This is a genomic window from Mycolicibacterium sp. CBM1, assembly GCF_054073305.1.
The window spans coordinates 57,672-115,342 of the sequence record NZ_JBSXPP010000014.1; the positions used below are offsets into that span (position 1 = coordinate 57,672).

General features: G+C 65.1%; 48 protein-coding genes (2 of these 48 cut by a window edge). 27 read left to right on the plus strand and 21 right to left on the minus strand.

Annotated elements, in window-relative coordinates; genetic code table 11:
• A protein-coding gene (locus ACXDF8_RS18530; protein ID WP_457224742.1) for an MFS transporter crosses the window boundary here: on the plus strand, positions 1-882 show its 3' portion. 423 nt of this gene lie to the left of the window's left edge; the window shows 882 of its 1,305 coding nt (coding positions 424-1,305); the start codon falls outside the window, past its left edge; its stop codon occupies positions 880-882.
• Positions 879-1,994: an alcohol dehydrogenase catalytic domain-containing protein gene (locus ACXDF8_RS18535; RefSeq protein WP_457224743.1), complete on the plus strand. Its 1,116-nt coding sequence runs from the start codon at positions 879-881 to the stop codon at positions 1,992-1,994. Before ACXDF8_RS18530 ends, ACXDF8_RS18535 begins: the two co-directional genes overlap by 4 nt.
• Here ACXDF8_RS18535 and ACXDF8_RS18540 read toward each other — a convergent pair.
• The 8 genes from ACXDF8_RS18540 to ACXDF8_RS18575 form a co-directional block, all read right to left on the minus strand.
• Entirely contained in the window at positions 1,984-3,390 is a 1,407-nt protein-coding gene (locus ACXDF8_RS18540) for an aldehyde dehydrogenase family protein (protein WP_457224744.1), read from the minus strand. The genes ACXDF8_RS18535 and ACXDF8_RS18540 overlap by 11 nt on opposite strands.
• 64 nt (positions 3,391-3,454) lie before the next feature.
• Positions 3,455-4,579, minus strand: a complete 1,125-nt coding sequence (locus ACXDF8_RS18545) for an NDMA-dependent alcohol dehydrogenase (RefSeq protein ID WP_457224745.1) — start codon at positions 4,577-4,579, stop codon at positions 3,455-3,457.
• A 38-nt stretch (positions 4,580-4,617) separates the two neighbouring features.
• Positions 4,618-5,421, minus strand: coding sequence for an HpcH/HpaI aldolase family protein (locus tag ACXDF8_RS18550; protein WP_457224746.1), 804 nt, complete (start codon positions 5,419-5,421; stop codon positions 4,618-4,620).
• Positions 5,406-6,191 carry a 2-oxo-hept-4-ene-1,7-dioate hydratase gene (gene hpaH / locus ACXDF8_RS18555; RefSeq protein ID WP_457224747.1) on the minus strand — a complete coding sequence of 262 codons (786 nt, stop codon included), beginning with the start codon at positions 6,189-6,191 and terminating at the stop codon, positions 5,406-5,408. Before hpaH ends, ACXDF8_RS18550 begins: the two co-directional genes overlap by 16 nt.
• A gap of 16 nt (positions 6,192-6,207) precedes the next feature.
• Positions 6,208-7,359 carry a 3,4-dihydroxyphenylacetate 2,3-dioxygenase gene (gene hpaD / locus ACXDF8_RS18560; RefSeq protein ID WP_457224748.1) on the minus strand — a complete coding sequence of 384 codons (1,152 nt, stop codon included), beginning with the start codon at positions 7,357-7,359 and terminating at the stop codon, positions 6,208-6,210.
• Positions 7,360-7,434: 75 nt separating this feature from the next.
• On the minus strand, positions 7,435-8,955 hold the full coding sequence (hpaE, locus tag ACXDF8_RS18565) for a 5-carboxymethyl-2-hydroxymuconate semialdehyde dehydrogenase (protein ID WP_457224749.1): 1,521 nt from the start codon (positions 8,953-8,955) through the stop codon (positions 7,435-7,437).
• On the minus strand, positions 8,952-9,668 hold the full coding sequence (locus ACXDF8_RS18570) for a GntR family transcriptional regulator (protein WP_457224750.1): 717 nt from the start codon (positions 9,666-9,668) through the stop codon (positions 8,952-8,954). Before ACXDF8_RS18570 ends, hpaE begins: the two co-directional genes overlap by 4 nt.
• Positions 9,650-11,140: a fumarylacetoacetate hydrolase family protein gene (locus ACXDF8_RS18575; RefSeq protein WP_457224751.1), complete on the minus strand. Its 1,491-nt coding sequence runs from the start codon at positions 11,138-11,140 to the stop codon at positions 9,650-9,652. The genes ACXDF8_RS18570 and ACXDF8_RS18575 overlap by 19 nt, the downstream gene beginning before the upstream one ends.
• Before the next feature lie 252 nt (positions 11,141-11,392).
• Between ACXDF8_RS18575 and ACXDF8_RS18580 the strand changes: the two genes are divergently transcribed.
• The 5 genes from ACXDF8_RS18580 (at position 11,393) to ACXDF8_RS18600 (ending at position 19,275) form a co-directional block, all read left to right on the plus strand.
• Positions 11,393-13,306 (plus strand): FAD-binding monooxygenase, encoded by a 1,914-nt coding sequence (locus ACXDF8_RS18580; RefSeq protein ID WP_457224752.1) that lies wholly within the window; start codon positions 11,393-11,395, stop codon positions 13,304-13,306.
• A gap of 23 nt (positions 13,307-13,329) precedes the next feature.
• Positions 13,330-14,778 carry an NAD-dependent succinate-semialdehyde dehydrogenase gene (locus ACXDF8_RS18585; RefSeq protein WP_457224839.1) on the plus strand — a complete coding sequence of 483 codons (1,449 nt, stop codon included), beginning with the start codon at positions 13,330-13,332 and terminating at the stop codon, positions 14,776-14,778.
• Positions 14,775-16,403, plus strand: coding sequence for an APC family permease (locus ACXDF8_RS18590; RefSeq protein WP_457224753.1), 1,629 nt, complete (start codon positions 14,775-14,777; stop codon positions 16,401-16,403). Before ACXDF8_RS18585 ends, ACXDF8_RS18590 begins: the two co-directional genes overlap by 4 nt.
• Before the next feature lie 94 nt (positions 16,404-16,497).
• A complete protein-coding gene (locus ACXDF8_RS18595; protein ID WP_457224754.1) occupies positions 16,498-17,274 on the plus strand; it encodes a MoaF C-terminal domain-containing protein in 777 nt (258 codons plus the stop codon).
• Between the two features lie 84 nt (positions 17,275-17,358).
• Positions 17,359-19,275: a primary-amine oxidase gene (locus tag ACXDF8_RS18600; protein WP_457224755.1), complete on the plus strand. Its 1,917-nt coding sequence runs from the start codon at positions 17,359-17,361 to the stop codon at positions 19,273-19,275.
• 175 nt (positions 19,276-19,450) lie between these two features.
• On the opposite strand, the gene ACXDF8_RS18605 is transcribed toward ACXDF8_RS18600, so the two are convergent.
• Positions 19,451-20,065, minus strand: coding sequence for a TetR/AcrR family transcriptional regulator (locus ACXDF8_RS18605; RefSeq protein WP_457224756.1), 615 nt, complete (start codon positions 20,063-20,065; stop codon positions 19,451-19,453).
• A gap of 56 nt (positions 20,066-20,121) precedes the next feature.
• Here ACXDF8_RS18605 and ACXDF8_RS18610 point away from each other — a divergent pair, with 56 nt between their 5' ends.
• Both ACXDF8_RS18610 and ACXDF8_RS18615 read left to right on the plus strand, forming a co-directional pair.
• Positions 20,122-20,487, plus strand: a complete 366-nt coding sequence (locus ACXDF8_RS18610) for a hypothetical protein (protein ID WP_457224757.1) — start codon at positions 20,122-20,124, stop codon at positions 20,485-20,487.
• A gap of 458 nt (positions 20,488-20,945) precedes the next feature.
• A complete protein-coding gene (locus tag ACXDF8_RS18615) occupies positions 20,946-21,164 on the plus strand; it encodes an SDR family oxidoreductase (RefSeq protein ID WP_457224758.1) in 219 nt (72 codons plus the stop codon).
• A gap of 43 nt (positions 21,165-21,207) precedes the next feature.
• Here ACXDF8_RS18615 and ACXDF8_RS18620 read toward each other — a convergent pair whose 3' ends face one another.
• On the minus strand, positions 21,208-22,392 hold the full coding sequence (locus ACXDF8_RS18620) for a serine hydrolase domain-containing protein (protein ID WP_457224759.1): 1,185 nt from the start codon (positions 22,390-22,392) through the stop codon (positions 21,208-21,210).
• Between the two features lie 182 nt (positions 22,393-22,574).
• Positions 22,575-23,321, minus strand: coding sequence for an IclR family transcriptional regulator (locus tag ACXDF8_RS18625; protein WP_457224760.1), 747 nt, complete (start codon positions 23,319-23,321; stop codon positions 22,575-22,577).
• Positions 23,322-23,760: 439 nt separating this feature from the next.
• Here ACXDF8_RS18625 and ACXDF8_RS18630 point away from each other — a divergent pair, with 439 nt between their 5' ends.
• The 3 genes from ACXDF8_RS18630 to ACXDF8_RS18640 are packed head-to-tail and all read left to right on the plus strand — an operon-like array spanning position 23,761 to position 26,683.
• Positions 23,761-24,981, plus strand: coding sequence for a CaiB/BaiF CoA transferase family protein (locus ACXDF8_RS18630; protein WP_457224761.1), 1,221 nt, complete (start codon positions 23,761-23,763; stop codon positions 24,979-24,981).
• Positions 24,982-24,990: 9 nt separating this feature from the next.
• Positions 24,991-25,881 (plus strand): fumarylacetoacetate hydrolase family protein, encoded by an 891-nt coding sequence (locus ACXDF8_RS18635; RefSeq protein WP_457224762.1) that lies wholly within the window; start codon positions 24,991-24,993, stop codon positions 25,879-25,881.
• A 13-nt stretch (positions 25,882-25,894) separates the two neighbouring features.
• Complete coding sequence (locus tag ACXDF8_RS18640) at positions 25,895-26,683, plus strand: enoyl-CoA hydratase-related protein (protein ID WP_457224763.1); 789 nt, start codon at positions 25,895-25,897, stop codon at positions 26,681-26,683.
• A 7-nt stretch (positions 26,684-26,690) separates the two neighbouring features.
• On the opposite strand, the gene ACXDF8_RS18645 is transcribed toward ACXDF8_RS18640, so the two are convergent.
• The 4 genes from ACXDF8_RS18645 to ACXDF8_RS18660 form a co-directional block, all read right to left on the minus strand.
• On the minus strand, positions 26,691-27,437 hold the full coding sequence (locus ACXDF8_RS18645) for an IclR family transcriptional regulator (protein ID WP_457224764.1): 747 nt from the start codon (positions 27,435-27,437) through the stop codon (positions 26,691-26,693).
• Between the two features lie 102 nt (positions 27,438-27,539).
• Positions 27,540-29,849, minus strand: coding sequence for a CaiB/BaiF CoA transferase family protein (locus ACXDF8_RS18650; RefSeq protein WP_457224765.1), 2,310 nt, complete (start codon positions 29,847-29,849; stop codon positions 27,540-27,542).
• Between the two features lie 92 nt (positions 29,850-29,941).
• Entirely contained in the window at positions 29,942-31,195 is a 1,254-nt protein-coding gene (locus tag ACXDF8_RS18655; protein ID WP_457224766.1) for a DUF3500 domain-containing protein, read from the minus strand.
• Positions 31,196-31,350: 155 nt separating this feature from the next.
• On the minus strand, positions 31,351-31,767 hold the full coding sequence (locus ACXDF8_RS18660; protein WP_457224767.1) for a MarR family winged helix-turn-helix transcriptional regulator: 417 nt from the start codon (positions 31,765-31,767) through the stop codon (positions 31,351-31,353).
• Between the two features lie 123 nt (positions 31,768-31,890).
• On the opposite strand from ACXDF8_RS18660, the gene ACXDF8_RS18665 reads away from it, so the two are divergent.
• From ACXDF8_RS18665 to ACXDF8_RS18680, 4 genes are read left to right on the plus strand one after another with little or no spacing between them, the layout of a single operon-like run.
• Positions 31,891-32,799 carry an SDR family NAD(P)-dependent oxidoreductase gene (locus ACXDF8_RS18665; RefSeq protein WP_457224768.1) on the plus strand — a complete coding sequence of 303 codons (909 nt, stop codon included), beginning with the start codon at positions 31,891-31,893 and terminating at the stop codon, positions 32,797-32,799.
• Between the two features lie 14 nt (positions 32,800-32,813).
• Positions 32,814-33,686: an amidohydrolase family protein gene (locus ACXDF8_RS18670; protein WP_457224840.1), complete on the plus strand. Its 873-nt coding sequence runs from the start codon at positions 32,814-32,816 to the stop codon at positions 33,684-33,686.
• Complete coding sequence (locus tag ACXDF8_RS18675; protein ID WP_457224769.1) at positions 33,679-35,214, plus strand: acyl-CoA synthetase; 1,536 nt, start codon at positions 33,679-33,681, stop codon at positions 35,212-35,214. The genes ACXDF8_RS18670 and ACXDF8_RS18675 overlap by 8 nt, the downstream gene beginning before the upstream one ends.
• Positions 35,211-35,675, plus strand: a complete 465-nt coding sequence (locus tag ACXDF8_RS18680) for a MaoC family dehydratase (protein WP_457224770.1) — start codon at positions 35,211-35,213, stop codon at positions 35,673-35,675. Before ACXDF8_RS18675 ends, ACXDF8_RS18680 begins: the two co-directional genes overlap by 4 nt.
• Positions 35,676-35,778: 103 nt before the next feature.
• Here the strand turns inward: ACXDF8_RS18680 and ACXDF8_RS18685 are convergent, their stop codons facing one another.
• Together ACXDF8_RS18685 and ACXDF8_RS18690 are read right to left on the minus strand one after the other, a co-directional pair.
• The gene (locus ACXDF8_RS18685; protein WP_457224771.1) at positions 35,779-36,915 is read right to left on the minus strand and encodes a 3,4-dihydroxy-2-butanone-4-phosphate synthase; all 1,137 of its coding nucleotides are present in this window, start codon (positions 36,913-36,915) and stop codon (positions 35,779-35,781) included.
• 8 nt (positions 36,916-36,923) lie between these two features.
• A complete protein-coding gene (locus ACXDF8_RS18690) occupies positions 36,924-37,433 on the minus strand; it encodes a flavin reductase family protein (RefSeq protein WP_457224772.1) in 510 nt (169 codons plus the stop codon).
• Positions 37,434-37,655: 222 nt separating this feature from the next.
• On the opposite strand from ACXDF8_RS18690, the gene ACXDF8_RS18695 reads away from it, so the two are divergent.
• The gene (locus ACXDF8_RS18695; protein WP_457224773.1) at positions 37,656-38,393 is read left to right on the plus strand and encodes a DsbA family protein; all 738 of its coding nucleotides are present in this window, start codon (positions 37,656-37,658) and stop codon (positions 38,391-38,393) included.
• An 11-nt stretch (positions 38,394-38,404) separates the two neighbouring features.
• On the opposite strand, the gene ACXDF8_RS18700 is transcribed toward ACXDF8_RS18695, so the two are convergent.
• The gene (locus ACXDF8_RS18700; RefSeq protein ID WP_457224774.1) at positions 38,405-39,217 is read right to left on the minus strand and encodes a DUF732 domain-containing protein; all 813 of its coding nucleotides are present in this window, start codon (positions 39,215-39,217) and stop codon (positions 38,405-38,407) included.
• 355 nt (positions 39,218-39,572) lie between these two features.
• Between ACXDF8_RS18700 and ACXDF8_RS18705 the strand changes: the two genes are divergently transcribed.
• The 4 genes from ACXDF8_RS18705 (at position 39,573) to ACXDF8_RS18720 (ending at position 46,524) form a co-directional block, all read left to right on the plus strand.
• Positions 39,573-40,598 carry a fused (3R)-hydroxyacyl-ACP dehydratase subunits HadA/HadB gene (locus ACXDF8_RS18705; RefSeq protein WP_457224775.1) on the plus strand — a complete coding sequence of 342 codons (1,026 nt, stop codon included), beginning with the start codon at positions 39,573-39,575 and terminating at the stop codon, positions 40,596-40,598.
• A 109-nt stretch (positions 40,599-40,707) separates the two neighbouring features.
• Positions 40,708-42,735 (plus strand): EAL domain-containing protein, encoded by a 2,028-nt coding sequence (locus ACXDF8_RS18710; protein WP_457224776.1) that lies wholly within the window; start codon positions 40,708-40,710, stop codon positions 42,733-42,735.
• 149 nt (positions 42,736-42,884) lie between these two features.
• Positions 42,885-45,815: a putative bifunctional diguanylate cyclase/phosphodiesterase gene (locus tag ACXDF8_RS18715; protein ID WP_457224777.1), complete on the plus strand. Its 2,931-nt coding sequence runs from the start codon at positions 42,885-42,887 to the stop codon at positions 45,813-45,815.
• Between the two features lie 85 nt (positions 45,816-45,900).
• A complete protein-coding gene (locus ACXDF8_RS18720) occupies positions 45,901-46,524 on the plus strand; it encodes a flavin reductase family protein (protein WP_457224778.1) in 624 nt (207 codons plus the stop codon).
• A gap of 59 nt (positions 46,525-46,583) precedes the next feature.
• Here the strand turns inward: ACXDF8_RS18720 and ACXDF8_RS18725 are convergent, their stop codons facing one another.
• Positions 46,584-47,084 (minus strand): MarR family winged helix-turn-helix transcriptional regulator, encoded by a 501-nt coding sequence (locus tag ACXDF8_RS18725; protein WP_457224779.1) that lies wholly within the window; start codon positions 47,082-47,084, stop codon positions 46,584-46,586.
• Positions 47,085-47,338: 254 nt separating this feature from the next.
• On the opposite strand from ACXDF8_RS18725, the gene ACXDF8_RS18730 reads away from it, so the two are divergent.
• The 6 genes from ACXDF8_RS18730 (at position 47,339) to ACXDF8_RS18755 (ending at position 54,626) form a co-directional block, all read left to right on the plus strand.
• Positions 47,339-49,078, plus strand: coding sequence for an FAD-dependent monooxygenase (locus tag ACXDF8_RS18730; protein WP_457224780.1), 1,740 nt, complete (start codon positions 47,339-47,341; stop codon positions 49,076-49,078).
• Between the two features lie 71 nt (positions 49,079-49,149).
• Positions 49,150-50,061, plus strand: coding sequence for a VOC family protein (locus tag ACXDF8_RS18735; protein ID WP_457224781.1), 912 nt, complete (start codon positions 49,150-49,152; stop codon positions 50,059-50,061).
• Between the two features lie 44 nt (positions 50,062-50,105).
• The gene (locus tag ACXDF8_RS18740; protein WP_457224782.1) at positions 50,106-51,122 is read left to right on the plus strand and encodes a fumarylacetoacetate hydrolase family protein; all 1,017 of its coding nucleotides are present in this window, start codon (positions 50,106-50,108) and stop codon (positions 51,120-51,122) included.
• Positions 51,123-51,137: 15 nt separating this feature from the next.
• Positions 51,138-51,953 carry a beta-keto acid cleavage family enzyme gene (locus ACXDF8_RS18745; RefSeq protein WP_457224783.1) on the plus strand — a complete coding sequence of 272 codons (816 nt, stop codon included), beginning with the start codon at positions 51,138-51,140 and terminating at the stop codon, positions 51,951-51,953.
• 77 nt (positions 51,954-52,030) lie between these two features.
• Entirely contained in the window at positions 52,031-53,155 is a 1,125-nt protein-coding gene (locus ACXDF8_RS18750; RefSeq protein ID WP_457224784.1) for an NDMA-dependent alcohol dehydrogenase, read from the plus strand.
• A 64-nt stretch (positions 53,156-53,219) separates the two neighbouring features.
• Complete coding sequence (locus tag ACXDF8_RS18755) at positions 53,220-54,626, plus strand: aldehyde dehydrogenase family protein (RefSeq protein WP_457224785.1); 1,407 nt, start codon at positions 53,220-53,222, stop codon at positions 54,624-54,626.
• 64 nt (positions 54,627-54,690) lie between these two features.
• Here the strand turns inward: ACXDF8_RS18755 and ACXDF8_RS18760 are convergent, their stop codons facing one another.
• Both ACXDF8_RS18760 and ACXDF8_RS18765 read right to left on the minus strand, forming a co-directional pair.
• Complete coding sequence (locus ACXDF8_RS18760) at positions 54,691-56,613, minus strand: glycosyltransferase family 39 protein (protein ID WP_457224841.1); 1,923 nt, start codon at positions 56,611-56,613, stop codon at positions 54,691-54,693.
• A 50-nt stretch (positions 56,614-56,663) separates the two neighbouring features.
• Positions 56,664-57,671, minus strand: the 3' portion of a protein-coding gene (locus ACXDF8_RS18765) for a bifunctional glycosyltransferase family 2/GtrA family protein (protein ID WP_457224786.1). It continues 261 nt past the right edge of the window; only the last 1,008 of its 1,269 coding nucleotides appear in the window; its start codon lies off the right edge, out of view; the stop codon is at positions 56,664-56,666.

A 57,671-nucleotide genomic window follows, 5' to 3' on the forward strand; every position in this document is an offset into this window, starting at 1 on the left:
ATGTATTCGTCGACCCCGAAACGACGGGGCCTGAACATGGGCCTGGTCCAGGGTTCATCGGCCGGTCTGCTGGGCGGAGTACTCGGTCCGTTCGTCACCGTGTGGCTGGCCGAGAGCTACGGTTGGCGGACGGCTTTCTACGCCACGGTCATTCCCGGCGCGTTACTGGCACTGCTCGTGTTGGCGTTTGTTCAGGATCTGCGGCTGCGCGAGCCTGCCGCGATGGCGCAGGACGCGCAGGACGCGACTGACACCGTCGGCCCCGCGGTCGACAGTGATCCGACCATGACACTCGGACAGGCCTTGCGCACCCGTAACGTTGTGATCTGCCTGGTGATTGCGGTGTTCTACCTGACCTGGTTCACCACCACACAAACCTTCACCCCGTTGTACCTCAGCGAGATCAAGGGCTTCGACGGTGGACAACTCAGTTTCGTGTTGAGCGGAATGGGCCTCGCGTGGGTGATATGGGGTGCGCTGGTGCCGGGGATCTCCGATCGAATCGGCCGACGGTCGGCGATGATCGGTTTCTCCGCCGTCGCTGTGCTCGCACCATTGGCCATTGTGTACATCGACGCTCCGGCCGGGTTGTTCACCGCTCTGGTCGTGACCTACACGGGGCTGGGCTGTTTCACGTTGATGATGGCCACCATCCCGGCCGAGACCGTGCCCCGACACCTCGTCGCAACCTGTCTGGGCGCCATCATGGGTGCCGGTGAGATCATCGGCGGCTTCGTTGCACCGTGGTTGGCGGGCTTACTGTCGGACGCGTTCGGTCTGCGGATGAGCATGTTCATCCCCGCTGCGGCGGCCGCGGTCGTCGTCGCGCTGAGCTTCGGTCTCGTCGAGACGGCACCGGCGCGCCGGACGGTGGCGCCGTGAGCACCGAAGTCCAGGCTCTGCGCTGGCACGCAGCCCATGACATTCGGCTCGACCTGGTCACTGTCGAGCCGCCAAGCGAGGGATATGTGGAGGTGTCGGTCGCCTACTGCGGAGTCTGCGGCAGTGACCTGCACGAGATCGCCGACGGGCCGCACGCGATCCCGGTCGGCTCACCCCACGCGCTGTCCGGGATCAGTGCCCCGATCATTCTCGGGCATGAGTTCGCCGGCGTCGTCTCCGCTGTCGGGCCGGGCGTCGGCGAGGTCGCCGTGGGCGACGCGGTGGTCGTCGAGCCGAACTATCGTTGCGGCCGCTGCCCGCAGTGCCGGATGGGGCGCTACCATACGTGCTCCTCGTTCGGCTTCGCCGGACTGATGGGCAACGGCGGGCTCGCAGAACGCGCCACGGTTCCTGCCTACATGGCGCATCGGCTTCCCGCCGGTTTCGACCTCGCTGTCGCCGCCCTCCTCGAACCCGCAGCGGTTGCACTGCATGCGGTTCGACGATCGTCGTTCAGAGCGGGCCAAACCGCAGCAGTGGTGGGACTCGGGCCGATCGGACTGCTCGTGGGACGCTTGTTGGCGATCAAGGGTGCCGAGGCCGTCATCGGCGTCGATCCAGATGCCGGCCGACGTGCGGTGGCCCTAGACTTCGGCTTCGACGCCGCAATTGACTCGGATTCCGGCCATTCGGCGCTGGCTGCCGACGGCGGCGTGGATGTGTCCTTCGAGGCCGTTGGCCGACAGGGTGCGTTCGATCTGGCGGTGTCACTGACCCGTGCGGGCGGCACGGTCATGTTGCTGGGTCTGGCACAGCAGCTGTCGATCTCGGCGTTCGAATTCGTCAACGACGAGAAGACGCTGCGGGCGAGCGTCGGTTACAACGACTGCCATCGGGAGCTCATCGAGCTGATCGAGTCCGGGTCTCTCGACCTTCGGCCGCTGATCACCACCGTGGTTCCGCTGGCCGATGCGCCTGCGCTGCTGACGGACATGGCCGGCGGGAGCGTCGCCGGCATCAAGACTCTTGTCGACTGTCGCCCTGTCACGCCAATTGCCGGCAGCCGGCACAGCGCGTGGCGGCGCCATTCGACACCGACGGTCAGCCGTTGATCACCTGCGGCACCGAAGCACCCTTGAGTCCCTCAACGCCGAACTCCAGACCATAGCCGGACTTCTTCACCCCGCCGAACGGAATCATCGGGTGCACCCCGCCGTGCGAGTTGATCCACACCGTCCCCGCCTGCAGGCGGGTGGCGATGCTCCGGGCCCACTCCTTGTCGCTGCTCCACACCGACGCTCCCAGACCGGCATCGAGGCCATTGGCCATCGCAACGGCCTCCTCCACGTCGTTGTAGCGCACGATAGGTAGCGCGGGGCCGAACTGCTCCTGGGCGACCAGCGGGTTGTCGTTGTCGATGTCGGCGACGAGCGTGACGGGATAGAAGTGCCCGATGCCGTCCGGGTTCGGATCACCGCCGGTGAGAATCTTCGCCCCGGCATCGCGTGCGGCGTCGACCAGCTTCGCGACGATGTCATATTGTTGCCGATTCTGCAGTGGCCCCAGAAGATTTCGTTCGTCCAGGCCTCGGCCCATCGGGGTGCTGCGTGCCACGTCGACGAGTGCGTCGCACAACTCGTCGTAGCGGTCTGTGTGCACGTAGAGCCGTTTGAGTGCCGCGCAGGTCTGTCCGGTGTTGATGAACGCCCCCCAGAACAGGTCTTCGGCGATCGCACGGACATCGACGTCGGGTAACACGATGCCGGCATCGTTGCCCCCGAGTTCGAGGGTGAGTCGTTTGATGGTGTCGGCCGAGCCTTTGATGATGGCCTGGCCGGTGGCCGTTGAGCCGGTGAACATGAGCTTGCCGATGTCGCGGTGACTGGCCAACCGAGCGCCCACATCGCCGCGGCCGGGCACCACCTCGAGCACACCGTCGGGCAGCACGCTGTTGAGAACCCGACACAGCGCCAGCACGCTCAGTGGCGTGTACTCGGATGGCTTGACCACCACGCTGTTTCCCATCCGTAGCGCCGGTGCGATCTGCCAGACCGTGATCATCATCGGCCAATTCCATGGGCCGATTGCACCCACCACACCGACCGGGCGGTACCTCAGCTCGGCGTGGGTATTGTCATCGTCGACGACGATCTCACCGGGCAACGGGGTGTGCGCGGTAGCGCGCAACCAGTCGGCACAGGCGCCGACCTCGAAGCGTGCGTTTGGGCCATTGAGCGGCTTACCTTGTTCGCGAGAGAGCAGTTCGGCCAGCGGCTCGGCAGCTGACTCGATGGCGTCCGCAGCCCGGAGCAGCAAATCAGCACGGTCATCGTCACTTCGTGCGGCCCAGGATGGCTGTGCTGCACGAGCTCGCTCGATCGAAGATTCGAGTTCATCGAGGGATCGCATCCGCACCCGCCCTACGAGTTCTTCGGTTGCGGGATCGTGGATGTCAAGTCCGCCGTCGTCGCTGATACCGGCTAGCAGGCTCGCGTAGGTGATGGGCATGATCGGTCCTTAACGGATGGAAGCGATAGTTACTGCCATTGCTGGCGCGGTGCGGCGGCGCGGATCAGTCGAAGACGACCACGCCACGGATGTTCTTGCCGGCGCGCATGTCGTCGTAGGCATCGGCGACCTGATCCAGCGAGTACTCAGTGGTGATCAGCTCGTCAAGCTTGAGACGTCCGCACTGATACAGACGCGCGAGGTTGAGGATGTCTCGGTGCGGATTGGCCTCGCCGAAGAGCGAGCCCTGCAACCGTTTCTGCATCAGAGTCAAATCGCCGAGCAGGATCGGTGCACCCGCCTTGTTGATATCTCCCAGCCCGGTGAGCACGACGGTGCCGGCCTTGCGGATCGATGCCAACGCCTGCGCGACGTGGTCACCGCTGACCACCCCGACCGTCACGATGGTCGCGTCGGCGCCCTGGCCGTTGGTGATGGAGCGGGCATAGTCCGCGGCCTCGTCGATTGAGGGGTAGAAGTGCGTTGCTCCGAAATCCTTTGCCATGTCGAGTTTGAATGGAACAGGATCCACCGCGATGATCGTGGACGCACCGGCGTGTGCAGCTCCCTGCAGCGCATTGGCGCCGATACCACCGATCCCCATGACGATCACGGTGTCACCCGGTCGAATCCGCGCGGAGTTCACGGCCGACCCCCACCCGGTCGGTACTCCGCAGCTGAGCAGTGCGGCCGACTTCAGCGGGATTGACTTGTCGATCTTGACCACCGACGCGGTTGACACGGTGGTGTATTCGCTGAAGGTGGACAGGCCGCACTGCTGGCCGACCGGTTCACCACCGAGGTGCATCCGGTAACTGGTCGGATCCTCCGCCCGCGCGCCGGTCAGCAGCGAGGCACCCAGGCGGCACAGATTCGACAGACCTTGAGCGCAGAACTCGCAGCGACCGCACGCGGGGAGGAACGAAAAGACGACATGGTCGCCAATCTCGAATCCAGTCGTGTGCGGCCCCACGGCAGTGATCACGCCGGCACCTTCGTGGCCTCCGGCGAACGGAAGCACCAAGGCCGGCACATCGCCGGTGGCCTGGTGGTCGTCAGAATGACAGAGGCCCGCGGCAACGAGCTTGACGGTAACCTCGTCCTGGCGTGGGTCGTCGAGCTCGACGACGACGGTCTCGTATCGTCCGGGCACTTCCCGAAGGACTGCGGTGCGGGTGCTGACTGGCATGTCGGACTTGACCTTTCTGATTCGCCGGCCTTCTCGGCTCAGTAACTGCCATCGGGAGTCGGGGCGCCCGACGAGATGTATCGCTCGGCAAGTGCCTCTGAGCCCCGTGCGAGAACAGCAACGTCGGCGCCGACGAGTACGAAGGCCGCGCCCCACTCCACGTAGGTGCGGGCCTGTTCCGGAACGAAAGCATTGACACCCACCGGCTTGTCGACCGTACGTACCGCCTCGAACGTCCGCCTGACTGCGGCAACGACGTCGGGATGTGTCTGCTGGCCCAGCAGTCCCATCGACGCCGCAAGGTCACTGGGGCCGACGAACACCCCGTCGATACCTGGCGTCGCCGCGATAGCACGGGCATTGTCGACACCTTCGGCGGATTCGATCTGCACGATGACCGACACATGCTCAGCGCCGCGCGCAAGGTAGTCCTCAACGCGATTCCACCGGGCCGAACGGGAAAGCGCGCTGCCGACTCCCCGCCGGCCGGCCGGCGGATATTGCGCGGCCTCGGCCACGTGACGAGCCTGCTCGGCGGTCGACACCATCGGGACCAGAAGTGTCTGCGCCCCGAGGTCGAGAACCTGTTTGATGACGACCGCGTCACCGTCGGGTACGCGCACGACAGGAGTGCAGGGGTAGGCCGACACCGCGTATAGCTGGGCGAGTACCGATTCCAGGCCGTTGGGCGCGTGCTCCATATCGATCAACACCCAGTCCAGACCGGAGCCGGCCATGATTTCAGCCGATACGGGCGAGCCCATGCAGATCCACCCCCCGAACAACGGGCGTGTGGCGTCGGCGATTTCGTCACGCAGGGTGCGGTTCAGCTGAAGCGGCATGACACCGTTCCCATCGGTCCGTAGTCGGCGAGCACGGTGTCGCCGCGGTTCACCCACATCGGTCGGGTGAACGACCCGGCGAGCACGATCTCTCCTTCGATCAGCCGATCACCATGTGTAGCGAGCTTGTTCGCCAGCCAGGCCACACCCGTCGCGGGATGGTTGAGAACAGCCGCGGCGACACCTGTCTCCTCGATGGTCTCGTTGCGGTACAACAGTGCGGCGACCCACCGCAGGTCGACGTCGGCCACCCGGGTCGGATTCCCGCCGTAGACAAGGCCGCCCATGGCCGCGTTGTCACTGATCGTGTCGACGATGGTGCGACCGGGCAGTTCGATTCGCGAACTCAGGATCTCCAGAGCGGGCACCACGTACTCCGTAGCACGCAGGACATCGAAGACGGTGGCGTGCGGACCATCGATCGATCGGCCGAGCACAAAGGCAAGTTCGACCTCGATGCGAACATTCGAGAACCGGTCATGCTCGATGGTCGAGCCGTTGGCGAACACCATGTCGTCGAAGATTGCCCCGTAGTCGGGTTCGGTGATGCCGGTCGCGGCCTGCATGACCTTGCTGGTCAATCCGATCTTGCGACCGACCGGTACCCGACCCGCGGCGATGCCGCGGCGCCGCCATTCGTTCTGCACCGCATACGAGTCTTCAACCGTCATGTCGGGGTAGCGGGCCGTCAGCCGTGGCACCGTGGTGCGCTGCTGCTCGGCGGTCGCCAGTTCATCGGCGATCGCGGTGATCGTCTCTGGGGGAAGCATGTTGCCGTTACCGTTGCTAGAGTTGCGCGCCGAGTTTGTATTCGCCCTTTTTCCAGTCGGGTAGGTCTCCTTCGCCCTTGCGCGTATAGGAGAAGCCATCGGCGCCGATGGTCACGCTCATCTCCGAGGAATCGGTACGGGCGACAAGGGGTTGCGGATTTCCGTCGAGGTCGAGCACCAGCGAAGCCTCGGTGTACCAGGTCGGCACGACGGGATTACCCCACCAGTCGCGGCGCTGATTGTCGTGCACATCCCAGGTGACGACCGGGTTGTCGGGATCGCCGGTGTAGTAGTCCTGGGTGTAGATCTCCACCCGGTGTCCGTCGGGGTCGCGGAGATAGAGGTAGAACGCGTTGGACACACCGTGCCGGCCCGGACCCCGTTCGATCCGATCCGACATCCGAAGCGCCCCCATCTTGTCGCAGATCGCGATGATGTTGTGCTTCTCGTGGGTCGCGAACGCGACGTGATGCATTCTCGGTCCGTCGCCACCGGTCATGGCGGTGTCATGCACGGTGGACTTGCGCCGCATCCACGCCGCGTACACCGTGCCCTGCTCGTCCTGGATGTCTTCGGTCACCCGGAAACCGAGATCCTCCATGTAGCCAACGGCTTTCGGCACATCGGGGGTTACCTGGTTGAAGTGGTCGAGGCGAACCAACGCCCCGGGGGTATGCAGGTCGTAGCGCCAGGCGAGGCGGTCGACGTGGTCTACGTCGTAGAAGAACTCGTAGGGAAATCCGAGCGGATCCTGCACCCGCACCGAGTCACCGATGCCCTTGGTGAATCCTCCCGGCCTTCGCTCGACACGACAATCGAGCTCGGTGTAGAAGCTGACCGCTTTGTCGAGGTCCTGCGGGCTGCGCACGCGGTAGGAAAATGCCGCTACCGCAGCGACCGGCCCTTTGCGCAGGACGAGGTTATGGTGGATGAACTCCTCAAGCGACCTCAGATAGACGGTGTTCTCATCCTCCTCGGTGACATGCAGGTCCAGCACATCGACGTAGAAATTGCGAGACCTTTGCAGGTCGGTCACGACCAATTCCATATACGCACAACGCAGCACATCCGGCGGCTCAGCCTTGGGGGTGGGGATCTTGTTCGTGGCGCGGATGGGATCCTGCGCGGTGACCACGGGCCCGGAAGGCTCCGACGTATTCGTGCTCATGAGGTCTCCTTTGGTGATGGTGATGGGGTCGGTCGCGAAGTAGCGCAATAACTCACGCGTCAGAACGAAGCAGGCTCACGCCTTGCCGAAGGTAGGGTTGTGCACCTCGCCCAGCGTGATGTGCACTGCCTGCTGATCGGTGTAGAAATCAATCGAGCGATAGCCGCCCTCGTGCCCGAGACCCGAAGCCTTGACACCGCCGAACGGGGTCCGCAGGTCTCGGACGTTGTTCGAGTTCAGCCACACCATGCCTGCCTCGACGGACTGTGCGAAATTGTGCGCACGTTTGAGGTCGTTGGTCCACACATAGGCGGCCAAGCCATATTTCACACCGTTGGCGAGCTCAAGGGCCTCGTCGTCGGTGTCGAACGGCGTGATGGCGACGACCGGGCCGAAGATCTCCTCCTGGAAGATGCGCGCATCTGGTTTGACATCGGCGAACACGGTGGGGGCCACGAAGTTACCGGTGTCGAAGCCGTCTGGGCGGCCGCCTCCGGCGACAAGTCGACCCTCGCTCTTGCCGATCTCGATATAGCTCATCACCTTCTCGTAGTGCTCGGGATGAACCAACGCGCCTACCTCGGTGCGGGGGTCATGCGGATATCCGACCACGACGCGCTTGGCCTGCGCGGCGTAACGTTCGACGAACTCGGCGTAGATGCTGCGTTCGACGAGGATTCGACTTCCCGCGGTGCATCGTTCCCCGTTGAGCGAGAACACTCCGAAGATGGTGGCATCGACGGCCGCATCCAGATCGGCATCGGCGAATACGATCGCGGGGCTCTTTCCACCCAGTTCCATCGATAGACCCTTGAGGAACGGGGCGGCGTTGGCGAAGATGAGCTGGCCGGTGCCGCTTTCTCCGGTGAACGAAATCAGGGGTACGTCAGGGTGTTTCACCAGGGCGTCGCCGGCATCCTCACCGAAGCCGTTGACCAGATTGAACACTCCGTCGGGCAGGCCCGCCTCTTCGAAGATCCCCGCCCAGAGAGACGCCGATAGCGGGGTGAACTCGGCGGGTTTGAGTACGACAGTGTTGCCTGCTGCCAACGCCGGTCCAAGCTTCCAGGACTCCAGCATGAACGGCGTGTTCCACGGCGTGATCAGCCCCGCCACACCGATCGGTTTGCGGTTGACGTAGTTGATCTGGCGACCTGGCACCTTGTAGGTGTCATCTGCCTGCGCGACGATGAGATCTGCGAAGAACCGGAAGTTTTCGGCCGCACGCCGCGCTTGGCCCAGCGCCTGAGTGATAGGCAGGCCCGAGTCGAAAGACTCCAGCTCCGCCAGGCGGGCGTCACGCGACTCCACGATATCGGCGATACGGTGCAACACTCGAGACCGCTCGCGAGGAAGCATCTTCGACCAGGGACCGTCGGTGAACGCGGTGCGCGCTGCCGCGACTGCACGATCGATGTCGGCCTTCTTGCCGGCCGCCGCTTGGACGTACACCTCGTTGGATACCGGATCGAGGACGCCGAAAGTCGCACCATCGAGGGAGTCCACCAAGTGGCCGCCGATGTAATGCTGGATCCGCGTGGGCAGGTCGACAGGGGTCTGCCGGGCCCGCGTTGCGGTGGTGGCGCTGTTCGTCATGGACACTCCATTCCAAGGGTGGTCGGTCGGCCGTTGTCGTCGTTGGGATGTTCGTGCACCAGGTACGCGTCCAGTGTCGAAAGACGGTGCCGGCGGGCAGCCTGCTCGATTTCGTCCATCGGGGCGCCGATCTCGATGAGGTGCACGATGTCTTCGTGCTCGCGCACCGATTCGTGTGCACGACCGGGGACGAAGGCGAACGTTGAGGACCGCAAGCGGCTGAGGCGACCCCATTCGGCCTCCACCAGGGCAACCATTCGTGCGTTCACGCACTTGGTGAACAATGCCGAGTGGAAGTCCCGGTTGAGCGCGGTGAACTGCGCCGGGTCGAAGTGCCCCAAAGACTCGATCATGCGTTCGTTGATCGAACGGGCACGCCGGATGTCGTCCGGACTGAGGCGGCGGGCGGCCAAGGCCGTAGCTGCGCCCTCCAAGATGCTCAATGTCTGCATGCTGTCCCGGTATTGAACCTCGTCGACCATCGAAACCTGAGCGCCGACATTGTGTTCGAAGGTCACGAACCCTTCGGCCTCGAGCTGACGGATGGCCTCACGAACCGGGACGACGCTCATTCCGAGTTCCTTGGCGATAGCACTGAGCACCAGCCGGTATCCGGCGGTGTACTCGTTGCGCGCGATTCGCTCCTTGATCCAGTGGTAGGCCCGCTGCGATTTACTAAGCCCCACTTGAGTATTCACTGCGTGCTGCACCACTGGCGGTATTTCTCCTTCCACTCGCCGTTGGGCGGGAAGAGCCCGTCGACGGAATGACCCGCGGCGACCTGTTCGGCGACCCAGGCATCTTGATGTTCCTGTTCGATGGCGGACCGGCAGACCTCGGCGGCCAGCGCGGCGGGTATGACGATGACGCCGTCACCATCGCCGACGATGATGTCACCCGGCTGGACGGTGGCTCCGCCGCAGGTGATGGTCACGTCGCGGTCCCACGGCACGTGCTTGCGCCCTAGCACGGCAGGATGCGCACCTGCGGCGAACACCGGCAGGCCGATCGCCGCGACCGCATCGGCGTCGCGCACCCCACCGTCGGTGACCACGCCTGCGGCCCCACGGGCGTTGGCGCGCAACGCCAGGATGTCCCCGAGGGTGCCCGAACCGGTCTCGCCGCGGGCCTCGATGACGATCACCTCGCCGGGACCGACCGCGTCGAACGCTCGTTTCTGGGCGTTGTACCCGCCGCCATGCGCCTCGAAGAGATCCTCACGATTGGCTACGAAACGTAACGTGCGCGCTGAGCCAACCAGCTTCACCCCCTGGCGTAGTGCCGTCACCCCCTCGATCGACACATTATTGAGTCCGCGCTTACGAAGTTCTTGCGATAGCGCTGCCACCGGAATGGCCGACAGCTTGTCCCGCAGTTCCTCGGCAAGGGTCGTCTCAGGCGTGGCAGGTAGCCCGGCAGCCTCCCGCGAACCCCATGCCTCGGCGCGTTGGGTGTCATCGATGGCCGGCACCGAGCCCAGTTCCGGGTCGAACTCGTCACCGCCCTCAACGACGGTTGAGACGAGGCGACCGGTGCTCGGCGAGCCCGGGGCGTCAGGGGCATCGACTTCGACCTCGACGATGTCACCGGGCACCACCACCGATGCGCCAGCCGGTGTGCCGGTGAGGATGACGTCTCCGGGTTCCAAGGTGAAGTGCTGGGAGAGGTCAGCGACGAGCTGAGCGAACGGGAACAGCAGGGCATCAGTGGTGTCGCACTGCACGAGCCGGTTGTTGACCCAAACCCGTAGCCGCAGCGCGCTCGGATCGATCGTGCGCGCGTCAAGGAGATTCGGCCCGAGTGGGGTGAACCCGTCACGGCCTTTGGACCGGACGTTGGAGCCCCTGTCGGCGGCCCGCAAGTCGTAGAGGCCGAAGTCGTTGGCAGCCGTCACGGCGGCGACGCATTCCCAGGCCTGCCCGATCGGCACTCGGCGAGCAGTGCTGCCGATCACGAGCGCGATCTCGCCTTCGAATGCCAGGAGTTCGGTACCCGCCGGACGCTCCACAGTCGCACCAGTTGACGCCACCGAGCTCGACGGTTTGAGGAAATAGGACGGTCGCGCAGGCCTACGGCCGCGCTGGTCGGCCCGCGATATGTAGTTCAGATGGACGGCAATGATCTTGCCCGGCCGCCCACCGATACCGGTGGAATGGCCGCTGAGCAGGCCTTTTTCAGTGCTCACAGATTCCCTCGCAGTTCCTATTGCATCGTATCTGAAATCGTATATGATCTGTGACCTAGATCGCAAGCGTGCGCCGTCGTGATCTAACAATCGATTTTTGAAGAGAACCGAAGGGGCCAGGGTGGACAGCACACCGCGGCAACGCATACCGACACCAAAGGCGGCCCTCGTCACGCAAACGCTGGCATCCGGCCCAGGCATTACCGAGGGTCTACCCGCCCGCCTCACAGCACCGACCACGAAGAGCTGACCATGCAATTCCATCACCACGGCTACGTCTCAGGCGATCCTCGCGTCCAACCGGCCGCCGGCAGCGGAATCGACCGACCCGAGGAGCTCCCCGAGTACGTCGATGTCTTGATCATCGGTTCCGGCCCGGCCGGCATGGTCACGGCCGCGCAGCTGTCACAGTTCCCCGACATCACAACGCGGATCGTCGAACGCCGACCCGGCCGCCTCGCGATTGGGCAGGCCGATGGCATTCAGGCACGCAGCGTGGAGACCTTCCAGGCCTTCGGGTTCGCCGAGCGGATCGTCACCGAGGCATACCGCATTACCGAAATGTCCTTCTGGAAGCCAGATCCCAGCGATCCGTCGCGAATCGTGCGAACGGCACGAACGCCGGATGATCCCACTGGTATCAGCGAGTTCCCACATCTGATCGTCAACCAGGCCAGAGTGCTCGACTACTTCGCAGAGTTCATGGCCAACGCACCGACACGGATGCGACCGGACTACGGGCTGGAATGCACGGACCTGACCGTCGATGCAGATGACGATTACCCGGTCGCCGTGACATTGGTCGCCACTTCCGGTGCAGAGGCCGGTCGCTCCCGGACCGTGCGGGCAAAATACGTCGTCGGGGCCGACGGGGCACACAGCGTCGTCCGCGACTCTATCGGCTGTAAAGCTCTGGGCGACAGCGCATACCACGCCTGGGGTGTCATGGATGTACTTGCGGTCACGGATTTCCCGGATATCCGCACAAAATGTGCCATTCAGTCCGACGCCGGGGGGAGCATCCTACTCATTCCCCGCGAGGGCGGATATCTCTTCCGGATGTACGTCGACCTCGGCGATCTTGCCGAGGATGACCACCATAACGTGCGCAGCACCACTATCGACGAGATCATCGCCCAGGCCAACGCCATTCTGCATCCCTACACACTCGACGTCCGAGACGTCGCCTGGTACAGCGTCTACGAAGTCGGACACCGAGTCACCGACCGCTTCGACGACGTCCCTGCTGATGCCCTCGACGTTCGGCTCCCCCATGTTTTCATCACCGGAGACGCCTGCCACACCCACAGCGCCAAGGCGGGGCAGGGCATGAACGTCTCCATCCAGGACGGCTTCAACCTCGGCTGGAAACTGGCGCATGTGTTGCAGCGACGCAGTCCGGCCGCACTGCTCTCGACATACTCAACCGAACGCCAAGTCATAGCAAGGGATCTCATCGAGTTCGACAAGCAGTGGTCGAGCATGATGGCCAAACGTCCCGAAGACTTCCGCTCGCCCTCCGAACTCGAAGACTTCTACACCAAGACCGCGGAGTTTCCGGCCGGATTCATGACCCAGTATCAACCGTCTATGGTCACCGCGCCGGCACACCATCAAGGGATCGCGCCGGGGTACCCGGTCGGCAAACGCTTCAAGTCGGCCCCCGTGATCCGAGTCGCCGACGGCAATCCCATTCACCTCGGTCACCACCACCTTGCCGACGGACGCTGGCGCATCTACGTCTTCGCCGGCGGCGTTGGCGCAGAACAGGCGGTCGACGCCTGGGCCGACTGGCTAGCGAACGCGGCGGCCTCGCCCGTCGTGGCCTTCACTCCCAAAGACGCAGATCTCGACAGTGTCTTCGACGTCAAGGTCGTCTACCGCGGCGACCATACCCAGGTCGATCTCGGTACGGTGCCGACGGCGTTTCTGCCTCGCGTAGGCCCGTACTACTTGGTCGACTACGAGAAGGTGTATGCCGCCGATCCCGGCTGCGACATCTTCGAGGAGCGGGGTATCGACGGCGCTGGAGCTGTCGTCGTCGTGCGCCCAGACCAGTACGTCGCTAACGTTCTGCCGCTGACCGCCACCGACGAGCTGGCTGCGTTCTTCGCCGGCATCATGCTCGCCCCCACCGCGCCCGACTTGGCAGGGGAGCCTAGGTGACCGCCGCGACACGAGACCGCGACCTGCTCGCCGAGCTTCCCGATGCCCTTCTGATCGGCGGCAACTGGCGCGCGTCGAGCACCGGAGCCACGTTCACCGTCCATGATCCCGCGACCGGTGAGGTAATCAAGACCATCGCCGACGCCACTCCCGAGGACGGGCTGGCTGCTCTCGACGCCGCCGCGGAGGCCGCCGACGTCTGGGCCGCCACCTCGGCCAGGTTCCGGGCGGACATCCTGCGCCGCGCCTTCGATCTCCTCCACCAGCGTGCCGACGACTTCGCCTTGCTGATGACCATGGAGATGGGCAAGCCGCTGGATCAAGCCCACGGAGAAGTCGCCTACGGCGGCGAGTTCCTGCGCTGGTTCAGCGAGGAAGCCATCCGGGTTCAGGGCAGATATGGCCCCGATCCCGAAGGCACCGGGCGGATGATCGTCACCCAGCATCCGGTGGGCCCGTGTTTGTTGATCACGCCGTGGAACTTTCCATTGGCGATGGCCACCCGCAAAATCGCACCGGCACTGGCCGCGGGTTGCACCGTGGTGGTCAAGCCCGCGGCGTTGACACCGCTGACCACTCTGCTGCTCGCCCGCATCCTCGAGGAAGCGGGCCTCCCCGGCGGTGCACTCAACGTCGTCACGACCACCGCCTCCTCGGCGTTGTCCGCACCGATCATCGCCGATCCCAGACTTCGCAAGCTGTCTTTCACCGGCTCCACCGAAGTCGGCAAACGTCTGCTCGCGCAAGCGGCCAAGGGTGTGCTGCGGACCTCGATGGAGCTCGGCGGTAACGCACCTTTCGTGGTGTTCGACGACGCCGACCTGGACAAGGCGGTCGAGGGGGCTCTGGCGGCGAAGTTCCGAAACGGCGGTCAAGCATGCACCGCCGCCAATCGGTTCATCGTGCACCGCAGTGCCGCTGCGGAATTCACCCGCCGCGTCACCGCCGCGGTGGCCGCACTGAAGACCGGCCGCGGTACCGAGCCGGGGGTGTCGGTGGGCCCACTGATCGACGACACAGCCGTCACCAAGGCACACGCTCTGGTGTCCGACGCAGTGGCGCGCGGCGCCGTCCTCACCACCGGAGGCGCGCCGCTCGATGGGCCCGGCACCTTCTACGCTCCGACGGTCCTGTCGAATGTCACTGCCGGCAGCGACATACTGCGCGAAGAGATCTTCGGCCCGGTGTTGGCCATTGCACCGTTCGACAGCGAAGACGAAGCCGTAGCACTCGCTAATGACACCGAATATGGCCTCGTGTCATACGTTTACACCAAAGATCTGGCGCGCGGCCAGCGCATGATCGAGCGGTTGCACACCGGAATGATGGGGCTCAACGCCGGGGTGGTATCCAACGCCGCCGCACCGTTCGGCGGCTGGAAGTCCTCCGGGCTCGGCAGGGAGGGAGGTTCGGAGGGAATTCACGAATACCTACAGACCAAGTACACCCTCACCCCGACGCCCTTCGGGTGACCCTCGCGGAACCAATCGACGCCTGCCGGCGGGTGACCGTCAACCCGCCGGCCCACAACGAAGCAGTCGCAGCACCAAACCTGCAATGGAACACCACCTTCCGAATACGAGAAGCCCTCCCGATCTGGAGTCCGAGCATGACAACCGAACCAGAGGCGCCCGTCGCGGCTGCCGCCCTTCCCCGCTCTGAGCACCACCTCCGGCGCAACACGCTAGGCACCCTAGGCGTCGCATTCTTCGTCATATCCGCCGCCGCGCCCCTTACGGCGATGGCAGGCGGCGCGCCAGTGGCGATGTTACTCGGCAACGGTACAGGACTACCAGGCGCCTATGCCTTGACAGCCATCGTATTGCTGGTATTTGCAATCGGTTTCACCACGATGTCGCGTCACCACACCAGCACCGGGGCCTTCTATTCGTTTATCACCCGTGGTCTCCGCCAACATGTCGGTGGGGCCTCGGCCTTCATCGCCTTGATTGGCTACAACACCATGCAGATCGGCCTGTGGGGACTCTTCGGCGCCGCCGCAGCCGGGTTCGTCGCCGACGAGATGCACTCGACGGTGCCTTGGTGGGTACCGACACTGGCCGGAATCGCCGCGGTGGCCGTTCTGGGATACCGACAGATCGATGTCTCGATGAAGGTGCTCTCGGTGCTGGTGGCGCTCGAGTTCCTGGTCGTCCTCGTCCTGGGTGCCACCATCGTGATCAAGGGCGGCAGTTTCGGCACCAAAGCGCTCAGTCTTGAGCCGTTCAGTGCCCATGCGCTGACCAGCGGATCGCTGCCCATTGCGTTGTTGTTCTGCTTCGCATCATTCGTCGGTTTCGAAGCAACGGCCATCTACAGCGAGGAAGCCAAGGATCCACGGCGCACCGTGGCCCGCGCGACGTTCCTTGCCGTCTCTGTGATCGGCGCGGTCTATGCGGTGGTCGCCTTCCTGATGGTCAACGGCGCCGGCATTGACCAAATCCCGGGCTTCATCGCCGGCTTGAGCGATCCCACCACATTCATCTTCGCGCTGTCGGATTCCTATATCGGCAACTGGTTCAGCACGATCATGCGACTGTTGTTCATTACCAGCGTATTCGCCGCCGTCCTCGCCTTCCATAATGCTGTGGCCCGCTACACCTATGCGCTGGGCCGGGACGGACTACTGCCCGAGCACGCGGGTCGAACGCACGCCAAACACCTCAGCCCGCACATTGGTTCGATCGCTCAGTCGAGCGTGGCGCTGATCGTCGTGGTTGTGTTCATTCTCGCGAAACTGGACCCTGTGCTGGCTCTGTTCAGCTGGCTGACCAATCTCGGAACATTGGCCATCATCGCGCTCATGGCAACGACTTCCTTTGCCGTAGTTGCTTTCTTCGCCCGTCACCGCGACCTCGAACGCAACCTTGTGCGCACCTTGATCGCCCCCTCGGCGGCCGGGCTGGCACTGGTAGCGGTGTTCATCGTCGCCGTCGCGAATTTCGATCTGCTGATCGGCAACGACGGGATCCTGTCCTGGCTCCTCCCTTCCCTGCTGATCGTCTTCGCGGCAATAGGGGCAATCGCCGCTCAGATCGTCAAGGTGCGCTCGCCGCAACTCTTCGCCCAAATGGGATGCCATCGCGACATGCAATGACAGCACATCTCGGCAAAGCCACCCGCAACCGACAAAGAAAGTTCACACGAACATGACCACAGCCTTCAGTTGGAACAAAGATGACTGGCCGACCATGAGTGAGATGGTGGACGGCTTCAACGAATACCGGCCGCCGCATAGCAATGCACTCGACGGCAAACAGCTCACCGTTCGTGGTCGCTACGTCGACTCCGCCGAGCAGTTCGTGTTAACCCACACTTTCGACGGTGATCGAGTGCACTGGGTACTGGACGGGGAATCGGGCACCGATATCTACGAACTGTTCGAGATGCAGCCTGGGCTGTTCTACCTGCACTACGGCCGCGACGCGGCCACCCATCCCACCGTCTTCAGTGCCGCCATCGATCTGACAAGCGGCCAGATGACCGGGGCGATAGGACAATTGGGGATTGAACCCGGGCCGCATCTGGCGCGCCAGCAGTGGCTTCAAGGTCAGGTCGAGGGTACCGATGCCGACCCGGCCGAGGCCCACGCGCGCACCGACGAACTCATCGGACGGCGGGTGCGGTATTCCTACAGCAGCGACGACGTGTACGACCACATCTATCTCAACGAGAACTTGTTCACCTGGTTGTGTGTCGGCGGTGCAGAACTCGGTGTCGGGGACACCGAGACGTGTACCTACTGGAAGCTCCGCGAGAAGACCTATCTGTTCTCGTGGCTGGAGAAGAACATGGGAGTCGAAGGCATGGTGCTAATTGACCTCAACGCCCATCGCAGCGTCGGCATCCAGTTCGGCAGTGACCAGCAGACGGCCGAACCGATCAACATCACCATGGGTGCCTACGCCCAGGAATTCGGCCGGGCTCCCTCCATCGAAGACGCACGGCCGGGCCCGACCACGTCTTAGGCGGCGGCCCGCGCCACGCGGGTGCCCGCTCGGCGCACAACGACTCCGCCAGCACGATTCCGACCAGCACAAAAAGGTATCCTCATGTCCACATCGGCTCCCCACCCGCTGACGATGACCACAGCGGAGCAGATCCTGAACGTCCGTGAAATCCTCATCGAGGCAGGCCTGTTCACCACGAACTCGCGCGTTGCCTACCTAGGCCTCGACGAGCCCTCCCCCGCCGACCCGGAGGAAGGTACCGGGCAGCGGTGCTATCGAGTGATGCTCCTCGACATCAGCACCGGCGTCGGCACCGACGTGGTGGTGTCACTGGACACCGGCACGGTGTTGTCATCGAGGATCCTTGACCCCGCAATAGATGGCCAACTTCCGGTTCTAGAGCAGGAATTCGAGGCAGTGGAGCGGATCCTTGCGACCAATGACCGTTGGCGTGCCGCCCTGTCGGCCCGCGGGCTCGATGTGGCGACGGTACGGGTGGCGCCGTTGTCCGCCGGCGTCTTCGACTACCCCAACGAGACTGGGCGAAGAATTCTGCGGGGATTGGCATTTCAGCAAGACCATCCCAGTGATCATGCTTGGGCGCACCCGGTGGACGGCTTGGTTGCCTTCGTAGACGTCGCCGCGGAGACGGTAGTCGACATCATCGATCTGGGTCCAGTGCCAATACCTCGGACTTCGGGTAACTTCGACGATCCGGTGGTGACCGGCCCATTGCGCACCACCCAGAAGCCGCTGCAGATCGTGCAGCCCGAAGGTCCCAGCTTCACGTTGGAAGACAACCTGCTCAGCTGGGAGAAGTGGCAGGTTCGTGTGACATTCGATGCCCGGGAGGGCGTCGTCCTGCACCAGTTGAGTTTCACCGACGGCGATGCACAGCGTCCGATCATCTTCCGTGCGTCGGTGGCAGAGATGGTCGTCCCGTACGCCGACCCATCGCCAATTAGAGATTGGCAGAACTACTTCGACACCGGTGAATACCTCATCGGGCAGATGGCCAACAGCCTGAAGCTGGGCTGTGACTGTCTGGGCGACATCACCTACCTCGACGGCGTGGTCGCCGACCAGTTCGGCAGCCCACGCACGATCAGCAACGCCATCTGCATTCACGAAGAGGACTACGGCATCCTGTGGAAGCACCGCGACGACTGGGCAGGGTCGTCCCACGTGCGTCGTCAGCGTCGACTGGTGATCTCCTTCTTCGCGACACTGGGCAACTACGACTACGGCTTCTACTGGTACCTGTATCTCGACGGCACCATCGAGCTGGAGGCTAAGGCGACGGGTGTGGTCTTCACCTCCGCCTACCCCGGACCCGGGCGCACCGAGAATCCCTACGCGAGTGAGATCGCTCCCGGGCTCGGCGCTCCCTATCACCAACACTTGTTCTGTGCGCGGCTGCATATGCAGGTCGACGGTCACACCAACACCGTGGTGGAGAAAAACGTCGTCCGGATTCCGATCGACGAAGCTAACCCGAAGGGCAACGCCTGGACCATCTCGGAAGTCCCGTTAGTGACCGAAGGCCAGGCCCAGCGTGTTGCCGACCGCTCTTCTGGACGCGTATGGCGAATCATCAACCCCGGCAAGCACAATCAATTGAACAAGCCAGTCGGTTACACCCTGCATCCAGAAGGCAACCCGCTGCTGCTGGCTGCCGATAACTCGTCCATCGCACGCCGAGCGACGTTCGCCACCCGCCACCTCTGGGTCACCCCGTTCGAACGGTCGGAGCGCTACCCGACGGGCGACTTCGTCAACCAGCACCCGGGCGGCGCCGGGCTGCCGACCTACACGGCCAACGACCGATCAATCGATAACACCGACATCGTCGTCTGGCATACCTTCGGCCTCACCCACGCACCTCGCCTCGAGGACTGGCCGATCATGCCGGTCGACTACACGGGGTTCACCCTCAAACCGGACGGCTTCTTCGACCGCAATCCCACTCTCGACGTCCCGGGTGCGCCCGACAGTCACTGCGGAACGGCCCACGGCTGACAGGGGAGCTGGCAGCCCGCCCCAAGAGCGCGGCGGCCGCGCTCGATGGCGCTAACTCCGCAGCCATCTTCACTGCACTGAAAGCCAGTACATCGCTGGGTTTGCAACGATCCGTCTAGTTGGCCCTCGCTGGCAGCGCGGCGTGACGCATCGCCCCTGCACTGGTATCCCCGTGCTACGACCCCGCCGAGGACGCGGCCGCTGCGTGCGCGTCGGGAGCGGTCAGGATCCGCTGCACATGCTCGACGAGTTCATCGGCTACCACCTGCGCAGGGCGGTCGCGCCCGGTATTGACCCAATCGGTCAACCACACCTGCAACGCCGAGACCGCCAGCCCGGCAACGATGTCGGGACGCAACGCACGAATCTCACCCGCCGCGATGGCGTCTTCGGCCAGCGCCACCACAATGCTGAGGCCCGTGCGCCACACGTCGCGCTGAGCTCCACGGCCCAGTTCGAGGCCTGCGGTGGCCCAGCTCCACCCCTCGCGAATGTGAAGGTCCAAGAAATGTGGATGATCGGCGAAGTACATGACCTGTGCCCGCGCGGAACACAACAGCCGTTCCAGTGGCGAGGTGACGGCCTGGGCTGCATGCTCGCCGGCGGCGATGACGCCCTCCATCCGCTGCTGGTTGAGCGCATCCCAGATGTCGCTCTTACCGGCGAAGTTCTTGTACACGGTGTCAACGGACACATCGGCAGTACGGGCGATGTCGGTGACCTTGGTCTTATCGAAACCAGTCCTGGCGAACTCGAGTTCGGCTGCAGTGATGATCTGGTGTCGGTACATCTCTCGACGCGCCTGACGGATGCTTGACCCCGTCGTCATAGACCATCAGCCCTTCCGTGAGCCATTCGTCGATTCTGCTGTACGTGTGGTGGAAGCTGAGAAAGGCGGGCAACGATCCTGACAAGCGCATCCGGCCGCTGTGGTGGAGCTTCGCCACCATGGCGATGATGTTGACGGTGTTCTTCATCTACTTCGTCGCCGCAGCCCGGCACGGGTTTCCCAACTTTCCGCGTCGTGACTTCTGGGGCGTCGCCATGGTGCTGGTCTACGAGAATCTGCCCTGGATGATCGCGCCGATCGTCAGCGTGCCCTTTGTCGCCAAGCAACTCGGCTACCTCTACGGACAAAGAGCCTTGTATTCAGCGGCGGTCGCAACACACGCCAACACCAGCCGCGCAGTCACGGCCTCCCTCCGCGGCTAGGGGCTCCCGGCCCGAGCTGGTTGTACCGCCCAACGCGGTCAGGCGGTGCAACCAGTCGCCGCAACTCACGCACAGCGATTTCCTCTCAGGTGCAACAGTTTCTGCGGGCACGTTGACTCAACATGGGCAGTGTCGTAGCCGGCGAGTGGTCCGTGCACCGACGCGGCCCGGACCCTCTTATTGCCCTGATCAGACACCTTTCTCAGCGCCGAACTAGCGCGATCCGACGACGCGCCCGTCGCACGAGCCAGCGCCTGATGATCTCGTTGCAACTCCATCCAGGATGAACTGCTGGACGTCCTGCGAAGCAAAGATGCTGCGCTGCAACCATTATCATCAGCGATCCGTTATCGCAGCATCGTCAGCGCCGGTCTGCGTAGGGTCGATCTGGAGTGCGTCGACGCAGTGGGCGAACCAGCGGGCGACGCTCACGCCACTGGTGAACAACGTCGGGTTCAGTGGCCCCGGGGCCCACCGAGACCGAACTGTTCCGAGCGAACAATCCTCCCGGATCAGCCGGTGAAGCGCGCTACCTCGACGCGGTGGCGATGCGACGGTTCGGCACACCGCGTGAAACCTCGGCGGCGGTGGCCTTCCTGCCCGGTGATGATGCGGGATTCATCACCGGGCACGTGCTGTGCGTCGGCGGCGGTGGCGCCATCGGTCGCCCGTGTTAGCGCAGGCGGTCGTTGCTTGCGGGCCCCTCCTCCACCGCCGCAACTACGCCTGCGCGGCGACCAGCGCCTCGATCTCGCGATGCGTGGCGTCGGCGGCATCGCCGAGTCCCGGCATCAACATGACAATGGTGGTTCGCAATGACGGTATGACCCAGAACCTTCGGGTCCCCACACCGTCCCAGCCGAAGCTGCCCACCGGCAACGGCACGTCCTCCGACGCTCCGGTGACAATTGCGACCCCGTAGCCGTACGTCACACCGGAATCCGGCGGTATCGGCACCGGGCTCCCGTAAGCGGTAGCGCGTACGCCGGGAAAGGTCAGCTCACCGATCTGGTTTTGGCGCATAGCCGCAACCGCGGCGCTCGGCATGACCTCAACGCCGCCGAATCGACCGTCGTTGCGCAGCATCTCGGCAAACTTCAGATAATCTGCGGCGGTCGAGAAAAGGCCGGCGGAGCCAGAATTGAACTCGGTTCGTACGATTTGCGTCACGGCGAGCGGACCCAACGGTGCCAACCGATCGGACATCCACGGCTGGACCCCAAATCCCGTCTCGGTCATGCCAAGTGGATCGAAGATGCGCTGGGCGGCAAAGTCGGCAAGGGACATCCCGGACACGACCTCGATGATGCGTGCCACCACCTCGTAGCCGGTGGCGTTGCTGTAATGCCACCGCGTCCCTGGCTGAAATTCCAGCGGCACCGTGGCGAGTTTGGGAACCCAGGTCTCGAGGGTGTCGGTCGGACCGACCGGCGGCATGGCCGGATTGGCGATGAGGATCGTCTGAAGCCCGGCGGTGAAGGACAAAAAGTCGTGCACCGTCAGTTCCCGCTCGGCCGGCGCATAGTCGAAGTTCGGCTCTTTGATGTCGTCATCCGGCACGGACAGGAAACTCTCTATCCGGTACTGCTCACCCGGCTGCAGCGTGCGCACCAGCCGCGGTTCGGCGAACTCGGGAATGTATTTCGACACCGGATCGGAGAGTCGTAACGCGTTCTCGGAAGCGAGTATCAGAGCACAGGCGGCCACAAGAGTTTTCGTCATCGACGCGACCCCGAAGACCGTGTCGGACCGCAGGGTGGCATTGGGATCCGAGTCGGCAACCCCTTGGACATCGTTGACCTCGACCACACCGTCGCGGGCGATGAGCGTGATCGCTCCGCTGATTTCGCCGGCCTCGATATGCCGTTGGACGATCTCGTGCACCTTCGTCGCCAGAGTGGACATGTTGGATTCTCACACCTTCCGATCGGTGAGTTCGCCGCGCAGAGACCACTGCCGGGGTCCCGCCGGGTAACACTGACGTTTCATCACTGCCTAGTGAAATGTCACGCTACCCGCTGTGTCAAGCCTCACGTTCCGGCGATGCGGCCCACCGCCCCTCGAGCGCGGTGCGATCACAACAGAAGCTACGACAGACTGCGTGAAATGCCCTGCGCAGCAACATTCAACGCCGATGCCAGCCGCAGCTTGTCACGTTTGAGCGACGGGACGACCAGCCCCAGGGCGGCAATCACCTCGCTGCCCTGAAAGACCGGCACCGCCACCGAGCAGGCGCCCAGGCTCATCTCTTCGACCGTCGTGGCATAGCCATCACGGCGGGCCCGGGACAGCTGCCCCATCAGCACACCCGCATGCACCACGGTGTGCGGCGTGATCCGGGTCAGATGTGCCGTCACCTCCTCCACGACCGACTGCGGCGCGTGCGCAAGCAGCGCTTTGCCGACACCGGTCGCGTACAGGGGCAGCCGGGACCCGATCTTGCTCACCACCGGCACCGATGCATGCCCGGCAAGCCGATCCAGGTACAGCGCCTGCGTACCGTCGCGCACCGCCAGGTGCACGGTAGCCAGCGTGGCTCCGTAGAGATCGTGCAGGAACGGCGAGGCGACCTCGCGCAGTCCGGTTTGGACCGGCGCGAGCAACCCGACATCCCAGAGTCGCCGACCGATCGTGTACTGCCCCGAGGGCAGCCGCGTGAGCGCACCCCAGTCCTGCAGTTCACCGATCAGTCGGTGCGCGGTCGGCACCGGCAACCCGGCACGCAGCGCCAGCTCGGTGAGCGTCATGCGCCGGTGCCGGGTGTCGAAGGCGCCGAGGAGCGCAAGCGTCCGCGATGCGACAGTCGCTCCGCTCTGTGAAGTATTGCCCGCCATCGCTGCCTTTCCTGGCCCGTGATCCGCCGCACGAACTTCCGCTGAGCAGAAGAGTTCTGTCATACCACACCTGGAGTGCCGGATATCCTTCGCGCAGGTGCCCACAAGGGTGCGCGCAGTACGATTGGCGCCTCGAGCAGAGGTGTAGGCAGATAGCGCGACAGCGGCGACTCCGCCTGGACGCCAATCCCCGGAACTCACCGCTGATCTTCACAAGCCGGTGGGGCCAGCAGCCTCGCCGGCCGAAGGCGACCCTGGATTTCCATTCACACCAACCTCTTTGGGCGCCTCCGATCGCGAGGGGGCGCATCGGAGACGACTTCAATCCGGTTGACCGCGCAAGGTCTCTTGACATCACAGCATGCTCACGTCACTATCTGTGAGTCCACATTGCGGACCAATGGTCCTTATTACGGACCGGCGAATCGAAGGGGACGTGATGACGGCAGCCGCATCCAGGCCATTCCTCGCCGGCATCCGCGTGCTCGATATCACCGGGGCACTGGCCGGCCCTTATTGCACGACGATCCTCGCCGATCTCGGCGCGGATGTGATCAAGGTTGAGCCCGTCGACGGCGACCGGTTGCGTGCCCGACGCCTCGGCGATTCCCAGGATTCGATTCCCTTCGACCTGGTGCATCGCGGCAAATCCAGTCTCGCTGTGGACATGAAGACCCCGACCGGACAAGACATCGTGCGCGCCCTCGCCGCACGCAGCGATGTGTTGGTGGAGAACTTCCGGGTAGGTGCCATGGCCAAGTTGGGTTTGAGCTACCAGGACTTGCACGGACGTTGTCCCGACCTGGTCTATGCGTCGATCTCCGGGTTCGGCCAGGACGGGCCGATGCGCAATGCCAAGGGGATCGACCTCATCGCGCAGGCATTTTCCGGACTGATGAGTGTGACGGGCAGCGCCGAGGGTGAACTCGCCAAGGCCGGTTTCCCCGTCTCCGATGTCGGCAGCGGCATGTGGGCCGCCATCGGCATCTTGGCGGCCCTGTTGCGCGTTCGCAATGGCGGCGGCGGTTCCTATATCGACGTGTCACTGTGTGACAGCGTCGCGGCGTGGTCGTTGTGGGAGGTCGCCGACTACGCGGCCACCGGTCGGACACCCGAGCCGTTGGGCACCGCGCACCGGCTCGCCGCGCCGTACGAGGCGTTCATCTGCGCCGACCGGGCGACCCTGGTCATCGGTGCCGTCGAGCGGGCGTGGCCGGCGCTGTGCACCGTTCTGGACCTCGACCTGACCGACGATGCGCGGTTCGCAACCGAATACAGCCGGTTCGTCCACCGGGCGGCTCTGGCGGACATTTTGCAGTCGCGCTTCCGCACCGCGGGACGGGACAGCTGGATGAGCAAGCTGCGCGACGCCGGCGTTCCGTGCGGCCCGGTGAACACGATTGCCGATATCGTCACCGACCCCACGTTCGTGGCGCGTGGCATGTTCCTGCACGACGAGGACCGGTTCGGCACACCGATAATGGTCAACACACCGATCCACGCCGAGGGAGCCCCACGCGCCCGCGGCAAAGCCCCCGCGATCGGCGCCGACACCGCCGCGCTGCTCGGTGAGATCGGCTATGCGACAGAAGACGTGGCGGCACTGGCATCAGCAGGGATAGTCGGAATGCCAACCACGAGCGAGGACACCGGAACGTGAGCACCAACAATGAATGACGAGACCCTTGGCATGCCGGCCTATCAGTGGGGCCTGGCCCGAACCAGGCGCGGCGCCGATTCGGCGCTTGTGGTCTGGCGTCGCAGCGGATCGCCACAGGCCTGGGAAGCGGTCGTGGACGGCCGCACCTTCGACGACCTCCCCGAGGTCCTTGCCGCCGCCGGCGGCGACCCGGAGCGAATCTCCCGCGGCGCACCGATCGACGTACCCGACGAGGCGTTGCTCTCGCCGTTGGGCCGCCCGCGCAAGATCGTCTGCGCCGGTCGCAATTACCACGAACACGCCGCGGAGGGCGGCGTCGCACCACCGGCGTATCCGGATCTATTCGGCAAGTGGGACACCGGATTGGTCGGACCCTACGACGACGTGACGCTACCCGCCGAGTCCGAACAGATCGATTACGAAAGTGAGCTGGCCGTCGTCATCGGTGTCACGTGTCGGCGGGTTGCTCCTCACGACGTTGCTCGGGTGATCTTCGGCTACACCGTATCCAACGATGTCTCGGTGCGCGACTACCAGTTCCACACGTCATCGCGCGTCGCCGGAAAAGTGTGGGATCAGCTCACCCCGCTCGGACCGGTAGTCGTACCAGCCAGCGGTCTCGGCGGCGCCGCGCCCGACCTGCGGATCACCGGTCGGTTCGATGGATCGGCCGTCCAGGATGCCCGAACCTCACAGATGATCTTCTCGCCCACCGACCTGATCTCCTACATCAGCACCCTCGTGACCTTGCAGCCGGGCGACCTGATCCTGACTGGGACACCGAGCGGGGTCGGCTTCGTGCGCGAGCCCGCTCTGCTGCTGTCCGATGGCAACCGTTTCGAGGTCGACATCGAGGGGATCGGCACACTGTCCAATCGCTTCGTTCGCCAATCGGATTGAGAGTCAGGCAGACATGGACGACGAGCGGGGAACCGTTCTCACCCGGCGCACCGATCGAGTATTGACTGTGACCGTCGCCAACCCGAAGCGACGTAACGCCATCTCCCTGACCATGTTCCACGAGCTGACTGCAGCGGTGCGGGCGGCCGACGCAGACCGCGATGCGCGTGTGATGATCCTGCGCGGAGCCGGGACGACCGCCTTCACGGCGGGGGTCGAATTGAGCGCCGAGCGGGTCGACGGACCGGCCTGGTCACAGGTCGAGGCCGCCGCGGCGCAGACTTTCGCCGCGCTCGACGCTATCCGGATCCCGGTGATTGCCCAGGTGCACGGGTACTGCCTGGGCGGTGGAGTCGCCTTGGCGCTGGCGGCCGACCTGAGGATCGCCACCGCCGATGCCACCTTCGCCATCCCGGCGGCCCGCCTCGGCGTCGGCTACCCGCCGCAACAGGTCGCCCGCCTCACGGCGCTGATCGGTCCCGCGAATGCGGCCGAAATGCTCTACACCGCAAACCGTCTCAACGCTGCCGAAGCGCTGGCATGCGGGTTGGTGAACCGCGTGGTCGACAGCGTCGACGACGCGGCCGCGGTCGTCGGCTCACTCGCCAACGCCATCGCCGACAACGCGCCGGTTTCGATTCGGGCGGCCAAGGCGGCGATTCGCGCGGCGCACGCTACACCGGACTCGCGTCTTGTCTCGGCAGCCGAACGCGCTGCCGAAGCCTGCGCACGATCCCGGGACTTCCAGGAAGGCCTCGGTGCATTCGTACAGCGGCGTGCGCCGGTCTTCACAGGCGACTGAGGCGCCATCAGCCACGGCCGGACAGACTGGCCGAAATTCCCTGGGCCGCCGCGCGTACCTGTTCGCCGTAGGAGCGATGCAACCGCTTCGGCATCCGTGAACTTGGCGCCGAGATCGACAGCGACGCGACGGGACGGCCTTCGGGGGACAGTACCGGTGCCGCGACCGAGGTCACGCCCGCCTGTAATTCCTCGTCGGCAACCGCATAGCCCTGATCCCGAATGCGCTTCAGTTGTGAATCTAACTGTGCCACATCAGTAATCGTGTGTTCGGTGACGGCAGTCAACCCGTGCCGGACGTAGGCGGCGACGTCATCGGCCGGCAGGTGCGCCAGTATCGCCTTGCCGTTCGAGCTGGCGTGCAGCGGAGCACGTGCGCCCAGCGCCGCGAACGCCCGTACCGGATGTGGACTGTCGATACGCTCGACCAGCACCACGGAGTCCGCCTCGGCGACCATCAAGTGCACGGTCTCCTGTACCTGGGCAGCCAGCTCGTTCATGAAGGGCAGCGCACGCGTACGCAGCCCACCGCGATTGCCTACTGTGCTTCCAACGGTGAAGGCACGCATGCCGACGATCCACCTGGTCGGGTCCACGGGGTCGTTCTCCAGCCAGCCCGCGTCAGCGAGGCTGGTGAGCCCGCGGTGCACGGTGGTCTTGGGCAGGCCCATCTTCCGGCTCAGTTCGGTCAGACCGACAGGCTGCAGGTCCGACACCGCCTCGAGTACCTGCAAGGCAGTCCGCACGCTGCGCATCGCGCTCCTCCGTCGATCACCGCCGCATGCGGCCGAAACCAGGTCCGAAGCGAAAGCCTACCCGGGCCGGTCCACATCGCGGACCGAGGCGCGGGGCCGGGGTCAGGTTGCGGGTTTGAATCGGCCGACGAAGGTCGCGTCTGCGGGAAGTTCGGGCAGGACAACGCCGTCGGCGACAAGTTGATCGAAGCGGCCGGCCATTCCCAGCCGGCGAAGTATCTCCGGTGCGTCGGCGCCGGGCGGCCCGGGAAGCGCCACCGGCCGAATCGGAGTTGCGCTGAGCCGCGGCGCCGGACCGACCGTGCGGATGGTCCCGCCGTTGCGCCGGTGGAGCACGCTGAGCCCGCGGCGTTGGGCTATATCGCTCGTCATCACCTCTGATTGGCTGACGACTACGGTGGCGGCGATCCCTCGCTCGGTCAGCTCGGTGACCCATTCCTGGCATGGTCGAGTGACCATCGCAGTCGCCAGCGATGTCTCGAGGTCGTCGGGCGCCGCCGCGGCCAGACCGGTCGCCTCGAGCAACTGCTCGCGGCTTCTTTCGTCGGGCGCCACGAGATAGATCCACCGGTCCGCGCAGCGATACAGCCGGTCCCACGGTCCCCAGCCCGTGGCATCCGGACCGCTTGGTTCATCCCAGCTTCGGCCGTCGAAGGACAGCATGTAGGGCACCTGGTGGAAGGTTGCGGCCTGAGACAGCGAGGTCTGGGCGCGCTGGCCTTCCCCGGTGCGGCCGCGGTGGTAGAGCGCAACCAGAGTGGCGAACGCAGCCCAATTGCCGGCGGCGTAATCGTTGAGGGGATAGAACACCATCCTGGGTCGGTCGCGACCGAACCATCGCATCTGGATGCCGGTCACCGCCTGCCCGAGTTCCTCACGACCCCGATAGCCCGCGCGATAGCCCGACGGCCCGAATGCCGTCACCGAGGTGTAGACGATATCGGGACGGCGGCTTCGCACCGCGGCCTCGCCAATACCCAAACGGTCCGCCGCCCCGGGGGTGAAGTTCTCGATGATGACGTCAGCGCCGTCCACCAGTTTGAAGAAGACTTCAAGGCCCGCAGTCTTTTTCAGATCGAGCAGGATCGATCTCTTCCCGCTGTTGGTGTACAGGTGCTGGGAATGCTGTCGGTCGACCGGGCTATTGATCTTGACGACGTCGGCACCGTACTCGGCCAGGATGCGACCCGCCGTCGGCCCGGCCAGGACCTGGCTGACGTCGACCACGGCCATCCCGGCCAGTGGGCGCTCACGAGCCGGCGCCGGGCGCCGCGGCGCCACCTGTCTGCCCAGACCCCCCAGGATGGCCTCCCGGTCGGCGTCCAGGCGGTGGCGTGGTCCACCAGCGCGCGGCGGGGTGACGCTCAGGCCGAAGGGGTATCCGCACTGGACGGTGTTGCCAAGCTCGGGATCGTCGGAAACCTCGATGACCGCGCCGCTGTCGCGTGCATGCTGATCTCGCAGTAGCCAGTCCGATGTCGACTGGCACAGTGCACCGGGAGCGCCGCACTCCTCGTTGATCACGCGCTCCCACTCACCCGCCGACTTGGTGCGCATCAACTCGATCAGGGCCGCCCGCATATCCCGCTGCACTGAGGCGTCTCGAGCGACCACTTCGCTGTCAGCCCAGCCACTTTCGACGCGTTGGGGCAGGAACTCTCCGACGAACCAGCCTAAGTGCCGGGGTTGAACCAGGCAGAGCTGGATCCAGCGCCCATCGCCGCACCGATAGTGCCCGATCTGTGGCATATCGTCCGGAGCCGGACCACCCTGGGCCAGCGGCGGGATGTCGTCGACCTGCTGCGCGCCGCCTCCGAGCAGTTCGAAGGCCGCGTCGAAGAGTGCCACCTCGATATGCTGGCCGGACCCGTGGCGCTGCCGTCCGATGAGAGCGGCCATGATCGCGTGGCCCGCCTGGACGGCGGCAAAACTGGAGGCCATCGGCAGCGCAGTGAACCGGGGCCACCCCGGCGGCCGGTCCTCGTGATCGGGCAACAGGCCGGCAGCGGACTGGACGATCCCCTCCCACCCGGGTAGCCCTGCTCGCGGATCGTCCCGGCCGAACCCTGGTATCGAGCAGTACACGAGTGCCGGATTGCGCTGCAAGCAGGTTTCGGGTCCGATGCCCAAGCGCTCGGCGACTCCGGGTCGCCAGCTCTCGATCAACACATCGGCGCGGTCGATCAGATCCACGGCAACGGCCCGGTCGTCGGGGTCCTTCAGATCGAGCACAATGCTGCGCTTGCCTCGCTGCAGCACCGCGTTGACTGGATGTTGCCATCGCGGACCGCCGGGCGGATCGATCCTGATGACATCGGCGCCAAGATCCGCAAGCTGGACTGCCGCCAGCGGGCCCGCCAGGAAATGGGACAGATCGACGACACAGAGGCCCTGCAAAGCTGAACCCGACATTCGACCCGATCCACGCGACTCCAGTAATATGTCACTACGACGTTATGATGTTTCTTACTTCGGCACAAGGACCCGAAGCCCGATGCGCGACATCAGGCCGGTCCGTCGAGCCGGACAGCCTCTCCGGAGAACCGGCCCACCAGTGCCGCCCCGTAGTCGTTGCCGTTCGGTGTCCGCACGATGGTGTGGGTATGGAAGCGTTCGGCTTCCTGGTTGGCCAAGAACACCCCGGAGTGATGGTCCAGTTCGATGAGGATGACCGGGCTTTGGATCCGGAAGTAGAACGGGTCGTCGTCACCGGTGCCGCCCATCCAGCAGAACCAAGTCTGGTCCAGGTGCGAGCGGACTGCAGCAAGTCGCGCGGCCCGTGGTCCCGCCGGCTGATAATTGATGAACAGTTCCACCAGTGCGACAAGCTGCTGTCGATGCGCCGGTGCACACAACGTGACCGGCAGGCCCTCGTAGCCGATAACCCTGTTGTCTTGAAAGGCGCCAGCCAGGTGGAGTTGATCGCCGGGATGCCATCGTTGCGGTGCCACTTCGGGTTTGCGCCGATCCGCGATCAGAGTTGCCCGCTGCGCCTGATCCGGGGGCAACGCCCGGATGAACTCGAGTGCGGCGGCCTCCTGCTCGACGAACAGTTCGGTGCCCGCCCAGGCACCGGTGTCGATGCAGTTGGGCTCGGCCCCGAAGAACGCCGGCGTGAGAACCTGTTTGTCGCCCAGGAAGAGACAGTTCAATGCAAGATGGTGCCCGTAGAGGTTCCAGCCCCACGGCTCCAGCAGACTTGGCTCGCCGAAGAAGTTGATGTTGTAGCTGCCTTCGTTCATGATCTTCGGCAGCCCGACCAAATCCCCGAGGAATGCGTTGGTTCGCATCACATCTCGGACCTTGGCGAAGCCCGCCGGGCTCAAGCTTGCCTCGACCACCGCCAGGAGCAGTTCGCGGATACGCACTCCCACATCTTCGAGCCGCAACCCGTATCGGTTCAGATAGAACTCGGGATTCATCCACGCTCGCCAGACCCTGCTCGACATCGGATGAGTCAGGAGGCGGCGCTGGTCTTCGGTCGCCTCCGCCAATACATCTCGGGCCGCCGCAATGGCGGCGGTGTTGGGCACACACTCACCCAGGTCGTCGTCGAACAGGCCCGTGATCCGATGACCGTCGGCGGTAATTCCTTCGAATCGAGTGCTCTCGAACTGCCCCAGCCATCCACGGATGGCGTCTCCGACAACCGGTTCCGCCGCGCAGGCGTCGGCGTAGCTGCATGCGTCGTGGGCGGCGAGACCGGCCAGGCGCGGATGGTCCAGCGGGAAGAGGTGGTCTCGGAAAGAAATCGTCATCAGTGGCATCCGTCGCCGCCCGACCACGCACAATACTGGGCGGCGCCCTCGTGTCGAGCGGGTTTGATCCGGAAGGGCGCAGCCGCGTTCTACAATACGGACTCGCAGTCCATTTTACGGACCATTCTGCGATTCGAGATGGTGGCTCCCCCGCGCTATGCGGATGCCGCATCGACAATGCGGACCAACAACTGGCGCAACACCTCCTGCTCGCGCGGTTCGAGCGAGCCCAGCCTTTCCTGCGCCCCCTTCGCGGCGGCGAGGGCAGCGCTGCGGTACCGGCGCTTGCCTGCCGCCGTGGCGGTGACCAAGCGGGCGCGGCGATCGTTGGGGTCGAGCTGGCGACGAACAAGCCCGGCGCTGTCGAGTTCGTCGACCAAAGCCACGACCTGGCTGGGGTCTAAACCCAGAACGTCAGCCAACTCCCGCTGCGACAGTCCCGCGGGCGCATCGCACACCAGGGTCAGGACCGAGTACTGCCGCACCCGCAGTCCCGAAGGCGCCAACGCGGCATTCGCCGAACGCGCGACCAGGCCACTTGCACGGGAAAGCAGAAATCCCAGATCGCCCATCAATCCGCTCATCTATGACAACCTCAATCATTGACATTATTAACTATCTGGGCCTAGTGTCCCCTTCGAGTCGACGTGACGGGCGTTCTACCGTCGCGCGGCCCGGAAAGGAGCGTCACAGAGATGAACTTATCCGGCAAGGTGGCTGTGGTCACCGGAAGTGGACGCGGCCTGGGCCGCGCCTACGCCATGGAGCTGGCGCGGTGCGGTGCTGCCGTGATCGTCAACGATGCCGACGGCAACGCCGCCGAGTCGAGCGCGGCCGCGATCACCGCCGCCGGCGGTACCGCGGTCGCCCACACCGCAGCCGTCGGTGACAGTGCGAACGCCCGAAACCTGGTCGAGCGCGCCGTAACCGAGTTCGGCCACCTCGACATCCTGGTCAACAACGCCGGGATACTCCGCGACGGCACGCTGTGGAAGCTCTCTGACGACGACTTCGATGCCGTCATCACCACCCACTTGCGAGGCACTTTCACCTGCACCCGGGAAGCCGTCGTCCAGATGCGCAGCCAGGGTCGCGGTGGGCGGATCATCTGCGTCGGCTCGCCGACCGGTCAGGTGGGTAATTTCGGGCAGACGAACTATGCCGCCGCCAAGGCGGGCATCGTCGGCATGGTCCGCACCTGGGCACTAGAGCTCGCCCGCGCGCACATCACTGCGAACGCCATCGTGCCCGTCGCCGCCACCGAGATGACCCGCACGGTGCCGTTCCTGCGCTCGTACGTCGAGGCGCTCGACACCGGGGCGGCGCTGCCGCCCTTCGCACGACGCGAACTGGGCTTCGGTACCGCCGAAGACGCCGCCGGAGTCGTCGCCTTCCTCGCTTCGGACAGCGCTGCGTCGATCACCGGCCAGGTGGTCGGTATCGGCGGCGACCGACTATCGCTGTGGACCCACCCGGCAGAGATCGTCGTCGAGTTCGCCGACGGGTCCGGTTGGTCCGCCGACGATATCGAAAAGGTCTGGGCGGATCGGTTCGCATCGGATCAGCAGCCGGTCGGTCAGCAGATTCCGGAACCCCCGCAATGACCGCGGGCATGACGATGGACATCGCCTCGCTCACCGCAATCGATGTGCACGTGCATGTTCACGCCGACTCCCATGGGCATCTAGCTCTCGACGATGAGCTCAACGACGCTGCAGCGCTGTACTTCCGCGGAGGTGAGCTTCCCCAGCCGACCGTCGACGACGTCGCCGAGCACTACCGGGCGTTGAACATGGCGGCCGTGCTGTTCACCGTAGACGCCGAAGCCATGACCGGGCACCCCACCCTGAGCAACGAGGAGATCGCCGAAGCGGCCGCCGCGCACTCCGACGTGCTGATTCCGTTCGCCTCCATCGACCCGGCCCGCGGACGGGCCGGAGTGCGCGCCGCGCGGCGGTTGGTCGACGACCACGGGGTGCGTGGGTTCAAGTTCCACCCGTCGCTGCAAGCCTTCGAGCCCAACGACCGCCGCGTCTATCCGCTCTACGAAGAACTCCAATCCCTCGGCGTGCCGGCGCTGTTCCACACCGGTCAGACCGGTATCGGCGCGGGCCTGCCCGGCGGGCGCGGAATCAAGCTGCGCTATTCGGACCCGATGCTGCTCGACGACGTGGCCGCCGACTTTCCCGGTCTGACGATCGTCATGGCCCATCCGTCGGTGCCGTGGCAGGACGCCGCCATCTCGGTCGCCACTCACAAAGCCAATGTGTATATCGACCTTTCGGGATGGTCACCGAAGTACTTCCCGCCGCAGCTGGTTCGTGCCGCGAACACCATGCTGAAGTCCAAGGTGCTGTTCGGTTCCGACTACCCGATGATCACCCCCGAACGTTGGCTGCGCGATTTCGAGGAGTTGGAGATCAAGCCGGATGTACGGCCGATGATCCTCAAGCACAACGCCATTCGTGCGCTCGGTCTGCAGGATGCGTAACGCAGGCTTGGGCTCGTGGCCCGAACGACGGCTGCGCATATCCCCGGAACGCGACGCGTTGTGGTTCGACGGGAAGACGACGTCATATCGCGACCTGGCCCTGCGGGTTCGCCGGCTCGCCGGTGCACTGTCCGCGCTCGGCGTGGGCGCCGGCGACCGGGTGGCCTGGCTGGGCTACAACCACCCGTGCGCGCTGGAAAGCCTCTACGCGTGCGGGCAACTCGGCGCCATCTGGGTCCCGCTGAATGCGCGAAGCACGGCACCCGAGGCCGCCTACATGATCGACCACTGCGCGGCCACGGTCGTGCTGCACGGTCGAAACCAGGGCGAGCTGGCCGACGAGCTACGCGACCGCACCGCGGTTCGCCACTGGATCACCGCGGAGCCGCCAGTGTCCGGGGGCCGATCCTCAGTACCGTACGAGGATCTGTTGGCCACCGCCACGCCCGATGAGCGCGACACCGCGGTTTCCCTCGACGATGTCTGTCTGATCATGTACACCTCCGGAACCACCGGCCGCCCGAAGGGGGCGACCCTGACCCACGGCAACATGACGTTCGCCTGCATCAACCAAGTGCTCGGCTTCGACATCGCGGGCGATGAGCGGACTTTGGCGATGGCACCGCTTTTCCACATCGGCGGGCTGAACAGCACCGTCAACCCGGTGGTGCTCCGTGGCGGCTGCTCGGTGATCATGCGTGGCTTCGATCCTCATGAAGCCCTGCGCCTCATCGAAGACCAGCGAATCAATTCGTTTTTCGGGGTGCCGACCATGCTCGACGCGATGGCACGCAGTCCGCAGTTCCATACCCGCGATCTGTCGAGTCTGCGCACGATCGTGGCCGCCGGCGCCCCGGTGCCGCAGGACACCCTTCGGAACTGGCTCGACCGCGGGGTGACCGTACAACAGGCCTACGGCATGACCGAGAGTGCGCCGTCTGGCACGGTCCTGGATGCCGACGTGGCCGTCGCGAAGGTCGGCTCTGCCGGCAAGCCCCAGTTCTTCACCGATGTGCGCGTTGTCGCCGAGGACGGCCGTGAATGCGCGCCAGGCGAATTGGGCGAGGTGGTGCTGTCCGGCCCCAACATCATGCCGGGGTACTGGGAAGATCCCGAGCGGACCGCCGAGGTGCTGGTCGAGGGGTGGTACCGCTCCGGGGATATCGGCGTCGTCGACGAGCAGGGATACCTCTACATCCGAGACCGGTTCAAGGACATGATCATATCGGGCGGCGAGAACATCTATCCCGCCGAAGTGGAATCCGCACTGCGCGAAATTCCAGGCGTCCTCGACGCTGCCGTCATCGGGGTTCCCGATGACACGTGGGGCGAAGTCGGGCTCGCAGTGGTCGTAACGGAGCCGACGACGCCGCGCCACGCCGATCACCTGCATTCCGTCCTACGGACGCGATTGGCGGCCTTCAAGATTCCCAAACATTTCAGGTTTGTCGACGAACTGCCCAAAACCCCTACCGGCAAGGTCCGCAAACCGGATCTCCGCAAGCACTACCGAGAGGACACCCCGTGAGCACGACCACCAGCATCGCCGACCTTGCCAACCTGGCCGGGACTGAGCTACCACCGAGCAGGTGGATCGAAGTGACGCAGCAGCGGGTCAACACTTTCGCCGACGCGACCGATGACCATCAATGGATCCACGTCGACGTCCAGCGCGCCGTCGCCGAGAGCCCTTTCGGCGGCCCGATCGGACACGGCTACCTCACCTTGGCACTTCTGATCCCGCTGTGGTCTGAGATGTTGGTCGTCACCGATGCCGACCTCGCGATCAACTATGGTCTCAACAAAGTGCGCTTCCCGGCCCCGGTGCCGGTGGGGACACGAATCAGACTGTCCGCCACCATTAGCGACGTGACCGAGGTCAATGGCGGGGTCCAAGTGAGTGTCAATGCGGTTCTCGAGGCGGAGGGTGGCGACAAGCCCGTCTGCATCGCCGAGCCCGTCTTCCGCTTCCTTCGCGCCCCGGCTTAACCGAATATCCGGACAGCTGAAGACAGCCCGGACCGCTTCCTGACCGATCTCGACGTCCGGCCAGGTACCGTCTCGCCAGATCCCAGTTCGATTCAGGACCTGCCTAGACGGTCACCTGCTCGGTACGTCCGATTACGTCGATCGACTGATTCAGCAGGGCCTGACACCTCTCCGAATCGCTGGCGACGAGGCGGACACGCTCGATCCCGAGTGCCTTGGCCACCTGCGCCCCGGTCTCATAGCTGTCGAGGTCCGCCTGCGACAGGCTCACCGTGGTAGCGCTGCTCGACTCCGCGCCCGGCTGCAGCGCACACGCACCGGTCCTGCCCGCCAAGCTGATTCCTCTGGCTGTATCGCCGCGTAGGTAGACGACCACACCACAGCCCGCAGCACTGATTGCATCGAGGGATTCGCGTAGCCGCGCTCCGCAGTGACACCGGCCGCAGCCGAAGACATCGCCGATCGGGCATTCCTTGTGCATCCCGAGTAGAACGCCCTCGGCCGACTGGCTCTGCGTGATGACGTCACCCATCACCAATGCCAGATGCTCGGCCCGATTGACCCTGTGGCGGAACGCCATAGCGCGGAATTCCCCGAATATCGTCGGCAACCGCGCTGACGACACCTGCTCGACTTGCTGCTCGTTGCGGCGTCGGTAGGACACGAGGTTGGCGATCGACACTCTGGGCAATCGGTGCTCATAGACAAACCTCGACAACGCCGGTCCTCGCATCATCTCACCGTTGTCGGCGACCAGCTCGCTGATCGCACCGACGCGCGGGCGGCCGGCGAGCTCGAGCAGATCCAAGGCGGCCTCAGCGGGCCCGCGCCGTACCAGCACTCCGCCCGAGCAGGCGCGCAACGGGAAGACATGGCCCGGGCGACGCAACCGGTCCGGCGACAGTCGGGGATCAGCCAACGCGCGGACCGTTGCCGCCCTCGCTGCCGCCGACACACCGGCGCCAGCGAGGTTCACACTGACGGTGGGTTGGGCGTACTCTGCGTCGTTACCGGACGCCACCATCGGCGGAAGCCGCAGTTCGTCGGCGCGCGCCGGCGGCATTGGAGCACAGACGATTCCGGTGGTGTGCCGGATCATGAAGGCCATCTGATCGTCCGATATGCAATCGGCGGCGGCAACAAGGTCACCTTCGTCGTCGCGACCGGCGGCATCTGTGACGACAACCATCTGGCCCGAGGCCAGAGCCTCGACCGCGCGCCACACCGCATCGGTGGCCACGCCGGGCATCATCGTGAGAACTCGGGAAGTACAGCGTGGGTACCGAAAGTGCGCTGGTGGTACGTCAGCGGAGAACGCTGATGGTCGCACGCGGCGACGACGGTGCCCAACACCACGACATGATCGCCGCCCTCGACGAATTGCGCGGCGCTACAGGCGAGGAACGCCGAGGTTGCCGGCAGTCTCGGCACCTCGGCGTCCACCGTCCAGTCGAGGCCGCTGAACTTGTCGGTACCCCGTTTCGTTGCGAAGTTCGCTGCCAATTCCGGCTGTTCGCTGCACAGCACGTTCACCCCGAACCGGTCGACATTGCGTAACACGGCCAGTAGTTCCGAATTGACGTCGAGCGACACGAGCAGCATCGGCGGGGTCATGGACAGCGACGCGAACGCACTGACCGTCGTACCGTAGGGCGAGCCTTCATGAAGGGCCGTGACGACGGCCACGGGCGCGCACACCGCGGCCATCGCGGCCCGGAATGCGTCGCGAACATCGGCTACATCACTCTCGCCGGTCATAGGGATGCCTTTCCGTCGAGCCGCCAGTGGTTCGGGGATTCCTGTGTGATATTTCACTATAGGCCTATAGGCCCCCGTATGGAATATCACTGCGCCTCGGTTCCGGACTGCCGCCCGGGGTAGTTCATGGCGATGTCAGTGGCCTCGTCATGAAGCGCCACGCGAGATATTCGAGGACTGACACACGGTCTGGCAGGGGTGCCGCGCCCCTAAGCTGAACCCATGAGCAACGGGCATCCCGAGCATGGCGGTGCACTGCACGCGAATAGCAGCCGCAGGCTGATCATCCAGATCGGGCTGACCGCGGGCGTGGTGGTCGTCGCGGTCGTGCTGGTGCTCTACCTGCTAACAGTGGACGGTAAGACGCTGAACGGTCAGCCGGTCACCGATGGCACGGCTTCCGTACCGCCGGGGGCGGTTCGGGTGTCGTCGAGCGCTCTGATCACCAAGCTCGGCAGCACCGAGCCCAAGGTGGTGTTGTCGTTGTACGAGGACTTTCTCTGCCCGCACTGTGCCCGATTCGAGCGGGTCTTCGGGCCGACGATCAGTAGCTTGATCGCCTCGGGAGCGGCAGCCGCGGACTACCACATGGTCGCGATCCTGGACTCGCCCCGAAACCAGGACTACTCGTCACGGGCGGGCAGCGCCGCCTACTGCGTCGCCGACCATTCGACTCAGGATTTTCTGCGCTTCCATTCCGCGCTGTTCGCCCAGCAGCCCGACGAGTTCTCCACGACATTTCCCACCGACGAGGACTTGACCGAGACCGCCCGGCAGGCCGGTGCCGCCCCGGGGGTGAAGGACTGCATCGGCAGTGGGCGCTACCTGGCGATGGTTCAGGCAATGGCTGAGACGACCGGCGTCCACGCGACCCCGACGGTGCGGATCAACGGAGAAGACTACGAGTTGAGCACGCCTGAAGCCTTGGCCGAGAAGGTGACCGCGCTCGCCAGACGCTGAACCGCGACGAGTCAGTGACCGAGATGGATCTGAACACCGTGCGAGCGAAGCTGTTCGAAGCTGTAGCTGAACTCGCCGCGGTGGCCGACGGACACCACGTAGCGTTCCTGGCCTTCGGTGACGGGGAAGGTGAACGAAAACATGCAGCTGGTCGCATCCCCCTTGCCCGGACCGAGCGATGTCGTCGCAAGGATGTCGCCCTCGCCGTTCGTGACGGTCACCGGCGTGGCCGGTCCCACGTCGGAGTAGCCGTTGGTTCCCGCGCACGAGCCGCCGTCGAGCACGATCGCGTCCGTGCCGATCGGATCGGTCAGCACGAAGATGCCTGACACCTTGGCTGATTCGAGGATGCGGAAGCCTTCGTTGAATTGCGGGCAGAACGCGTCGACGGCGATCTTGTCGGCAGGCAGACCCTGCTGTGGGCCGCCGCTTTCCAGCTGGCGGCACACCTCGTGCCCGTGGGCGACGGCGTTGGCGTCCGAATTGAACTGACCTCGCAGCCCCGCGGCGTCGAGTGCCTCGACGTAACCGGTTTCGGCCGGGGGTTTCGGCCGGTGGCCCGACCACATGAGCGCCCACACCACCCCGGCCACCATGACGAGGACAACGGTGATCGCACCGGTCGCCAGCCACGTCGAGCGGATACTCGACCGGGCCAGCGGCAACTCAACGTAGCCCGGCAGCAACCGGCCGCCGGCCGGGTCGGCCGCTTCGGAGCGGCCGTTGCGGACCCGATTGGTCGGCCTGCCGGTGACGTAATAACGGCCCTCGTAGCGGGCCGTGGGATCCGGCCGCCAGCCGGTCGGTGAGGTAGGGGTCCGCACTCCCCCACAGCGCAGGCATGTTCCGCCTTCGTCGAGACCGGCACCGCAGAACGGGCAGGCTGCGGGCTCAACGGCGCCGCGGCGCCGCCACCACCCGATCACTGCGAAATCTCGGTCACCGCACACCACCAACCGCCGTACACCCAGTCTCCTCGATCCCGAGGCATCCTTCTGAGATTGTTCCCGAACAGCGTCGATGCCGGTCAGGCAGGTGAAGCATGGCCGCAACCGCAGCGCGGTAGCCCGGCTCGGCGTGTGGTGCGACGGTCTCCGCACGTTAGTGTGAATCGGTCGGCCACACTAAGCCTCCTGAGAACCCTACCGAGAACGCGCCGACAGAAAAGTTGGCGCATTCATGACCGCAGCAGCAGACACCTCACCACTCGAGGCCCGGGTTGGTCACTACTACCAGATGGACGGCACGTATCTGGTGGGCCGGGAGAAGCTACGCGAGTATGCACGTGCCGTGCAGGACTACCACCCTGCGCACTGGGACGTCGGCGCGGCCGCGAAGCTGGGCTACTCCGACGTCGTCGCACCGCTGACGTTCACCTCCACCCCGGGCATGACCTGCAACCGGGAGATGTTCGAGTCGGTGGTGGTCGGCTATGACACCTACCTGCAGACCGAAGAGGTCTTCGAGCAGCACCGCCCGATCGTCGCGGGCGACGAGCTGCACATCGACGTCGAACTGACCGAGGTACGCCGGACCGCCGGCCGGGACTTCATCACCGTCACCAACACTTTCACCGACGCGGCCGGCGAGCGGGTACACACCCTGCACACCACCGTCGTCGGTATCACCTCTGACGACATCAACCCCGAAGTCAAGGTGGCCGTGCAGAAGGCGATGATGCACGACGTCGACATCATGGGCGTTGGAGAGGCGCCCTACGAGAAAGCGGTTCGTCCCGCAGGCGAGGTCCGCGTCGCCGACGGAACCCTCACCCGCACCCCGGGCACACCGTCCTTCGACGACCTCACCGTCGGCGACGAACTGCCGGTGCACCACACCCGGCTGTCTCGCGGAGACCTGGTCAACTACGCCGGAGTGGCCGGTGACGCCAACCCGATCCACTGGGACGAGGACATCGCCAAGCTCGCCGGACTGCCCGACGTGATCGCCCACGGCATGCTCACCATGGGGTTGGGATCGGGTTACGTCTCGGCATGGTCGGGCGACCCGGGGGCGGTGACCCGTTACGCGGTGCGGCTCTCCCAGCCGGCCATCGTGTCGGCCAAGGAGGGCGCCGACATCGAGTTCAGCGGCAAGATCAAGTCGTTGAATCCCGAAACCCGCAGCGGTGTCGTGCTCGTCGCCGCCAAGTCGGATGGCCGGAAGATCTTCGGACTGGCGACACTCAACGTCCGCTTCCACTGAGAGCGGTACGCGCCGCCATTCCACCGGGCCGCCGATGGAGTGCGGGTCCACATGTGACGTAGCCGTCAATTTTCTGCGGGTTCGGTGGCGCTGCGGTCTACTTGTGCCCATGCGTTCCGGGGGGGTCGGCAAGCATCTTCCAAAAGCCGAGCAGGACATACCTATCGAGCTGGTTCGTCCGCTGCTGGGCATTCTGCGCCGCCGCCTTGGTGCGGACGCCGCCTGGCTGTCGGTGGCATCCGACGACGTGACGGCGCTCGACGGTGACGCCGCAGTCGTCGGACTGGCCTCCTGCGCTCCCCGTGTGGTGCCGGTCCTTAGCCGCGCCGGTGTGACGATGGGGATGGTGTGTACCGCCAGCCGCGAGCCCCGGCCGTACCTCGGGGATACCGACTCACGTTTCATCGCCCAGATCGCCGAGCTCGTCGGCGCACTGATCGAACGCGACGAACACAGTCCGGATACCGCGGCGGCCCGACGGACCGATGTCCGGGACATTCTGAGCCAGAACGATTTCGAGATCGTCTTCCAGTCGGTACATGATGTCGCATCCGGCGCGATCGTGGGCGTCGAAGCGCTGGTGCGCTTCCCGCGGACCCCATTCCGACCGGATGCCTTCCTGGCGCAGGCAGCACTGATGGGCTTGGGCGTCGAACTGGAGACGGCAATCCTGGAGCGTGCCATCGCCCTGGTGCCGCAGTTGCCACGGAACGTGTTCGTGGCGGTGAACGTCTCCCCGAAGTCAGCGCTCGCGGTGCCGTGGGCCGAGCTGCTCGCCAACGTCGACCCGTCACGAATCGTGCTGGAACTCACCGAGCACGACGCTGTCCTGGATTACGGCGCACTCGATGCTGCTCTGGCACCCCATCGGGCGAAAGGCGTCCGGGTGGCGGTCGACGACGTGGGCGCCGGCTTCTCCTCGTTCTCCCACGTCCTGGAGCTGAGTCCCGAATTCGTCAAGATAGACCGGTCCATCACCCGCCACATCGACGTCGACGAAGCCAGGCGTCGACTCGCGCACGCCGTCGCCGAGCTCGCCGGACAGATAGGTGCGACCGTGATTGCTGAGGGGGTCGAGAACCAGGGCGAACTCGACGCCATCGGCGCCGTTGGCATCAGAGCCGCTCAGGGGTACTTTCTCAGCCGTCCGGCTCCTCTGGTTCACGGGTTTACGCCCGCCGATGTCACAGCGGCGCCGCCCGATCGGTTCTCCGCAGCCGTCGGTCTCACGGGAGACCGGCCGTTCGAACTGGCTTTCACGCATAGCCCCATCGGCATGGCGGTCGTCGGTCTGGACGGGTCGTTTCTACGCACCAATCGAGCCCTGCGGGCCATGCTCGGATACACCAAGCAAGAACTGGCCGACCGCACATTTCAGGAGATCACCCATCCCGACGACTTGGAAACGGACCTCGCCCTGCTGACCGAATGTCTGGAGGGGAGGCGGCGCTCCTACCGGATCGCCAAGCGCTACATCGCCGCGGACAGGAGCGTTGTGTGGGGTGCCCTCACCGTGGTCAGCGTGCACGCACGCGATCAGCCCCACTACTTCGTCTCGCAGATCGTCGACGTCACCGCCGATCGCATCCGCGAGGCGGATCTGGTCCACCAGGCTGCCACCGACCCCCTCACCGGGATCGCCAACCGGTCCGCCGGCTGGAACCGCCTAGAAGAACTCCAGAGCAGCGGCCTGGGCTACGGGATTCTGTTCTGCGATATCGCGCGATTCAAATCCGTCAATGACCAGCACGGCCACCGCGCCGGTGATCAGCTGCTGATCGAGGTCACCAACCGCCTGCTCACGGTCGTCGGAGACGAAGGCCTGGTCGCCCGCTGGGGAGGCGATGAATTCCTGGTCATCACCCACGCGGTCGACGACTCGGAGCTGGCCCGCCTGGCCGGCGAGATCAAAGTTCATCTGGCAAGCAGGCCCGTCACGCTCGGCAACGGTATCGAGGTCGCGGTCAGATTCGAGATCGGGTGCGCCGCCCACCGCCCGGACGACGGGCGATCCATTGACGCCGTCCTCGACCAGGCCGACCGGGCCATGTACGCGACGCGACGGCATCGACGCGGCGCGCCCGTCGGCGATCCGCCCTCCGGCCCCGCCGGAAGGCACGGGGCCGGATGTCGTTGACGCAGAGAAGTTCGCGGCCGGCGGTGCCCGGCAGGTCTGCGCACCGCCCACACGATCGGTATCGGTCCCACCGTCTGTTTGTCGTTCATCTCCGAAGACTCGGTACTGTCTGCATGCTGGTATCGACGCGTCTAGCCCAAGGGGGCGCGATGGCCCGAGTTCTGCGCTCCTGCGCAATGCTGTGCGCGTTTTCACTGGCCTACGCCCTGGCGATGTTGGTCGGGCGTGACACCCGGTTGGCCGGCGGCGAAGTCGCCCTGGTGTGGCCCTCGGCTGCGGTGGCCATCATCTGGTTGCTGACCATCCGCCGATCCGGGCCATGGGAACGCACGGCGAACACCGTGATGCTTGGCGCGATGACCTTCGCCATGAACATCGTCACCGGCGCTCCGCTGCTGCTGGGCGCGTGGTTCGCCATCGTCAACGTCACCCTCGCCGTCGTGACCGTCGCGGTGCTGACGCATCGGCACGACGACGTCGCCCTGCGCGACCCCGCCGATCTGACGCGCCTGATCGGCGCGGTGGCCGCCGGGGTACTGGTGGCGGCCGCGCTGGCGACGGCTTTGCTCGTGCCGGTCGAGAAGGCGGACGCGTGGGAGACCTTCGCGCTGTTGGCCGTACGCAATGGCGCGTCTGCGCTCCTCGGTGTCTCGCTGTGGTTGCGCATCCGAGACGTCGATTGGCGGCCGGCCCGCCCCTCCGCGGCGGAGGTTGTCAAGGCCGTGATCGTCGGCGCCGGTGTCGTCTTCGTCTTCGCGTGGATGTTCTGGCTGAACAGCAGCCTGCCGTTGGCGTTCCTGATCCTGGTGCTCGCGATGTGGTTGGCGCTTCGCTACAGCACGACAGTCAACACCCTGTTCCTCGCGGTGGCGGGTAGCTGGATCGTCTTCGCCACCATGTCGAACAGGGGTGTTCTGATCGTCCCCGATATTCAGGTCCGCGCGTTGTTGGCGCAAGCGCTGGTCTGCAGCCTGACGCTCGTCGTGCTGACTCTGTCGCTGTATCGCGACTTCCGGGTGCGGCTGATCTCGGAGCTCGAGATGGCGCGGGACCAGGCCGACCGGAACTCCGAGCTGCTGGGCGCCGTACTCGACAGCATCCACGACGGCGTGCTCGTCGTGGACCCGACCGGCGAGGTCATCCTGCAAAATGCTCGGGCGACCGATTCCGGGCTCGCGAGTTACGTCGCGTCCGTGGCACGGGGTGAAAGTGCCGACAAGCGAACGGTTTCCCCCGGCGGCGCACCCCGTGAGGTCGTGATAACCGCCGACAACTCGCGCGTCATCGAGCTGGCGACGACACCGCTGGTGCGCCGGTCCCTGTTCAGCGTCACGGCATTCCGAGACATCACCGAAGAGAAGGCCGCCGAGGAAGCGCTGGCGGAAAGCGAGGAGCGATTCCGGCTGGCCTTCGATACCGCCCCGATGGGCATGTTCATGTACGAGATGACACCGCACCGCTCGGGATACATCACGCGCTGCAACCAAGCCATGGCAGACGTCCTCGGCCGCCCCGCCGAAGAGCTGCTCGGGATGCGGGTGACAGACCTGGGCAAGCACGAATCAGACACCCGCACAGCAACGTTGGACTGTCTGCTGACCCTGGAGGCAGGCCAACCGTGGGAAGCGGAGACCGCCTTCCGGCGCGCCGACGGTGCCACGGTATGGGGCGCGGTCTCCGCCTGCGCCGTGGCGCCCGCAGGGTCGAGCCCGTACGGAATATGCCTGGTCGAGGACATCACCGGCCGAAAACGCGCGGAGGCCGACCTTCAGTATCTGGCCCTGCACGATCTGTTGACGGGACTGGCTAACCGCGCACTGTTCATGGACCGCATTGAGCATGCGCTGGCGGCCGCGGAGCGCGAGAGTTCGGTCTCGGTGGGACTGATCTTCCTCGATCTCGACGGGTTCAAGGCCGTCAACGACACCTGGGGTCACGCGCAGGGCGACGAAACGCTCAAGGTGGTGGCCGGCCGGATCCAAGCCTCGGTTCGCCCCGGTGACACTGCGGCACGACTGGGTGGTGACGAGTTCGCCGTGCTCTGCCCCGCGGTATCCGACCTCGATCAGCTGCGGACAGTCGCCGAACGCATCCAGGCTGAGCTTCGCCGCCCGGTCCGCCTGACCGTCGGAGGCATTTACGACGAGCTGTCGGTGAGCGCCGGCGCGGTCATCGCGCAGGCGGGCAGCACAGCGGACACGCTGCTTCAGCGGGCGGACCGGCTGATGTACCACGCCAAGCGGAGCGGCAAGGACAGGGTCCTAGTCGGCGAGCCGTCACAGGAGGCCGTGGTGCTGCGTGCGGCGCGGATGCGCCGCGAGCTGGATCGGGCGGTCGAGCGCAGCGAATTCGTTCTGCACTTCCAGACGATCGTGGACCTGCGCACCGCTGACGTCGTCGCTGCCGAAGCGCTTCTGCGCTGGGAACATCCGCAGTGGGGGTTGTTGACCCCGGACGAATTCCTGCCCCTCGCCGAGACGTCGCCGCAGATGCCCGAGATAGGGCGGTACGTCCTCTCCGCGGCGTGCCGGTCGGCTGCGCAGTGGACGGGGCCGATGGCATCCTCGGCGGTGCACGTCAACGTCTCCGGCCGGCAGTTGGAGGCGGGCCGGTTCCACGCCGCCGTCCTCGAGGCGCTCGACAAGACAGGCCTGAGCCCTGACCGCCTTGTCCTCGAGCTCACCGAGACACATGTCGAAGGGGCGGTGCACTCGGCCAAAGCAGACTTGGAGCGGCTGCGCCAGATCGGTGTCCGCATCGCGATCGACGATGTCGGCACCGGCTTCAGTGACCTGGCGAAGATCCTCGAACTGCAAGTCGACATCCTCAAGATCGACAAACAGTTCATCGGGGGTCTGCCCGCCGACTTGCGGTGCGCGGCGATCACCAAGGCGGTCTTGAGCCTGGGCGCCAGCCTGGGGCTGGCGGTCATCGCCGAGGGGGTCGAGTCACAGGAACAGTGCGACCTGCTGGCGGAGTGGGGCTGCGAACTGGGACAGGGCTTCCTGTTCGAGCATGCCGTCACGGCGGAAGCTACCACCGGACCCGCGCGCCTCGCCGGCAGCTACCTGGCGACCTAAGGGCTATCCGCGAACTCGGTACGGTAGGACTGCGCACCGCAGTCTTCATTTCGACCGCACCGCACCGCACCTAGCAGGAGTAGAAATGGCCCGCAGCGACGCTCACTTCTATCGACCGGCCGAGGGCACCGGGCTCCCGCACGATCCGTTCAACGCCATCATCGGACCGCGCCCGATCGGCTGGATTTCCAGCCACGACGGCAGCGGTGTGCGAAATCTGGCTCCCTACAGCTTCTTCAACGGCTTCAACTACCATCCGCCGATCATCGGATTCTCGTCGATAGGGTGGAAGGACACCGTCGCCAACATCGCGGCCACCGGCGACTTCGTTTGGAATCTGGCGACCCGCGATCTCGCACAGCACATGAATCACTCCGCCGCGAGCCTGCCCGCCGACCAGGATGAGTTCAGCAGCAGCGGGCTCACACCGATCCCGGCGACTGTCGTCAGTTCGCCGATGGTTTCGGAGAGCCCGGTCAACTTCGAATGTCTTCTGGCACAACTTATCCGGCTCAACTCTGCCGACGGCGAGGCGCTGGATACCTGGCTCGTGTTGGGCGAGGTGGTCGGCGTGCACATCGACCACGATCACCTCGTCGACGGCGTCTACGACACCGCTGGGCCACGCCCCATCCTACGTAGCGGCGGTCCCGCCAATTACTTCGAGATCGGACCCGACGCGCTGTTCACGATGCCCCGCCCGGCTTGACGAGCGCCGTGTCGCGGTCGCACAGGACCTCTGGCGGCAGCTAGAACGAGCCGTCGCCTTCAACGCCTCGGATCCAGCGACGAATACAGCTTCTGCACCAGGGCACTGAGCTGTTCTCGCTCCTCCTCGGAAAGGGCCGCGACCAGTCGCACCTCTTCCTCGTGATGCGGCCCGGCGATGTTCTCGACAGCTTCCCTGCCCAGGGCGGTCAAGTCGATCAACAACCGCGACTTGCTCGTCGGATGCGGCGACCGGACGACATATCCGTCGCGCTCGAGACGAGTCAGGGTCGTCGTCACCGAAGGCCGCGACACCTGCAGAATCTCGGCCAGCTGGGCCGGCTCCATCGGGCCGGCCACGTAGAGGTTGGCCATGATGCGGAAGCCGGGCCACGTCCAGCCGTGGGGACGGTGCACATCGAATTCCAGTGCGGTCTCCATGATCCGGACTATTCGGATCAGATGCCACACGATGGATGTCGAGGTGAGGTCCTCTGCGGCATGTCGTTGTGAGAGCAACCGGGCGACCTCAGGTTGGAAGCTCTGCCCGAACGTTGGCACGGCATCAGTATGGACCCGCGCTCGACCAACGCGACACAGGCACACCCTCTTGTGGCCCGAGTCACTTATCTGCTATTAGTTGATTAACAGTTAGACGCCTCATAGTCTGGCGGCACGGCCAGCACAGCGACCGGCGTCAACCTGTCAATGGATCGGTGCTGGTCGCTCGACCGGCGGCGACCACGTGTTCCTGCGCGGAACAGTCTTGTCCCACATCAGTTTTCGACATACGTAGATCGAAGGTGGCCCAGCACGTGAAGACACTTCGTACCCCGATCACCATCGTCGGGGCCGGTCCGGCTGGTTTGACCACGGCACTTGCCTTGGCTAGCTACGGCGTGGAGCACCGATTGATCGAGCGCCACCCCGGCCCGGCCCACACCCCTCGCGCCCACATCGTCAACCAGCGGACCGTCGAGATCATGCGCCACCTCGGTATCGAGGAGCAGTTGACGGCAGCATCGTCGTCGCACGAGTCGATGCGGCACAGCGTGTGGTACACGACGCTGACGCAGCCGGAAGTCGCTCGGCGCGAATGCTGGGGCACCGAGTGGACCCAATACGCGCAGTACAAGGCGGCCAGTCCGTGCACACCGCTGAACTGTCCGCAGACCAGCTTCGAGCCGGTCCTGATCGATGCGGTACGTGCCCGCGGCTCAGAAGTTCACTTCGGCCACGAGTTCGTGACGATGGAACGAAGCGGCGACGGCTGGCTCAGCACGGTCAGGGACAGAAGCGACGACACGCTCTATCAGATTCAATCCGACTTCGTGGTCGGCGCCGACGGCGCCAAGGCGAAAGTTCTCAATCTCGTCGGACTCGACGTCGAAGGTAAGTCCGGCCTGTTTCACGCCGCCAACATCTGGTTTCGCGCTGATCTCTCCCGACATTTCGCGCACCGGCCCGGCGTCCTGATGTGGAACATCCACCCTGATCCCGCGGCTCCCTGGGGACTCGGGACGTTCATCTGCATGAAGCCGTTCACCGAGTTCGTGCTGGTTCGCATGTACGACCCGGCACGCGAGGATCTCACCGCGATGTCCGACCGGCAGGCCATCGACTACATCGAGCGTGCCGTCGGCGAACCCGTCGGCGAGGTGGAGATCCTCAATATCGCTGGCTGGCAAGTGAATGCGCAGGTGGCGCCGAGCTACGGCCGCGACGGCGCCTACAGCGCCGGCGACGCGGTGCACCGTCACCCACCGACAAACGGGCTGGGACTCAACATGTCGGTGGCCGACGGATTCAACCTCGCTTGGAAGCTCGCCCTCGTCCACCAAGGAAAGGCCGGCGCAGCGCTTCTCGACACCTACAGCACCGAGCGCCAGCCCGTTGGCGCTGCGGGCGTCGAGCGGGCGATCACCAGCCTGTATGACGCGGCCGCCTTCCGCGACGCTGTCGGTCTGACGCCGGATCTGACCGAGGAGCAGGGCTGGCGTGCTCTGCAGGTCCTCAACGAACCGACGCCGGAAGGCGACGAACGCCGAGCCGCCCTGCGCGCGGCTCTCGACCAGACGGATTACCGATTCAACGCGCTCGGACTCGAAGTCGGCTACCAGTACCGAACAGGCGCGTTGGTCGACGACGCCGCCTCGGAGCCGTGCACCGACCGGGACCCAGTTCTGCACTACGAACGCACGACGCGGCCGGGGGCGCGACTCCCCCATGCCCGGTTGGAACGTGACCGGGTCCCCATATCGTCACTGGACCTGGTCGACGGCCTCCAGTTTTCCCTGCTAGTCGGCCTCTACTGCCAGCACTGGCGTGACGCCGCCCGACAGGTGAGCGACGTCCTCGGCGTGGACATCGCCGTCCACGAGATCGGTGGCGGGGCAATTCTCGATCCCTACTTCGAATGGGCCGACTCCAGGCAGGTCGGTCATGACGGAGCGGTGCTGGTGCGCCCCGATCGACATGTCGCCTGGCGCTCGGTCACCGGAAGCAATGCGGCAGCCCGACTCGAGACCGCGATGAGACGCATCCTGCACCGCTGAGAACCGTTCGCCGCGGTGCCACCACCTGCCGCACGCCATTCCCCACCCTCGACCGCACAGGAGCACGTTTCATGCAGCACCGCATCACGCAGTTGGGATATGTCGGCCTCAATGCCACCGATCCGTCGACATGGCACCAGTTCGGAACCCTCCTCGGAGCTCAGCTGACCTCCCTCGCCGACGGCGTGCTGGGCTGGCGACTGGACAGCGATCGTCCGGCCCGGATCTATGTGCACCCCGCCGACCGCGACGGCCTGGCGTACGCCGGCTGGGAGACAGCGGGTCCCGCGGAGTTCTCCGGTGTCGTAGGCCAACTGACAAGTCTGGGTGTGGACGTCACCGTCGCTCCGGACGTGGCGTCATCGCGCGGCGTCGCGGAACTCGCGCAATTCCGCGATCCGGACGGCAACCCGTGCGAGCTCTACTGGGGAGCGGGTAGCGCCATCCGGTCCCAGTTCCATTCCCCGCAGGGGGTGACGTTCACGATCGGCGAGCTCGGTACGGGTCACCTCACCCTCGCGGTGGCGAATTTCCGCGACACACTGGACTTTTACAGCATCGGGCTAGGGATGCGCTTGACCGAGATCGCCGATGTGGGCGGGGGCCGGGTCGGCTTTCTCCGATGCAACCCCCGCCATCACAGCGTGGCCTTCTTCGAACTGCCCTCCGGCCACTCGCGGTTGATGCACCTGTCGGTCGAAGTGGACGAACTCGATGCGCTCGGCTCCATCCGCGACCGACTCCTGGATGCCGACTTTCCGATCCTGCGCGACCTCGGGCGACATCCGACCGACGGGGTCATCTCGTTGTACGCCAGCGTGACCGACGCCTTCGAGTTCGAGATCGGCTGGGGATCGGTGATCGTCGACGACGACACCTGGGAACGCGACCGCTACGCCCGCGTCGGATGGTCCTGGGGGCACCGAGAAATCCACTCCTCCGGCCCAAGCTCGTCTCTGGGCGAGACCGAGTCGCATCGCTGATCGTCCTACGACGTACCAAAACCCCCACCTAACAAGGAGTTCGAATGAAACTGGGAACCATCGACCACGAAGGTCGCGACGAGGTCGTGATCGCAACCGAAGACCAGGGTGCGGTAGTGCTGCTGCGCCAGCTCTACGACCACGCGAAACTCGGTTCTGCCCCAGCGTCCTTGCGTGACCTGCTCGCCCGCGGCCCCGCAGAACTCGACACCATCCGCCGGGCGCTACCCGCCCTGGAGTCGCTGCCCACCCTGCCGGTCGATGACCTCACGTGGCGACCGCTGCTACCCGAGCCGAGCAAAATCCTCGGCGTCGCCATGAACAACGAGCGACTCAACAACACCGCCCATGTGCCGCCGGCCGGACCGATGTTCTTCGTCAAACCACACAACACGCTGATCGGGCATCGGCAGCCGATCGAGATCGCCGATGACTACGGCTTCACCTTCCCCGAATTGGAACTGGCCGTCGTCATCGGCAACCGGACCCGGCACGTCAGCGAAGCGGCCGCCCTGGACCAGGTAGCCGGATACACCATCGTCAACGATGTGACCTCGCAGGGCCTGAAACTGGGCGACTCCATCGCCGCCGACATCACCCCGGAAATGCGCCAGACCCGTGGCTACGAGGACTATTTCAGCTGGCGCAGGCCCCGCGGCGACGATGACAACTCCGTCTACCTCACCTATCACGCACGCTCCAAAGGAGCCGACACGTTCGGGCCGCTCGGGCCGTTCCTCACCACGCGCGACGAGATCGCCGACCCGGACAACCTCACCGTCCGAGGGTGGGCCGACGGGGTCCTGTTCACCGAGGACAGCACCGCGAGCTACTCCTATCCGGTTGCCCACATCGTGTCGTGGGCGTCGCGATACTTCACGCTCAATCCCGGCGACGTCATCTTGTGCGGGACGGCCGCCAAGGGCACGGAACGCTACCCCCGCGCCCATCACAACATCGACCTGTCCCGAAGCACACCGCAGATCGACATCGAGATCGACGGGCTCGGTCGGCTCACCAACTCCGTCGTGCACACCACCCACCCCATCGATATCGGCTAGAGAAAGCGGAGTTTCATGACAAGCGCAGTGATCACCGTCGCGACCACGGGGCCGGTCGCCACCACCAAGGACAACCCGCACCTGCCGGTGACCCCGGAACAGATCGCCGAACAGGTCCACGAGGCTTATCAGCTCGGGGCGGCGGTTGCACACCTCCATTTCCGCGATGAACAGCAGCGTCCCACCGCCGACCTGCGGGTGGCGCGGCGCACCATCGAACTCATCGAGGAGCGCTGTCCGATCCTGATCCAGATTTCGACCGGCGTCGGCTACGGCGTGAGCTTCGAAGAGCGCGCGGCATTGGTGGAACTACAACCGAAGATGGCCACGCTGAATCCCTGCGCCATGACCTTCGGACCCATCATCTTCGACAATCCGCCGCAGGGCGTACGCGCCTTGGCCGCGCGGATGAAAGACCTCGGGGTCAAACCCGAACTCGAGATCTACGACACCGGGCACCTGGAGTTCTGCCTCCAGCTGCGCGACGAGGGGCTGCTCGAAGACCCCCTGCAGTTCAGCATCGTGCTGGGTGTTTCCGGCGGAATGACCGCGACACCGCAGAACCTGATGCTGATGATCGATCGCATGCCCGAGGGGTGCATCTGGCAGGTGGTTGCGGTGGGGCGAACCAATCTGCAGCTAACCGCGATCGGCCTGGCCAATGGGGGCAACGCCCGCGCAGGGCTGGAGGACACATTGCACCTTCGAGCCGGCGCACTGTCGAACGGTAACGCGCCGCTGGTCAGCCGGGCGGTGAACCTGGCCAACGATCTCGACCGCGTGCCGGCCACTGTCGAGGAGACCGCTGCGCTACTGCGGCTTCGCTCCTAGCGCGTCGGCCGCGCCGACGCAATTGGTGCCACTACGCACTCGCCTACCTCCGAATCAGTCGAAAGGTTTACTCCCTCATGCCAATCACCACCCGCACCGCGGTGCTGAAAACAGTGCCCGGACGCTACGAGACAGTCACCGTCGAACTCGACGACCCACGCCAGAACGAAGTCACCGTCAAGCTCGTCGCCGCCGGGCTGTGCCATTCCGACGACCATCAGGCCACCGGCGACGTTCCGGCGTTCGTCTACCCATTCGCCGGTGGTCATGAGGGTGCCGGCGTGATCACCGCGGTCGGACCGCACACGAGCGGCTTCGACATCGGCGACCACGTCGTCTTCTCGTTCCTGCCTGCCTGCGGCCGATGCGAATTCTGTGCCGAGGGCAGATCGAACCTGTGCCAGCTCGGCGCCTCCGTGCTCAGCGGCGCCCGCGCCGAGGATCCCACCAGTTTCCGCATGCACCTCGACGGGACTCCGGTCGGCCAGCAGTGTGGGGTGTCGACCTTCAGCGAATACACCACGGTATCGACCGCCTCGGTGGTCAAGATCGACAAGTCCATCCCGTTGAAGTCCGCCGCACTGCTCAGTTGCGGAGTGCCGACCGGCTGGGGTTCGGCGGTCAACTCGGCGCGGATCCGGCCGGGCGACACCGTGATCGTCATGGGAATCGGCGGCATCGGAGCCAACGCGCTGCAGGGTGCCGCACACGCCGGAGCATCCACCATCATCGCCGTCGATCCCGTTGCGGCGAAATTGGATAAAGCCAAAGAGTTCGGCGCCACGCACTTCTACACCTCCATCGAAGCGGCCGCCGACTACGCGCGTTCGGTGACCAACGGCCAGGGCGCCGATGCCACCATCGTCACTATCGGTGTAGTCAACGGCGACCACGTGGCCCAGGCGTTGGCTTCCATTCGCAAGGCCGGGACTGTCGTGCTCACCGGCCTCGGCGATATCACCAAGCCCGGCGCACCCATCTACCTCGGCGACCTGACGCTGATGCAGAAGCGGCTGCAAGGCTCGCTGTTCGGCGAAGCCAACCCGCGCCGCGACATCGTCAACCTCGCGCGCATGTACCAAGGCGGGCGGCTCAAGCTCGACGAACTCATCACCGCCGAATACACGCTGGACCAGGTCGCCGAAGCCTACGACGACATGCACGCCGGCAAGAACATCCGCGGCGTCATCGTCTTCGACTGATCGGCGGCGCCCACAATCCCGGGGCTGACCCCGGGGCAATTCATCCGATCAGTGAGGACAGATGATGACCATCACCTATGCGAGCCTGCTGGCCGGCATCACCGATGCCGACGGCCGCGAAATCCACGATCCGGCAACCGACGAAGTTGTCGGTCGGGTCCGCTTCCGCAGCGTCGCCGAGCTCGACTCGGCAATTCAGCGGGCCCGCGCAGCGCAGCCGGCCTGGGCCGCGCGTGGCGACGAGGTGCGCCGAGCTCTGCTGAGCAAGGCCGCTGACGCCGTTGACGCGGCCGCCCAGCCCCTGGCCGAACTGCTATCCCGGGAACAGGGCAAGCCGCTCAACGGACCCAATGCCCGCGTCGAGGTGGCCGGGTGCGCGGCGTGGCTGCGCGCGACCGCCGCTACCGAGGTACCGGTGGAGACCCTGCTCGACGACGAGCACAGCCACGCCGAACTGCGGTATCGACCAGTAGGGGTGGTCGGCGCGATCAGCCCGTGGAACTGGCCGATGATGATCACCACCTGGCAGATCTCCGCGGCGCTGCGAATGGGCAACACCGTGGTCGTCAAGCCGTCGGAGAACACCCCACTGAGCGTGCTCGCCCTCGCTGCGGTCATCAATTCCGCACTGCCAGAAGATGTCTTGCACGTCGTGGTCGGTGACGGCACGTTGGGCGCTCGGCTGTCGAGTCATCCCGACGTCGGCAAGTTGCTGTTCACCGGCTCCACCGCGACCGGGCAGGCCATCATCAGGAGTTCGGCCGACACCGTCAAGCGGCTCACCCTCGAACTCGGCGGCAACGATCCGGCGATCGTGCTGCCCGACGTCGATCCGAACGCCATTGCGATGGAGCTGTTCTGGGCGGCATTCATCAACACCGGGCAGACCTGCGCCGCCCTCAAGCGTCTTTACGTCCACACCGATGTCTATGAGGCGGTCTGCGCTGCCCTTGTCGCAGTTGCCCAGAACATGCCGATGGGGCACGGGCTCGATGAGCAGAATGTGCTTGGGCCGCTGCAGAATCGACGCCAGTACGATACCGTGGCGCGGCTGGTCACGGCTGCGCGTGCAGCCGGCGCCACGATCCTGCTCGGCGGCGATCCCGACCACACCGCGGTCGGCAACTTCTATCCCACGACGCTGGTCGCTGATATTGACAACGACAACCCCCTGGTCGCCGAGGAACAGTTCGGGCCGGCCCTGCCCATCGTGCGCTACACAGACCTCGACGAGGCGATTGCGATGGCCAATGGCCTCGATGTCGGCCTCGGCGCGTCGGTGTGGAGCAGCGACCGGGACGCCGCACGTGCGGTGGCGCTCCGGCTGGAGGCCGGAACGGTGTGGATCAACTCCCACGGCGGGTTGCATCCGATGCTTCCCTTTGGCGGCGTGAAGAAGTCCGGATACGGACTCGAGTTCGGTATCGAGGGCCTCAAAGCGGTCGCGGTGCCGCAGGTCATCAACGGCTGAGGCCGCCGCACCGGCGGCTTTCCATCACCACGGACCGGGCATTGCCCGGTCCGTGGTTGACGACCTAGTGCGCGGGAGCAGTCAGGTCGTAGAGCGTGACACCGTCCACCGTCGTCGCGGTGTAGTGCGCCTTGACCCAATCCCTGATCTTGTCGGACTCCGACCTCGATCCGGATTGACCACCAGGCGCCGGCATCCCCGGACGCGAGGAATCGTCGTTGTAGTAGTAATAATGCACTCGTCCAGCGTTGACGTAGTCCTCGAACTGCTCCAGAGTCGGTGCCGGATCTCCGCCGCCGAATCCACCGATCGGCATCACCGAATGACCCGTCTCGAGTTGGTAATCCGAGGCTCCCATCGACCCGGTGGTTGCCGCCACCCACGTGTAGTCATCGGCATCGACGGACAGCAGGGCACTCACCTGTGGGGATACTTTCGCATTGAAAGGACCCCCGCCTCCGTGCCCCGGCATGCCCGGCATCCCACCGCTCTGCAACTTCGGCCCGGCGGTGATAATCGAGCCGCTGTGGGCGGTGCTGACGGTCTGGATGCAGTAGGCCGTCGGTCCAGCCATGGCCGCGAACACGGCCAGCCCGGCCGCCCACACCTTCAGATCACCGGTGGCGAACGTCATCCCTGGCCGAGCGAGCGACGCGAGCAACAAGATGACCGCGAGGGCCCCGGCCGTCGCGACGACCCAGCGCAACCACGGCAGGAAGTCGGGCGCCTTGCCCAGTAGCACCCACGCCCAGGCCGCAGTCATCGCGACGATCAACGTCAATACCACAGTCACCCAGCGTCTTTCGCGGTTCTGCCACAAATGCGTCACACCCGTACCCACCACTGCTGCCACCGCGGGCGACAGGGCCACCGTGTAGTAGTCATGGAAGATCCCCGACATGTAGCTGAACGTCAAGGCGGTGACAAGCAGCCAACCCCCCCAAACCAGGTACGAAGCGCGTTTCGGGTCTGTCCTGGGGGCGCGGCCGCACAGGACCAGACCCGCAACGATCAGCACCAATGCGGCCGGTAGCAGCCAGGAGATCTGGGTAGCGGACTCCGTGGTGAACAACCTGGTGATGCCAGCCTGCCCGAACATCGGACCGCCGGGGCCGCTCGGACCACCGTGTCCGCCGCCGGACGGCAGCCCGCCACCTCCACCGGCGCTGCCGCCGAGAATGCGGCCGAGACCGTTGTAGCCGAGCGTGAGCTGCAGAAAGCTATTGTTTGTGGAGCCGCCGATGTAGGGCCGGTCGGATTTCGGCCACAGCTCGACCAGCGCGACCCACCAGCCGGCGGCCACGATCGCCGCGGCCAACCCGGCTAGCAATTGCAGCAAGCGCGTCACCAACCGGGGCGGCGCGGCTACGACGTAGGCGAGGGCAAGACCCGGTGCGATCAACATGACCTGCAGCTGCTTGGTGAGGAATCCGAATCCGATCAGGGCCCCGCACAACACGATCCACCCGGTGTGTCCGCTTCTTACGCCGCGCAGGAGGGCCCACACCGCGGCGACCATCAGGAACACCAGCAGCGCGTCGGGGTTGTCATAACGGAACATCAGCGTGGCCACCGGAGTCAGCGCCAGTAACGCACCGGAGATCAGAGCCGCTCCCGGCCCGAAGATCCGGCGCACCGCCGCGTACAGCAACGCCACCGAGGCCACACCCAGCAACACCTGCGGAATTTGGATGGCCCAGGAGTTCATGCCGAACAGCCGGGTGCTGATCTCCATGACCCACAGCGACGCCGGTGGCTTATCCACCGTGATCGAATTGCCCGCGTCCGACGATCCGAACAGGAACGCCTTCCAGCTCTGGGTACCCGCCTGCACGGCAGCTGCATAGAAGGAGTTGCCCCAACCATTGCTGCTGAGCCCGATGGTCCAGAACGTCGCCGCCGCCAACAACGTTGCGATCAATCCCGGCCGGGACCAACGCGGTTCGGGCGGCTCGGTGCTCACAGCGTCGTCACTGCGCTCGGTCATCTCCGCTGCGGCGGTCATCAGTCTCTCTCCGGTGGTGATGTCGGGGTGGGTCAGCGGCTGGGGTGGAATACCCACGAACGCAACGCGATGAAGCGGAGTACGGTGGCAACGAGATTAGCCGTGACCAGCACACCCAGTTCCAGCCAATGCGGGGTCGGGCGGACCAACGTGTGAACGCTAGCCAGTGATCCGCTGGTGATGAGCAGCGCCATACCGAAGACCAGCAAACCTTCGCCGTGGTGACGGACCCGACTGGTCTGTCCGCGGATGCCGAACGTGAACCGCCGGTTGGCGGCGGTGTTACCGATCGCGGTGACCAATAGCGCCAGGAAGTTGGCCGCCTGCGAACCCACCAGGTTCTGGAGCAGGCTGAACAAGATCAGGTACGCCAGGGTGCTGACCACACCGATCGCGCCGAAGGCTGCCAGCTGATACAGCTTCCCCATCCTCGGCGGGGCGAGCGGTTTAGCGCCTGCTCCTAGGTCCGCGGAAACCTCATCGACGGGAATGCGCCCCAGCGCGAATCCCTTCCGCATCCTCGCGATGCCCTTCAGATCGGCGATTGCGGTCGCGACGATGTCGACGCGGCTGTCGGGGTCATCGACCCAGTCAACCGGCACCTCGTGGATGCGCATACCGGATCTCTCGGCCAATACCAGCAATTCGGTATCGAAGAACCACCCTGTGTCGGCAACCAGAGGCAGTAGCCGCCGAGCCACGTCGGCGCGGATCGCCTTGAAGCCGCACTGGGCGTCGGAGAACTTCGCGGACATCGTCGTCTTGAGGATCATGTTGTAGGAGCGCGAGATCACTTCGCGCTTCGGTCCGCGCACCACCCGCGACGTCCGTGCCAACCGGGTGCCGATAGCCAGGTCGGAGTGACCGGAGATCAACGGAGCCACCAGAGGCGCCAGCGCCGTCAGATCGGTGGACAGGTCGACGTCCATGTACGCCAACACGGGGGCATCGGAGGCCGACCATACGGCGTTCAATGCGCGGCCGCGGCCCTTCTGCTCCAACCGGACCACCCGCACGCCGTCGAGCTCGTCGGCGAGCTG

What these genes read in the sequence shown, in the direction of transcription:
- ACXDF8_RS18645 (WP_457224764.1), bottom strand. Translation starts at nt 27,437, where the DNA reads ATGCGCAGCGTGCGGACTGCCTTGCAGGTACTCGAGGCGGTGTCGGAC.
- ACXDF8_RS18640 (WP_457224763.1), top strand. Translation starts at nt 25,895, where the DNA reads ATGGACGACGAGCGGGGAACCGTTCTCACCCGGCGCACCGATCGAGTA.
- ACXDF8_RS18580 (WP_457224752.1), top strand. Translation starts at nt 11,393, where the DNA reads ATGCAATTCCATCACCACGGCTACGTCTCAGGCGATCCTCGCGTCCAA.
- ACXDF8_RS18600 (WP_457224755.1), top strand. Translation starts at nt 17,359, where the DNA reads ATGTCCACATCGGCTCCCCACCCGCTGACGATGACCACAGCGGAGCAG.
- ACXDF8_RS18655 (WP_457224766.1), bottom strand. Translation starts at nt 31,195, where the DNA reads ATGACGATTTCTTTCCGAGACCACCTCTTCCCGCTGGACCATCCGCGC.
- ACXDF8_RS18635 (WP_457224762.1), top strand. Translation starts at nt 24,991, where the DNA reads ATGAATGACGAGACCCTTGGCATGCCGGCCTATCAGTGGGGCCTGGCC.
- ACXDF8_RS18715 (WP_457224777.1), top strand. Translation starts at nt 42,885, where the DNA reads ATGGCCCGAGTTCTGCGCTCCTGCGCAATGCTGTGCGCGTTTTCACTG.
- ACXDF8_RS18705 (WP_457224775.1), top strand. Translation starts at nt 39,573, where the DNA reads ATGACCGCAGCAGCAGACACCTCACCACTCGAGGCCCGGGTTGGTCAC.
- ACXDF8_RS18540 (WP_457224744.1), bottom strand. Translation starts at nt 3,390, where the DNA reads ATGCCCATCACCTACGCGAGCCTGCTAGCCGGTATCAGCGACGACGGC.
- ACXDF8_RS18625 (WP_457224760.1), bottom strand. Translation starts at nt 23,321, where the DNA reads ATGGCGGGCAATACTTCACAGAGCGGAGCGACTGTCGCATCGCGGACG.
- ACXDF8_RS18550 (WP_457224746.1), bottom strand. Translation starts at nt 5,421, where the DNA reads ATGCCGCTTCAGCTGAACCGCACCCTGCGTGACGAAATCGCCGACGCC.
- ACXDF8_RS18735 (WP_457224781.1), top strand. Translation starts at nt 49,150, where the DNA reads ATGCAGCACCGCATCACGCAGTTGGGATATGTCGGCCTCAATGCCACC.
- ACXDF8_RS18665 (WP_457224768.1), top strand. Translation starts at nt 31,891, where the DNA reads ATGAACTTATCCGGCAAGGTGGCTGTGGTCACCGGAAGTGGACGCGGC.
- ACXDF8_RS18755 (WP_457224785.1), top strand. Translation starts at nt 53,220, where the DNA reads ATGACCATCACCTATGCGAGCCTGCTGGCCGGCATCACCGATGCCGAC.
- ACXDF8_RS18595 (WP_457224754.1), top strand. Translation starts at nt 16,498, where the DNA reads ATGAGTGAGATGGTGGACGGCTTCAACGAATACCGGCCGCCGCATAGC.
- hpaE (WP_457224749.1), bottom strand. Translation starts at nt 8,955, where the DNA reads ATGACGAACAGCGCCACCACCGCAACGCGGGCCCGGCAGACCCCTGTC.
- ACXDF8_RS18660 (WP_457224767.1), bottom strand. Translation starts at nt 31,767, where the DNA reads ATGGGCGATCTGGGATTTCTGCTTTCCCGTGCAAGTGGCCTGGTCGCG.
- hpaD (WP_457224748.1), bottom strand. Translation starts at nt 7,359, where the DNA reads ATGAGCACGAATACGTCGGAGCCTTCCGGGCCCGTGGTCACCGCGCAG.
- ACXDF8_RS18650 (WP_457224765.1), bottom strand. Translation starts at nt 29,849, where the DNA reads ATGTCGGGTTCAGCTTTGCAGGGCCTCTGTGTCGTCGATCTGTCCCAT.
- ACXDF8_RS18620 (WP_457224759.1), bottom strand. Translation starts at nt 22,392, where the DNA reads ATGTCCACTCTGGCGACGAAGGTGCACGAGATCGTCCAACGGCATATC.
- ACXDF8_RS18675 (WP_457224769.1), top strand. Translation starts at nt 33,679, where the DNA reads ATGCGTAACGCAGGCTTGGGCTCGTGGCCCGAACGACGGCTGCGCATA.
- ACXDF8_RS18740 (WP_457224782.1), top strand. Translation starts at nt 50,106, where the DNA reads ATGAAACTGGGAACCATCGACCACGAAGGTCGCGACGAGGTCGTGATC.
- ACXDF8_RS18690 (WP_457224772.1), bottom strand. Translation starts at nt 37,433, where the DNA reads ATGACCGGCGAGAGTGATGTAGCCGATGTTCGCGACGCATTCCGGGCC.
- ACXDF8_RS18710 (WP_457224776.1), top strand. Translation starts at nt 40,708, where the DNA reads ATGCGTTCCGGGGGGGTCGGCAAGCATCTTCCAAAAGCCGAGCAGGAC.
- ACXDF8_RS18695 (WP_457224773.1), top strand. Translation starts at nt 37,656, where the DNA reads ATGAGCAACGGGCATCCCGAGCATGGCGGTGCACTGCACGCGAATAGC.
- ACXDF8_RS18745 (WP_457224783.1), top strand. Translation starts at nt 51,138, where the DNA reads ATGACAAGCGCAGTGATCACCGTCGCGACCACGGGGCCGGTCGCCACC.
- ACXDF8_RS18760 (WP_457224841.1), bottom strand. Translation starts at nt 56,613, where the DNA reads ATGACCGAGCGCAGTGACGACGCTGTGAGCACCGAGCCGCCCGAACCG.
- hpaH (WP_457224747.1), bottom strand. Translation starts at nt 6,191, where the DNA reads ATGCTTCCCCCAGAGACGATCACCGCGATCGCCGATGAACTGGCGACC.
- ACXDF8_RS18720 (WP_457224778.1), top strand. Translation starts at nt 45,901, where the DNA reads ATGGCCCGCAGCGACGCTCACTTCTATCGACCGGCCGAGGGCACCGGG.
- ACXDF8_RS18605 (WP_457224756.1), bottom strand. Translation starts at nt 20,065, where the DNA reads ATGTACCGACACCAGATCATCACTGCAGCCGAACTCGAGTTCGCCAGG.
- ACXDF8_RS18670 (WP_457224840.1), top strand. Translation starts at nt 32,814, where the DNA reads ATGGACATCGCCTCGCTCACCGCAATCGATGTGCACGTGCATGTTCAC.
- ACXDF8_RS18545 (WP_457224745.1), bottom strand. Translation starts at nt 4,579, where the DNA reads ATGCCAGTCAGCACCCGCACCGCAGTCCTTCGGGAAGTGCCCGGACGA.
- ACXDF8_RS18630 (WP_457224761.1), top strand. Translation starts at nt 23,761, where the DNA reads ATGACGGCAGCCGCATCCAGGCCATTCCTCGCCGGCATCCGCGTGCTC.
- ACXDF8_RS18750 (WP_457224784.1), top strand. Translation starts at nt 52,031, where the DNA reads ATGCCAATCACCACCCGCACCGCGGTGCTGAAAACAGTGCCCGGACGC.